General features: G+C 38.3%; 37 protein-coding genes and 1 pseudogene. 26 read left to right on the top strand and 12 right to left on the bottom strand.

Going from position 1 to position 40441, the window contains the following annotated elements; all coding sequences use genetic code 11:
* Window positions 1–101 precede the first annotated feature (101 nt).
* From ABU914_RS05620 to ABU914_RS05675, 12 genes are all read left to right on the top strand, one after another.
* Window positions 102–869 carry a YwmB family TATA-box binding protein gene (locus ABU914_RS05620; protein WP_379668753.1) on the top strand — a complete coding sequence of 256 codons (768 nt, stop codon included), beginning with the start codon at window positions 102–104 and terminating at the stop codon, window positions 867–869.
* A gap of 33 nt (window positions 870–902) precedes the next feature.
* Window positions 903–2231, top strand: a complete 1329-nt coding sequence (gene murA, locus ABU914_RS05625) for a UDP-N-acetylglucosamine 1-carboxyvinyltransferase (protein WP_379668754.1) — start codon at window positions 903–905, stop codon at window positions 2229–2231.
* A 299-nt stretch (window positions 2232–2530) separates the two neighbouring features.
* On the top strand, window positions 2531–3529 hold the full coding sequence (gene spoIID / locus ABU914_RS05630) for a stage II sporulation protein D (protein WP_379668755.1): 999 nt from the start codon (window positions 2531–2533) through the stop codon (window positions 3527–3529).
* Between the two features lie 87 nt (window positions 3530–3616).
* On the top strand, window positions 3617–4429 hold the full coding sequence (gene spoIIQ / locus ABU914_RS05635; protein WP_379668756.1) for a stage II sporulation protein SpoIIQ: 813 nt from the start codon (window positions 3617–3619) through the stop codon (window positions 4427–4429).
* Between the two features lie 325 nt (window positions 4430–4754).
* Window positions 4755–5030: a sporulation transcriptional regulator SpoIIID gene (spoIIID, locus tag ABU914_RS05640; protein ID WP_379668757.1), complete on the top strand. Its 276-nt coding sequence runs from the start codon at window positions 4755–4757 to the stop codon at window positions 5028–5030.
* Window positions 5031–5293: 263 nt separating this feature from the next.
* Entirely contained in the window at window positions 5294–6295 is a 1002-nt protein-coding gene (gene mreB, locus ABU914_RS05645; protein ID WP_379668789.1) for a rod shape-determining protein, read from the top strand.
* A 13-nt stretch (window positions 6296–6308) separates the two neighbouring features.
* A complete protein-coding gene (locus ABU914_RS05650; protein WP_379668758.1) occupies window positions 6309–7091 on the top strand; it encodes a flagellar hook-basal body protein in 783 nt (260 codons plus the stop codon).
* Between the two features lie 182 nt (window positions 7092–7273).
* Window positions 7274–8080 carry a flagellar hook-basal body protein gene (locus ABU914_RS05655; protein ID WP_379668759.1) on the top strand — a complete coding sequence of 269 codons (807 nt, stop codon included), beginning with the start codon at window positions 7274–7276 and terminating at the stop codon, window positions 8078–8080.
* A gap of 68 nt (window positions 8081–8148) precedes the next feature.
* Window positions 8149–8394 carry a DNA-directed RNA polymerase subunit beta gene (locus ABU914_RS05660; protein WP_379668760.1) on the top strand — a complete coding sequence of 82 codons (246 nt, stop codon included), beginning with the start codon at window positions 8149–8151 and terminating at the stop codon, window positions 8392–8394.
* A 31-nt stretch (window positions 8395–8425) separates the two neighbouring features.
* Window positions 8426–8857, top strand: a complete 432-nt coding sequence (fabZ, locus tag ABU914_RS05665) for a 3-hydroxyacyl-ACP dehydratase FabZ (protein WP_379668761.1) — start codon at window positions 8426–8428, stop codon at window positions 8855–8857.
* Between the two features lie 113 nt (window positions 8858–8970).
* Window positions 8971–9237 (top strand): hypothetical protein, encoded by a 267-nt coding sequence (locus tag ABU914_RS05670; protein WP_379668762.1) that lies wholly within the window; start codon window positions 8971–8973, stop codon window positions 9235–9237.
* Between the two features lie 226 nt (window positions 9238–9463).
* Window positions 9464–11440, top strand: coding sequence for a flagellar assembly protein A (locus ABU914_RS05675; protein ID WP_379668763.1), 1977 nt, complete (start codon window positions 9464–9466; stop codon window positions 11438–11440).
* Window positions 11441–11489: 49 nt separating this feature from the next.
* On the opposite strand, the gene ABU914_RS05680 is transcribed toward ABU914_RS05675, so the two are convergent.
* The 8 genes from ABU914_RS05680 to ABU914_RS05715 form a co-directional block, all read right to left on the bottom strand.
* Window positions 11490–12422 carry a glycine betaine ABC transporter substrate-binding protein gene (locus ABU914_RS05680; protein ID WP_379668764.1) on the bottom strand — a complete coding sequence of 311 codons (933 nt, stop codon included), beginning with the start codon at window positions 12420–12422 and terminating at the stop codon, window positions 11490–11492.
* Window positions 12423–12437: 15 nt separating this feature from the next.
* A complete protein-coding gene (locus ABU914_RS05685) occupies window positions 12438–13274 on the bottom strand; it encodes an ABC transporter permease (RefSeq protein ID WP_379668765.1) in 837 nt (278 codons plus the stop codon).
* Window positions 13267–14490 carry a quaternary amine ABC transporter ATP-binding protein gene (locus ABU914_RS05690; RefSeq protein ID WP_379668766.1) on the bottom strand — a complete coding sequence of 408 codons (1224 nt, stop codon included), beginning with the start codon at window positions 14488–14490 and terminating at the stop codon, window positions 13267–13269. The genes ABU914_RS05685 and ABU914_RS05690 overlap by 8 nt, the downstream gene beginning before the upstream one ends.
* A 288-nt stretch (window positions 14491–14778) precedes the next feature.
* Window positions 14779–14967 (bottom strand): hypothetical protein, encoded by a 189-nt coding sequence (locus tag ABU914_RS05695; RefSeq protein WP_379668767.1) that lies wholly within the window; start codon window positions 14965–14967, stop codon window positions 14779–14781.
* Between the two features lie 130 nt (window positions 14968–15097).
* Window positions 15098–15526: an acyl-CoA thioesterase gene (locus ABU914_RS05700; RefSeq protein WP_379668768.1), complete on the bottom strand. Its 429-nt coding sequence runs from the start codon at window positions 15524–15526 to the stop codon at window positions 15098–15100.
* A gap of 122 nt (window positions 15527–15648) precedes the next feature.
* A complete protein-coding gene (locus ABU914_RS05705) occupies window positions 15649–16080 on the bottom strand; it encodes an acyl-CoA thioesterase (protein ID WP_379668769.1) in 432 nt (143 codons plus the stop codon).
* A gap of 527 nt (window positions 16081–16607) precedes the next feature.
* The gene (locus ABU914_RS05710) at window positions 16608–19385 is read right to left on the bottom strand and encodes a DEAD/DEAH box helicase (RefSeq protein WP_379668770.1); all 2778 of its coding nucleotides are present in this window, start codon (window positions 19383–19385) and stop codon (window positions 16608–16610) included.
* Complete coding sequence (locus tag ABU914_RS05715) at window positions 19378–21045, bottom strand: hypothetical protein (RefSeq protein WP_379668771.1); 1668 nt, start codon at window positions 21043–21045, stop codon at window positions 19378–19380. Before ABU914_RS05715 ends, ABU914_RS05710 begins: the two co-directional genes overlap by 8 nt.
* A gap of 85 nt (window positions 21046–21130) precedes the next feature.
* Here ABU914_RS05715 and ABU914_RS05720 point away from each other — a divergent pair, with 85 nt between their 5' ends.
* Window positions 21131–22300, top strand: coding sequence for a M20 family metallopeptidase (locus ABU914_RS05720; RefSeq protein WP_379668772.1), 1170 nt, complete (start codon window positions 21131–21133; stop codon window positions 22298–22300).
* A gap of 359 nt (window positions 22301–22659) precedes the next feature.
* Here the strand turns inward: ABU914_RS05720 and yhfH are convergent, their stop codons facing one another.
* Window positions 22660–22794, bottom strand: coding sequence for a protein YhfH (gene yhfH, locus ABU914_RS05725; protein WP_379668773.1), 135 nt, complete (start codon window positions 22792–22794; stop codon window positions 22660–22662).
* Window positions 22795–23053: 259 nt separating this feature from the next.
* On the opposite strand from yhfH, the gene ABU914_RS05730 reads away from it, so the two are divergent.
* Complete coding sequence (locus ABU914_RS05730; protein ID WP_379668774.1) at window positions 23054–24568, top strand: C40 family peptidase; 1515 nt, start codon at window positions 23054–23056, stop codon at window positions 24566–24568.
* A 72-nt stretch (window positions 24569–24640) separates the two neighbouring features.
* On the opposite strand, the gene ABU914_RS05735 is transcribed toward ABU914_RS05730, so the two are convergent.
* From ABU914_RS05735 to ABU914_RS05745, 3 genes are all read right to left on the bottom strand, one after another.
* On the bottom strand, window positions 24641–25171 hold the full coding sequence (locus ABU914_RS05735) for a hypothetical protein (protein ID WP_379668775.1): 531 nt from the start codon (window positions 25169–25171) through the stop codon (window positions 24641–24643).
* A 135-nt stretch (window positions 25172–25306) separates the two neighbouring features.
* Window positions 25307–25783 carry a DinB family protein gene (locus tag ABU914_RS05740; RefSeq protein ID WP_379668776.1) on the bottom strand — a complete coding sequence of 159 codons (477 nt, stop codon included), beginning with the start codon at window positions 25781–25783 and terminating at the stop codon, window positions 25307–25309.
* 632 nt (window positions 25784–26415) lie between these two features.
* Complete coding sequence (locus tag ABU914_RS05745) at window positions 26416–27309, bottom strand: LCP family glycopolymer transferase (protein ID WP_379668777.1); 894 nt, start codon at window positions 27307–27309, stop codon at window positions 26416–26418.
* Window positions 27310–27473: 164 nt separating this feature from the next.
* Between ABU914_RS05745 and ABU914_RS05750 the strand changes: the two genes are divergently transcribed.
* From ABU914_RS05750 to ABU914_RS05805, 12 genes and pseudogenes are all read left to right on the top strand, one after another.
* Window positions 27474–28220: a YveK family protein gene (locus ABU914_RS05750; protein WP_379668778.1), complete on the top strand. Its 747-nt coding sequence runs from the start codon at window positions 27474–27476 to the stop codon at window positions 28218–28220.
* Window positions 28207–28905: a CpsD/CapB family tyrosine-protein kinase gene (locus tag ABU914_RS05755; protein ID WP_379668779.1), complete on the top strand. Its 699-nt coding sequence runs from the start codon at window positions 28207–28209 to the stop codon at window positions 28903–28905. The genes ABU914_RS05750 and ABU914_RS05755 overlap by 14 nt, the downstream gene beginning before the upstream one ends.
* A gap of 117 nt (window positions 28906–29022) precedes the next feature.
* Window positions 29023–29790 (top strand): tyrosine-protein phosphatase, encoded by a 768-nt coding sequence (locus ABU914_RS05760; protein ID WP_379668790.1) that lies wholly within the window; start codon window positions 29023–29025, stop codon window positions 29788–29790.
* 466 nt (window positions 29791–30256) lie between these two features.
* Window positions 30257–32071: a polysaccharide biosynthesis protein gene (locus ABU914_RS05765; protein WP_379668780.1), complete on the top strand. Its 1815-nt coding sequence runs from the start codon at window positions 30257–30259 to the stop codon at window positions 32069–32071.
* Between the two features lie 70 nt (window positions 32072–32141).
* Window positions 32142–33350 (top strand): oligosaccharide flippase family protein, encoded by a 1209-nt coding sequence (locus ABU914_RS05770; protein ID WP_379668781.1) that lies wholly within the window; start codon window positions 32142–32144, stop codon window positions 33348–33350.
* Window positions 33351–33418: 68 nt separating this feature from the next.
* Window positions 33419–34483 (top strand): hypothetical protein, encoded by a 1065-nt coding sequence (locus tag ABU914_RS05775; RefSeq protein WP_379668782.1) that lies wholly within the window; start codon window positions 33419–33421, stop codon window positions 34481–34483.
* Window positions 34461–35615 carry a glycosyltransferase family 4 protein gene (locus ABU914_RS05780; protein ID WP_379668783.1) on the top strand — a complete coding sequence of 385 codons (1155 nt, stop codon included), beginning with the start codon at window positions 34461–34463 and terminating at the stop codon, window positions 35613–35615. Before ABU914_RS05775 ends, ABU914_RS05780 begins: the two co-directional genes overlap by 23 nt.
* A gap of 47 nt (window positions 35616–35662) precedes the next feature.
* Entirely contained in the window at window positions 35663–36970 is a 1308-nt protein-coding gene (locus ABU914_RS05785) for a hypothetical protein (protein ID WP_379668784.1), read from the top strand.
* Between the two features lie 73 nt (window positions 36971–37043).
* Complete coding sequence (locus ABU914_RS05790; RefSeq protein WP_379668785.1) at window positions 37044–37634, top strand: sugar transferase; 591 nt, start codon at window positions 37044–37046, stop codon at window positions 37632–37634.
* Window positions 37635–37655: 21 nt separating this feature from the next.
* Window positions 37656–38279, top strand: a complete 624-nt coding sequence (locus ABU914_RS05795) for an acetyltransferase (protein ID WP_379668786.1) — start codon at window positions 37656–37658, stop codon at window positions 38277–38279.
* Between the two features lie 12 nt (window positions 38280–38291).
* Window positions 38292–39470: a DegT/DnrJ/EryC1/StrS family aminotransferase gene (locus tag ABU914_RS05800; protein WP_379668787.1), complete on the top strand. Its 1179-nt coding sequence runs from the start codon at window positions 38292–38294 to the stop codon at window positions 39468–39470.
* Window positions 39471–39653: 183 nt separating this feature from the next.
* Window positions 39654–40154: pseudogene (locus ABU914_RS05805) on the top strand (UPF0236 family transposase-like protein); the annotation flags it as partial.
* Between the last annotated feature and the right edge of the window lie 287 nt (window positions 40155–40441).

Below are 40441 nucleotides of genomic sequence, written 5' to 3' on the forward strand. Positions count from 1 at the left end.
TAACTTCCATGTATGAACAACCACTTCTTGACCAAGATTGTTAATAGTAGGTGTTCAAAAAAACTTTGAACAACCGCTAATGAGGAGAGGAGTCGTTGTTCATGAAACATGTGGGAAGCATCTTTACGATCATTGGATTAATGATAAGTATACATGCGCTCAAGGGTCAACATGAGTCATATCCAGTTTCAAACAAAGACAAAAATATAAAACCACTTTTACAAATTGTATCCGTAATGAACGAAGTTGGCGCCGAAATCGACACGTGGCATTTGCAAGCAAAAGATAAGCACGGTTTGATCTCTAATCGCGAAGGGTATAAATCAACAGTAAACGATATAAAACAGATTGCGAATGATTTTAAATGGGAAGAACCTATCAATGAAGGCGACAGCATAAAAATCGAAGGAACGAGACATTCACTTCGTGGTCAAATCCGTGAGTCGATTTCAATTTTAACCTATCACAATCACAATCAATACGAAACGAAAATTTCATACGAAATGATGGGTCATGATTGGCTAGAGAGTATGAAGAACGACATATTTTCGCTTTTTTCGACTCGTACGTCAGAACTATTTTTAGAAAATCCCTCAATTTCCACTTGTGTAACTGGAAATTTCAATGATACAATGGAGATTGCTGTGAATACTCAATCGAAAAATATAATGCGTCTGTTGCGTGCGAATTTTGTCGAAAGTCTTGAGGAAGAGTCGTTTGTTTCTCTCTCCGCATATACAAATCAATGGGATACATCAATTACAACCAATCATAAAAAGATGAATCTTCAAATCGCACTACGAGACCAAGGGTTAAACAAGCCAACTCGTGTACTGATTGGAACACCTATTTTAACAGCTGAATACTAATATAGAAACTAACTCGACGCGGAGGGGAATACGTTGGAAAAAATCATTGTCCGTGGTGGTAGTCGGCTGCAAGGCTCCGTGAAAGTCGAAGGAGCAAAAAATGCTGTACTGCCTGTCATAGCTGCATCAATTTTAGCAAAACAAGGAACGAGCACTATTTATGATGTGCCTGCCCTTGCTGATGTATATACGATTAAAGAAGTATTGGAAAATTTAAACTGTGATATTCAATTTTATGGAAATAAAATGTTTATTAATGCAGAAAATGAAATTCGAACAGAAGCACCGTTCGAAGCGGTTCGAAAAATGCGCGCATCGTTCCTTATCATGGGACCTCTGCTTGCGAGACGCGGCCACGCCCGAATTGCATTGCCCGGTGGTTGTGCAATTGGGTCGCGGCCAATTGATCAACATTTAAAGGGATTTGAAGCGATGGGTGCAAAAGTAAAGATCGGCAACGGTTTTATTGAAGCGTTCGTCGATGGGAAACTACAAGGCGCCAAGATTTATTTAGACTTCCCTAGCGTCGGTGCAACAGAAAATATAATGATGGCAGCGTCGTTAGCAGAAGGAACGACAGTGATTGAAAATGCTGCAAAAGAACCGGAAATCGTTTGCTTAGCGAATTATTTGAATGCAATGGGTGCAAAAGTTCGCGGAGTAGGTACGGGTACCATTCGTATCGATGGTGTTGAAGAACTACACAGTGCTGAACATACAGTCATTAGCGATCGAATTGAAGCAGGAACTTTTATGGCAGCAGCTGCAATTACAGGCGGCGATGTATTTATTGAAGGAGCAGTATCAGAACATTTACGTCCACTAATTGCTAAAATGGAAGAGATGGGTGTAACGATTGTTGAACGAGAAAACGGGTTGAATGTGATAGGGCCTGAAAAGTTAAAGCCAGTTGATATAAAAACAATGCCACACCCTGGATTTCCAACGGATATGCAGTCCCAAATGATGGCATTGCTCATGAGAGCAGACGGAACAAGTGTCATAACCGAGACCGTATTTGAAAATCGTTTTATGCACGTTGAAGAATTTCGTCGTATGAACGCAGATATCAAAATAGAAGGTCGCTCGGCAATCATTAAAGGTCACACGAATCTTCAAGGTGCTGAAGTATTTGCGACAGATTTAAGAGCAGGTGCTGCATTAATTATAGCTGGTCTCGTTGCAGACGGATATACACGTGTTGTCGACCTTCATCATATCGACCGAGGCTATGTAAATTTAGAAAATAAATTGGCATCCATCGGGGCGGAAATTGAGCGTGTCGTAGAGGAGCCAACTCCTGTCGGAGAGGCAGTTCCAAAAAACCAGCCATTTTTAAAAATTAATCCTAAATTTGTTTAATTAAATCAATCCATAAGAAAGCGGCAGCAATGTCGTTTTTTCTTTTTGTTCTAATAGCTCGTCCTTCCCCATAAAATAGTAAAGCGATTGACAATTTTGTTCACCAAATAGGAATTAGAACAGAACCTTTACAACTTCAAGTTGAGGCAGACTACAAACGGCAGACGCGTGAACAACAATGTCTGTAAGACTCACATCTAGTCTTTTTCATTTATTAACGTCGATGTCGTGATCATTAGTGGAAAATAAACTACTGTATGAAAAAGTCTTGCTTCACAGACAGGGGGAATGTAGCCTCAATGAAAAAAATGACACTTTACATCTCGTTATTGGCGATTATCGTTACGTTTATACCTGCCATCATCGTCCTGCCATTTTCTTCGGCGAAACAAGAAACAAAAATTGAAAATGAAATCGTACAACCAAACGAAGACCAGTTCGTTGTTCCTGTTTATCGAACGTTACAGAAACAAGTTGAAAATGTAGAGCTCGAGCACTACGTTGCGGGTGTCCTCTCATCGGAGATGCCTGCAGATTTTGAAATAGAAGCTCTCAAAGCCCAAGCCATGGCAGCTAGAACATATATCGTGAAGCAACTTCTTACTCCAGGCGAAATTAATTTACCAGAAAAAGCCGTTGTTACGGATACGGTTCATCACCAAGTGTATCGCAATGAAGATGAACTGAAAGAGCTATGGGGAAAAGAATTTAATTGGAAATACGAACGCATTTTACAAGCCGTCAAAGAAACGAAAGGACAAATTTTAACATATGAAAGTAAACCAATTACCGCTTCCTTCTTTTCAACGAGTAACGGCTTTACCGAAAACTCAGAAGATTATTGGGAAAATGAAGTCCCTTATTTAAAAAGTGTTCAAAGCCCATGGGATGAAAAATCACCTAAATTTGTTACGATTGAGAAAATGCCAGTAAAAACATTTGAAGAAAAACTTAGTGTAGAGCTCCCGAACGATAAAACAGTTGCAAAGGTTGTAAAACGAACACAAGGGAAACGAATCGCTGAAATTGAAATTGGTGGAAAAACATTTACAGGTCGAGATGTAAGAGAAAAGCTAGACCTGAACTCATCTGACTTTTCAGTGACACGAAACGGAAATGAAGTTATTATCCAAACGAAAGGATATGGTCATGGCGTTGGGATGAGTCAGTACGGTGCAAACGGAATGGCACTTGAAGGGAAAAAAGCTGAAGAAATCGTAAATTACTACTACAAAGGGATTTCAATTGAAAACATAGATGTTTTTGAAACACAGTTAGCAAAGCTCGCAATAAACTGAGACTAATTTCTTAATATTAAACAAATTTTAGCATTTTATGTATAGAATCTCAGAAATCTGATCAAAATGGTTTCTGAGGTGATGAACATGAAAGATGATAAAAACACTCATCTTCAAAAAGAAATGCCTTCAAAATGGAAAAGATTGCTGAAAAAACGTTGGTTTTACCCAGCTGTCTATCTTGGAGTTGCTGCTATCGTCATTGCGTCTGTATTATGGATACAAATGGGCTCAAACGTTGCTGAGCAAGAAAACGATACAACTGCTCACAACTACGATGAGGAAGCGATTCCGACCGCACAACAACAAGAAGTATTTGTGGAACCCGTATTAGCAAAAGACGTGGAAGTGAAAACACCATTTTATGATGCAAAAGCTTCAGCAGAAGAACAAGAATCTGCCCTCGTATTTTATAATAACAAATACCACCAAAATCAAGGTGTAGACTATGCACTTAAGAGCGGGGAAACATTTGATGTGACAGCTGCCATGAGTGGGACGGTCGAAAAAGCGGAAAAAGATGCGTTACTCGGCTATGTCGTTGAATTAAAACATAGTAATGGTGTGACAACAGTCTATCAAAGTTTAGCGAACGCAAATGTTAAAGAAGGTGACAAAGTCGAACAAGGCGATGTTATCGGAGAAGCTGGTAAAAATTCATTTAACAAAGACGCAGGCACACACGTTCACTTTGAGATTAGAAAAGACGGCATTGCGGTAAATCCACTAGAATTTTTCGGTAAATCAAGTTCTGCTATTCCAAGCGTAGAAGAGCAACAGGAGCAACAAGAACAACAGAAACAACAAGAAGCTCAAAGTGAGGATATGGAAACAGATACAGATGAAAATGAAGGCGAAGCAAAACAAAAAGATACATCACGTTCAATGACGAACGCATAACAGCTTTGGAAAGCCAGAGCTGTTTTTTTTTGTATATAAAGGTACAGTAGTCAACTCATTGACAAGCGTATTCTATAATAAAAATTTAGAACCTTTTTTAGAAAAAACAGAAAAACACTTTGTCCCTCTTGACTATTAGGTATATAACTGATCAGTCATTAATAAAATGTTACAAACCAAGTCATTGAGGGGCAGAGGTGAGAGAGTGGTTCGCTGCGAAGAAGTAAGATCATTGAAAAGATGACTTTTACTACTCTATCTTCGATCAGCATCACGGTAAGTCTCATTTCGCATCTCTTACATCCAAGTTAGGGAGGCGAGTGGTGTGCACGATTACATCAAAGAGCGTACTATCAAGATTGGCAAGTACATCGTGGAGACGAGAAAAACCGTAAGGGTCATCGCCAAAGAATTTGGAGTATCAAAAAGCACCGTACACAAAGATTTAACAGAAAGACTGCCAGTGATTAATCCTGAGTTGGCCAATGAAGTGACAAAAATACTCGACTACCACAAATCTGTAAGACACTTGCGTGGAGGTGAAGCGACAAGACTGAAATATAAAAAAAATGAAACAAAAAATAAAGAATCTATAAAGTGAGTAAATATGTTTCGTTCCGCCGAGAAGACATGCCAAAAAAAATGCATGTGACGTGGCGGACATTTTTGTATAATGATGAGTGTAAATTAGCATCTTCGCAAATTTAATCCATTCTAGCTTCTGACCTCTAGTTTTGAATATGACAGCAATCTTTATTATTTGACATATTTAGATAATCTTCCCTATAAAAGTAAAAATGTGTTATAATGTTACAATGAATAATTGTGATTAAAGTTTATCGGTTTTTAGGGAGGAAATGTATGATGCTGTCAAGGGATATAGGGATTGACTTAGGAACGGCGAACGTACTCGTATATGTGAAAGGTAGAGGAATCGTTCTTGATGAACCGTCAATTGTAGCTATTGATACATCAACGGGTAAAGCATTAGAAGTAGGCGAAGAAGCATATCGCATGATCGGTCGAACACCAGGAAATATTGTTGCAATTCGTCCATTAAAAGAAGGGGTTATTGCTGACTTTGACATCACAGAAATGATGCTAAAGCACTTTTTAGATAAAATCAAAGTGAAAGGTTTTTTAGCAAAACCCCGAATTTTAATTTGTGTTCCGACAAACGTTACATCAGTCGAGAAAAAAGCGATTAAAGAAGCAGCGGAAAAAAGTGGCGGAAAGCAAGTATTTCTCGAGGAAGAACCAAAAGTTGCAGCAGTTGGAGCGGGAATGGAAATCTTTCAGCCAACGGGAAATATGGTCATTGACATCGGTGGAGGGACGACAGATGTCGCTGTTCTCTCGATGGGAGACATCGTAACTTCCACGTCAATAAAAATGGCTGGCGACAAATTTGACCAAGCGATCCTCGACTTCATAAAGAAAAAGTACAAGCTGCTTATTGGCGAACGAACAGCAGAAGATATTAAAGTCAATGTTGCAACAGTATTTCCAGGTGCTCGAGATGAAGAAATTGATATCCGTGGACGTGACATGGTATCTGGTTTACCACGTACGATAACGGTTAATTCTGATGAAATAAGAGAAGCACTAGAAGAACCAGTCTCGCACCTTATTCAAGCTGCGAAATCAGTGCTTGAACTAACACCACCTGAACTATCTGCCGATATTATTGATCGAGGGGTGATTTTAACAGGTGGAGGCGCACTTCTTCATGGAATGGAGCAGCTATTTTCTGAGGAACTAAAAGTACCCGTCATCGTCGCGGATGAGCCGATGAGTTGTGTTGCTAAAGGAACAGGATTAATGCTAGAACATATTGATAAAATTGCAAAACGAAAACTAATCTAAGGGGGAACTTAACATGATTAGAGGACTGTATACGGCAGCTTCAGGCATGATTTCACAGCAGCGTCGCCAAGATATGCTTACGAATAATCTGGCAAACGCAAACACACCTGGTCATAAAGCCGATCAAGCTTCGTTGCGTACGTTCCCGCGCATGCTGATTGCCAACTTATCTCGTACATATGAAACGTCGTCAAATGAGCTTGCAACTGGTGTATACTTACAAGAAACAATTCCGAATTTCTTGCAAGGAAGTTTAATGGAAACGAATAATGACACGGATGTTGCAATTATTGATGGAAATCTCCCAGACAATAGCACATTAATGTTCGCTGTCCAAACGGACAATGGACAACGGTATACACGGAACGGTAATTTCACGATCGATAACGAAGGACGACTCGTCACGAGACAAGGGATGCCTGTTTTAGACGTAAACGGTAATCAAATCTTTTTACAATCAGAAAACTTCCAAATGCTTACAGATGGAACGATTTTAGAAAATAATGTTCAAGTCGCACAACTTAACGTCGTTCTCATTAATGATGCAAATCACCTCGTCAAAGAAGGTAATGGGTTGTTTCGATATGAAGGGGCTGCACTTGCATCAGCTGTTGGAAATCCTGAAGTAGCTTATCAGCTCCAACAAGGTTTTATAGAACGTTCAAACGTTGACTTGCAACAGACAATGACTGAAATGCTTAATGCATACCGAACATTTGAAGCAAATCAAAAGGTTTTGCAAACATATGATCAAAGTTTAGACAAAGCGGTAAATCAAGTCGGTCGCATCGGCTAACAAACAATGCAGTGGATGTTAGTGTTAACCAGCTCCGTGCGTCTGTCGTCAGTTTACCAAGTTTATCAGATCCCTATTTGAATACGTCTATATCGTACAATTTCACGTATTTGAACAAAAGATAAGTGATCACATATGAATGTCCAGACTGTGTACGCGTCATATAAAGGGGGAAGTTTTAAATGAATCGCGCAATGATAGCATCATCGGTAACGTTAGGACAGTTGCAACATAAATTAGATACTGTTGCGAATAATTTAGCAAACTTAAACACGAATGGATTTAAGCGTCGGGAAACGTCTTTTTCTGATTTACTCGTTCAGCAGATGAATAACTTACCTCGTGCAGATGAAACTCGTTTAACACCACTTGGAATCCGTTCAGGAACAGGAGCAGCAGTCGCTGGAACAACGTTACGCCTTGAACAAGGAACGATCAAACGTACCGATCGGATGCTTGATTTAGCACTCACAGAGCCGCAATACTTTTTTCAAGTTTTACATAATGGTGAAACACAATATACTCGTGATGGAGCATTTTATTTTAGTGAATCCCGTCCGGGCTTTCTTAATATCGTTACAGGAGACGGTGCATATTTGCTTGGGACGAACGGACCGATTGAAATTCCAATGAATTATAAAAGTGTGACGATACGAAGTGATGGTCAGATCGAAGTGACATTGCAAAATGATACGACATACAATGCAGGGCAGTTAGCGCTCGCAAACGTTCATCGGCCGCAATATTTACAAGCAATCGGTCATAATCGTTTTGCTGGTCCAAATGAGAATTCGGGAATTGTGTTAGCTGACGTACTAGAGACAGTAAACGGTGTCCAAGTCGTTTCACAAGGAGTACTGGAAATGTCAAATGTAGACTTAGCCCATGAAATGAATAGTATGATCGAAATGCAGCGACACTTCCAGTTAAGTGCACGTTCGCTTACAATTGCTGATGAAATGATGGGACTCGTCAACCGAATCCGCTAGTCATTGTAATCTCTTTTGATTAGAGTCTCTAGTCATTTGTATCATCGCTGTAATGGAGAATAACTACCATGATGGGATCATCAGAAACTGAACGACACGATGTCGAACAATCATCAAAACAACGAAAAAGCCAAAAGGTGAAGGTCAGACTCATCCCAATTTGGCTCCGGTTAATGATCATTGGATTTTTGCTGTTTATTTCAATAGTAGTCGGAGCGATGATCGGTTACAGTGTGCTTGGAGATGGACATCCATTGGGTGTTTTTAAGAAAAGTACGTGGCAGCAAATTGTAAATTTTGTTACAGAAGAATGAAAAAAGATAAGGAAGGAGGGGTCCCTGCTCAATGCTAGAAAGTAATGACATTAAAGCGATTTTACCGCATCGCTATCCCTTTTTACTCGTTGATCGAATCATTGAAATGGAAGAAGGTGTCCGTGCTGTCGGACTGAAAAATGTTACTATAAATGAAGAGTTTTTTACGGGACATTTTCCTGATTATCCAGTGATGCCGGGAGTACTTATCGTTGAAGCATTAGCACAAGTGGGCGGCGTCGCGATGCTATCAAAGCAAGAAAATAAAGGTAAACTTGCATTATTTGCCGGAATTGACAAGTGCCGCTTTAAAAAGCAAGTAAAACCAGGCGATCAATTAAAGCTTGAAGTAGAAATTTTACGTTTAAAAGGACCGATTGGAAAAGGAAAAGGAACGGCAACCGTAGACGGAGAACTCGTTTGTGAAACGGAAATTATGTTTGCTATCGGTGATCAAAAATAATAACATGCGACAACTTAAAATGATGATGTGCGTAAGACGCTGAACTCGTCATAAATGAAAACCTCTTTCTTGGGAAAACTAAACGAGAACGTATCGAGAAGGAGGTTCTATTAATGCAACGTCTGCTACGTATTGTATTTGTCGCGCTTTTAAGTGTAATCATTTTAGCCAGCTGTAATGATACTATGGATAATCCAGAAACAAATCGGAAAGATGTGGAGGACACGAATTACAACGAAGTGAATGAAATGAAAATGGATGATGAACAAGATGAAATTATGATCGATCGTGTTGATGAAGATAGCTTAAATGATGACGGAATCCAAGGGAATCATCCGTTTGATCTAAATGAAGATGGTAAACTGAACATACAAGAATAACTGTATCCATTGCGTACAACGCCCGTTTGTCGTAATAACGAACGTTGTATGTCTTAAAGCAAAACAAGACTACTTTCCATCGGTGAGGATCTTACCGGTGTCATAAACCTGTCAAAAACAGGTTTCTTTTTTTTGCAGGACAATGCCACTTTTTGTCGAAAAAGGTATAATATGAAAATGGAATTTAAAATGAATGGCGAGTATTATAAAAAAGAGGTAGATGTCATTGAACAGCATTGAAGCGAAAGGAAGAAACGTTGAAGAAGCAATCGGAATTGCACTGAAGCAACTAAAAGAAGATAGAGAAAACGTTACGATCGAAGTGCTTGAACATCCAGAAGATCGTCTTTTTGGTTTATTTGTTAAACCCGCTATAGTGAAAGTCACTCGGAAAACGAAAAACGAAGCAGACGGTAGTGATGAAGAAAAAAAAGAAACAGATGAACGAGGACCGTTACAACCGGGAATGATTGAAATTTCTGACGGTAACGTTCGTCACTCGGCGATAGAAGAAAGCAAACCAACAATCATCCCTTGTGAGCATTTGACTGTTATGATTAATGGCAAGAAAGTAACAGGGAAAACAGAAGTGCAACCGGAAGATAACGTTAAAATACAAAAAGATGTAATTGCAAAAGAAGAAGGTTCATTTGACATTTATGTGGATGATAGTAAGCTCAGCGCAACTTTAGATATTATTGTCGGTTTTATTGAACAATCTGTTCCATTAGACGTTCAGCCAGCGACATCGGTTGAATTAAAAGCAAAGACAGTAAAAACACCGTACATTTCGTTTTCAAAAGCTAACATTTTACAACAGTTAAAAGAACGAAACATTACGTTTGGCATTGACGAAAATGCAGTTGAAGAAGCGCTTGAGCGTAAACAATCAGGCGAAGTAACGATTGCAAAGGGTGAGCCACCGACAGAAGGAAAAGATGGCTATATTGAGTTTTATATTCAATATGAGATGTCTGAACAAAAACCAAAGCTACTAGAAGATGGAACGGTTGATTTCCGTGAAATTAGAGAGATTCCTGTCGTAGAAGTTGGCGAAAAGATCGGGATCATTCATGAGCCAACAGAAGGAAAACATGGAAGAACGATTCAAAATAGACCGGTTCAACCGCGTAAAGTGCATGAAGCGATCGTGAAAGGTAGAGGCTTTTTCATTGACAATAACACCATTTTCGCATCTGAATCTGGGACGATACGTGTTCGTAATCGCGCGCCGATTTACGAAATCGATATAATTCAAAAACTTGTTCATCATGGAGATGTTGACCTTAAAAGCGGAAACCTATCGTTTGTAGGTGATATTGAAATTACAGGAAATGTGGAAGAGACGATGAGTGTTGAAGCCGATGAACGTATTCTTATCATGCATAACGTACATGGGGCAACGATTGAAGCAGGCAACGAAATTTATGTGAACCGTAACATTATCCGAAGTAAATTAACAGTCGGAAAAGTCGATGACGATGAACTTACCGTTAAAGATAAAACGGAGGAGTTACTAAATACGATAAAATCGCTTGAACAATCGGTATTACAGCTCGTTCTTGCTAATCGTAAAAGTGGTCTACCAAAAACGGATATCGTCCCGCTCGTTCGAATCTTAATGGAACAAAAATTTCAATCGCTATCATCTGACATAAATAAGTATTTTCAACTGTTGCATGAGCATACGAACAATGAAGTTGTTCAATTGAATGAACTGATCGACCTGCTACATAAAGCGTTTGTTTTATTTGACAAACAGCTTTTAAATGATGAAATGATTTTTTTAACGATCGAAGAAAAGCTCACTACGTTGTATCGTTACTTCGCTGAAAAGCTAGAACCTACTGGGAAACTAACGATTGGACAAGCACAGCAAAGTGAAGCTTTTTGCAATGGTGACATTTATTTAACGGGTCGTGGTGCATATAATTCGAAATTTCACGCGGAAGGCAAGTTTGTGACGAATGGATTTATTCGTGGCGGTTCGATCTTTGCTAAAAAAGGGATTGAAGTGAATGAAGTCGGTTCCGGATTCGGGGTAGAGACGATTCTTTCAGTACCTGCAACAGAAAAAATTATTATTAACCATGCCAAAGAAGACACGGTTATTCAAATTGGAAAACGAATATATCGGTTTGTAAAAGAAAAACGACATATTCGAGCACAACTCGATGAAACAGGCGTCATCGCCCTTTCATAAAGTGAAAAACTCTGCCTCATTAAAAAATTAGGCAGAGTTTTTCTAATGATTATTTAATGCCTGCAGTCCACTTTTCAACAAGCTCAGGATTGTTGTCGAGAAATTCTCGAGCGACATCAGCAACATCTTGGTCTTCATCCCAAACTTTAGGCATTAATTCTTCTAACATATCATAATCCTCTTCGTATTGTTCTAACACTTTATAAGCAGCTGGAGCGTCTTCTTCAAGACCAGTACGAGCGACCGTATAAATTTGGTCTCCTTCACCGCCATAAACTTCTTTCGGGTCTTCTAGCATTTTCATATCCATTACACCGAATACCCAGTGTGGCTTCCAAAGAGGAACAATGATTGGATCTTCGTTATCGTATGCTTTTCTAAGTTCTGTAAGCATAGCCGATTCAGAGCTTTCCTTAAGTGTCCATTTGTCTAAATCGTATTCTTCAAGTGCTTTCTTCGTGTTTGCCATAATTCCAGCACCTGCATCAATTCCAATAATTTCCCAGTTGACAGACTCACCGAATTCCGTATTGTTTTTCAAGTCTTCCATTGTGTTGACATCTTCTACATATTCCGGTACAGCGAGGGCGAGTGGCGCTTTATCGATAACTTCTTTCACTTGAACGATATCGTCTTTGTATTCATCCCAATACTCTGCGTGAGTTGCCGGAAGCCATGCGGATGTATGAAAGTCGGCTGAGCCATCTGCAACACTTGCCCACATGGGTCCAGCTTCAACTTGTCTCACTTCTACATTGTAACCGATATCTTCAAGTAAAGCTGCTAAAATATGCGTACTGATTGCTTCTCTTGCCCATGCAACATAAGGAACAGTTAACTTTTTTTGACCGAGTTCAACACTTGTTCCACCAGTGTCTTCAGTTGCATTATCTGTATCACCATCATCTCCACCACCACAGGCAGCGAGAACGAGGGATAGACCGAGGATGAGTAAAAATGATAACCATGTTTTTTTCTTCATGGAAAAACCTCCCCTTTAATTTTTGGTTTTACCTATATTTTGAGAAACACGGTCTAAAATAATTGCTAAAATCACGATAGCAAGACCGGCTTCAAAACCAACACCAACTTTAATTTGTGAAACCGCACGATACACATCTGCACCTAATCCTGGCGCACCGACGAGTGACGCAATGACGACCATTGATAAGGCAAGCATAATACTTTGGTTCACACCAGCCATGATCGTCGGCGTTGCGAGCGGCAATTGCACTCTAAGCAGTTTTTGCCCAGTCGTTGCACCGAATGCGTTTGATGCTTCAACTAAATCTTCGGGAACTTGACGAATTCCGAGGTTCGTTAAACGGATTGTCGGTGGCATCGCAAAAATGACAGACGCGATAACACCAGGAACCATCCCAATCCCAAAAAATAAAATAGATGGAATTAAATATACGAACGCTGGCATTGTCTGCATAAAATCAAGAACGGGTGTTAACACATTACGCAGTTTATCGCTTTGTGACATCCAAATCCCGAGCGGTACACCGATAATAAAAGTGATGATGATCGATGTGAGGACAAGTGCGATTGTTTGTACGGTTCCGTCCCAATATCCGAGGTTTTCAATAAGCAGAAGACCAATGACCGTAAATAGGGCGATCGTCCATCTGCTCGTAAACCAAGCAATTGCAGCGATAACTAAAATAACGACAATTGCAGGAACACCAGCCATAATCCATACAAAAAAGTCAACGATCGAGCCAATAATATTTGATATAAAATCAAAAAACCCTTGAAAGTTCGCTTTTAAAAAATCGACAAATGACTCGATCCAATCTGCTAATGGAATTTTAGGTAACCAGTTACTCATGTTGGCTCACCTCATTTCCATTATTTAATCCATTTTGACCTGCTAGTGCACCGATGACACTTCCGTTAACAACAATCCCTTTTAATTTATTATGATCATCAACGACAGGTAGGGGTAACGGATGACTAGACATTTTGTCATACATATCAATGATGAGCGTATCAGGTGTAACCGTAGGTAAATCTTTTACCATAACATCTTCTAACGTTTTTTCAGATTTTATTGCGTCCGAAGCAGCCTGTGCGGTAACGGCACCGATAAGACGATGCTGTTTATCGACAAGATACAAACTTGAAACACTTCTAGCCCGCATCATTTGCAAAGCAACGCGAGGACCACGATCATAAATTAACGTTTCTGGACGGATCATGACGTGTTGAGCCGTTAAAACTTTCGACAAATCAACGTCCTCTACGAAACGTTCAACGTAGTCATCCGCAGGATGAATCATAATTTCCTCCGGTGTACCGATTTGAACGATCGATCCGTCTTTCATTAATGCAATCCGATCACCAAGCTTTAAAGCTTCATCCAAGTCATGGGTAATAAAGACGATCGTCTTTTCCATCTTTTGCTGTAAGACGACAAGCTCGTCTTGCATATCTTTACGGATGAGCGGGTCAAGCGCAGAGAATGCCTCATCCATTAAAAGAACGTCTGGATCATTCGCAAGTGCTCTAGCGAGGCCGACTCGTTGTTGCATACCCCCACTCAGTTCGGAAGGATAGCTATTTTCATATCCTTCAAGCCCGACGAGTTCGAGCGATTGCTTTGCTTTTTCAAGTCTTTCCGCTTTACCTACTCCTTGAACTTCAAGGCCGTAAGCGGTATTTTCAAGCACAGTACGATGCGGAAAGAGAGCAAAGCGCTGAAACACCATGCTCATCTTTTTCCGACGAACTTCACGCAACTCATCTTGCTTCATCTTCACGACATCTTGCCCGTTAATATAAATGTTTCCAGCCGTTGGCTCAATCAATCGATTTAACAATCGAACGAGTGTCGACTTTCCACTTCCGGACAACCCCATAATGACGAAAATCTCACCAGGATAGACTTCAAAAGAAGCTTTATTGACGCCGACAGTCATACCTGTTTCTTGCAAAATATCTTGTTTTGTTTTTCCTTTGTCTAGCAATTTTAAACCTTGTTTCGGTTGTTTCCCAAAAATTTTTGTTACATTTTTAACCTTAATGATCGGTTCTGGATCTGACATTTCTTCACCTCAAACTTATTCAATTGTAACGCTCGCATGTCCGAATCGAATGTATACTGTTCAAGTATATCGAGTAAAAGCATACAAACTCAAATCGCCTTTCGTACAAAATACTAGTATAAACCGCAATGAATAAAACAGTGAAAGGTTCACATCCAATATATGCCTAATTCTGTGTAATTCCTACTAATTACTCCTATTTTCAAGTATGAGCATCATAGGAATGATTTATGAATCGACAAGAAAATGAAAAACGACAAGTCGTCATCACTTGTCGTTTTTCCACGTCTATTTGCTACTGGCTTCCATTTCACCTAACCCTTGACCACGTTTTACACCATCATCAAAAGCATTTTGGTACAACTCAGCCATGTACATGTAAACAATTTGTTTCGTCTTCGTGTCAGAATTGAGCACGTCCAAATGCGAGAGACATTTTTCGATCGTTACGTTTTTTAAGCTGTACTTTTCAACCATAGGGCTCGCCTCCCTACTATTTAATTAATTAGAGTATAGTGGAAAAATTTGTCGATTACATTTCAAAAAAGTAACAATTTTATTACATTTTTGGTAATCTATACAAAAAGAACGATACCTAATTACGTGTTTAAAAATCGACGTCACACTCAAATTGTTCTATTCGATTGCGAACAAGTTCAGGCATCGGCTGAGGTTTTAACGTTTTTGGATCAATACTGACGTATATAATCTCCGCCTTTACGAGTGGGTCTAACTCCTCTGTACGTGTAATGACAAATTCATTGACGAAGCTTGTTCGACCAATTTTAACTGTTCGACACCAAAGATCTAGCACGTCGTTCAATCTTGCTGGTTGTTTGTATTCAAGTGTTGATTTCGCTAATACGAAATCAAAAATTCCATCAGCAAACACATAGTCAAGTTGTAACCCTTTGCTGTAATATTCACTGATAGCGATATCGAGGTAGGTCATATAGTGCGCATTAAACACAATCTTTTGTCCATCAATTTCTGAGTAGCGAACTTTTAACTGAGTTTTAAACTGAAAACCTTCCACGTAAGTCCATCCCTTCTTGTCCGTTCGTCATCGTATCTATTGTAAGTGGGGATAGATAGAGATGTAAAGGCTTTCTTGATGTTTTGTATGAGGCTACACCATTTGCTACTTAGGAAGGGTACTTAAAAATTCCGCTGTTCAAATTGCTCAATGCGCTTGCGAACGATGTCAGGGACGGGTTGGGATTGCTTTGTTTTCGGGTCGATGCTTACGTAAATAAAGGTTGCTGTTAAAAGTGGTTCCGTCTCTTCTTTACGTGTAATCGCGAATTCTGTTGTCATACTTGAACGGCCAATTTTTGCAGTCCGGCACCAAATTTGTAACCGATCATCTAATCCCGCTGACTGTTTAAAATCAAGCGTACAATTCGCAAGGACAAAATCAAAAACACCTTGCCTCGAAAGTTTGCGTGGATCAAGTTTTAATCCTTGCCGGTAATAATCACTAATTCCAATATCGAGATAGGTCATGTAATGTGCATTAAATACGACGTTTTGCACATCGATTTCTGCATAGCGTACACGTACTTCTGTTGAAAAGTGAAAGTCTTCCATCTCATTCGACCCTTCCAGTTATATGGTTTTATTACATTGTAATAAGGGGATGATGCGAACTGCAAACAAGAATAAAAATTCCAATTCAATTTACACTCGCTGCGTCTACAAAACTTCAATGAAATAGGACCGCAATGGGATCCATTGTGTGTGGTGTACTTAGTCTGCTTCCATCATTACATTGCCTGTGGAAAGCGACTCCCAGAGTGGAAATCAGGAATGTTTGACATTAACTCTCTCTTTGTTACAGAGAACATCTAAAATCGCAAATTTTGCTTATTGCATAAAGATCTAATCTTGTCATAAGTTCTACAGCTCTATCCCTTACAGCTGCTAAAATACTAGCGTCTGTTAATTATAAGCTTATTCCGTTTAAAGTTACGATAGCTTAATAAAATAGTTTAGGCTTATTTCACCTTTGCTGCAATCTGGTCATACAACCGTTGCCACGGCTCGGTCATATGAGCAAGCTTTGGGTTTTCCGCCTTTTTCTGTTTGTTCGTTTTCTTTTTCCTTTTGCCCATCGATCATTCCTCCTGCGCATGCCGCAATGTAAACAATTCGCGTAACTCTTCGGTTGGTAGTTCGGTAATCCAATTTTCACTTTGAATTATTTCGTCGCTTAATAATTGTTTCCGTTCGAGCATCTCGTCAATTTTCTCTTCAAGTGTACCTGATGTAATTAGTTTATGCACGTGAACGAATCGTTGTTGACCGATTCGATGAGCGCGGTCTGTCGCTTGGTTTTCAACTGCAGGATTCCACCACCGATCGTAATGAATGACATGATTCGCTGCAGTTAAGTTCAACCCCGTACCGCCAGCTTTAAGCGACAAGATTAAAATATGTTCTTCGCCTTGTTGAAAACGTTCGACGATCCGATCGCGTTCTGCTTTACTTAAGCCCCCGTGTAAAAACGAAATATTCGTTTGAAACGTTTTTGCCAATAGCGTTTGAAGCAGATTACCCATCGCAATGTATTGCGTAAAAATAAGACAGCTTTCACCACGTTCGCGAATGTCAGTCACGAGTTCGACAAGTTTTTCCGTTTTATGTGATCGTTCATGCAATTGCTTCTGACTGTCATCTTTAAGAAAAAGAGCAGGGTGGTTACAAATTTGCTTTAATTTTGTCAGCATTGACAAGACGAAGCCACTGCGCTCAATGCCCGTCCGTTTGTCAATTTCCCGAAATGTATCTTCGATTATTTGTTCATAAAGCGACGCTTGTTCCGCGGTTAGCGGACAATATTCTTTTTGTTCAAGCTTGTCAGGTAAGTTCAACTCGATATCAGGATCGAGTTTCGACCGACGCATGAAAAAAGGTCGAATGAGTTGCTGAACGTGTTTCATTTTCTCACGGTCATCTTCACGTTCAATTGGCAAAACGTATTTTTCCCGAAACGTTCGTAAGCTACCGAAATAACCAGGATTTAAAAATTCAAAGATTGACCATAATTCTGTAAGCCGATTTTCTATCGGAGTACCTGTTAAGGCGATACGATGTTTGGTCTTTAGTTGTTTTACCGCTTTTGCTTGTTTCGTAAAGGCATTTTTTATATTTTGTGCTTCATCAAGACAGACCGCTTGCCAATCGATTGACGTGAGCACATCTTCATCAAGATGCGCTAAATTATACGACGTTATGACGATGTCAATGTCTTTCGCATTCTCTGCGAGCGTAGTTTTTGTTGCCCGATTCGGTCCGTAATGCAATAGGACGCTTAGGGATGGAGCAAAACGCTGGAACTCTCGTTGCCAATTACCAAGTACCGATGTCGGACAAATAATTAATATCGGTTGCTTAGGTCGTTCTCTATCCTTGATGGCTAAACTATACGCAATCGTTTGGATTGTCTTTCCAAGACCCATGTCATCTGCTAGTAGCGCGCCAAGTCCATATTTGCGTAAAAAGAGCAGCCATTCCATTCCTGTTTTTTGGTACGGACGCAACTCACCGTTTAGCTCTTTCGGAACAGGCACAGATGGCAGTTGTTTTGTTTCGGTAAGCTGTTTTATCATGTTAATCAAATGTTTGTTTAATTCAAACGTAACATGTTGCAATAGATGGTCCGCATCGTCTTCATTGTCATCAACGATTAACTCTCTCGTTAGCAGATCGGCGAACGTCACGCCAGTTTCATTCACTTGCTTCATAATCGTTTGCATTTTATCAATAAACGTAGGGTCAAGCTTTACCCATCTTCCATTCACTCGAATGAGCCGTCGATTTTGTTCGATCAGCTTTTGGAACTCTTCTTCCGATAAATCGATACCGCCTGTCGCAAGCTTCCAGTCAAAATCGATAAGTTGATTTAATCCGACGAATGATTGCTGCGACTGGCCGACGGACGATTTTACTTTCACTTTTAATTTCGGCTCGCTCGCTTGTAATTCTTTCCACCACGCAGGAAGCAGCACTTCTGTTCCTGATTCGGCAAGTTGAACACTCGTTTCCGTTAAAAATAACCAAACGTCAATTTCGGTTAGCGAAGTACGAAGCTCTCCATTCTTATCTTGAAGCGAATCATCAACTCGAAACCAATAGTCACACTCTTCGTCAATTCGATGGAGTGATGCGCGCCAACGTTTCGGTAGTTCCGAAACGTTCTCTTTTTCAAAAATATGAAGCTCATCGGGGTTATTTTTGCAACGTAATGTTATATCTAAAGACCACAGTTCTTCATCATCTTCCGGTTCACGCAAGCGAAGCCCGACCGTAAACGGTGTATCGTCTTTTTGCCAACCGATGCGTTCAAGCCAGAACTTCTCTTGCGAGATGAATGATTCACGTCCGTCCGCATCAAGGAGAGGATATTGCTCTCGAATTGCTGTCCACGCTTCACGGATCGTTTCATCTTCAGAGAAAAGCTCACGGAGTGCAGCGGTAAGCCATCCACGCTCGTACTCATTAGAATGTTTATCAACTTCCCAACCAAAAATTCCATCCTTCCAAAACGCAAAGCTCGGACGGAACGTGCCATCGCGAAGCGCTTGAAAAAGCTTTATTGCTGTTTTTTTATAGTAGTCCGTTTCATCACTAAACGTCACTTCAGCTAATGATGAATAAGGCTTACGGGCAAAAAAATCAAGTGCCTTCCAAGGTGTAAGCGCGACTCCTTGTTTACCGTCGTACTCCATTTCTTCAAGCATCGTTCCGAAAAACGTTTCATCATGCCACGAAAACAGAAGCGGTGTCCAATCATTGACAGGAACAACGAAACGATTTTCATTTTCGACCCAAAGAAAAAACAGTTCATCTTCTGTCACAACGGTATGTAAAGTTAATGTCGTCGTTTTAATCATGAATGAGCTTTCCTTTCAGTAATTCTTCTTGAAATGCACGCAATCGTCGATGTTTTTTTACAAGAAATGCGAAATATGTTTCCCATTTCTCGACTTTTTTCAATTGTCGGTAATGCGTGCGTAATTTTTTTAAACGTCGAACGGCAAGTTTATACGCTTTCCGGTTTTTTTCTGCAATCGCTCGTTGTACAGCTTGATGATAAAGTGGCAAGAGGACTGAACGATCCGCTTTTTCAATTTTTCGTAAAAACTGTTGACCATGTGTTTCAGGCTCGAATCCGACTAATAGTTGCAATTCTGCCCAGCCTTTATAATTTTCGGTCGTAAGTAAGTAATCGTTGTACGTGTAAAACGTATACGGAAGCATTTGTTTCATCGCGCGAATAAGGGCAGTATCCGATTGAACGGCATCGCTATACATAATGTAATAATGAAGGAATTTATCGGTAATGATTCGTTTCAAACGATATTCTCCTTCTCTTTTTAACAGCGGAACGAACCGCTCTTTTGCGTAATCGAGCCAACGTGCCATACGCTCGTACTGATCCTCTTCATACGTAAGCTCGATGAGAAAGAAAAGCGTTCCTTGATCACCATCTGGCAGCGCCTCTGCACGTTGAAACGCTAAATCATCTGCATCTAAAAGATACGCAAAATGAATGAGGGCAATGATAAGGGAATGTGTGAATGAATTCACCGTATAATCCTTTTGTTTACGTGCAATAACTTTTAGCTTCTCCACTAGAACACGATCATGCGCCGTAATCCACTCTTTATGCTGTAACACGTTTGACCAAATGATACGGTATAACAGCATACTGAAATACTGAAACGCACCATCAGTGAGATGCAATAACGAATCGAAATGCTCGATACTTTCTTCAAAAAGCTTGAGTTCATTTTTCGTAAAACTTTCAAGAAGCGGCATAAGTTCATCATCAAGCTCAGAGATGAGTTGCTCCAACTTTTCAATGATAAAGTCTTCATTTATAAAATGCGTCGTAGAAAATTCATGTAATTTTATCATTGTGGTTACACCCGCAAGGGCTGTGTATAGTTGAGCAGTTCTCAATTTTTTTGGACGATTTTTTAAAAGAGTTTCATAATAATCGCTCACGATTCTTTCAGCAATCATTCGCTCTTTTAAACTAGCGTGAAAGTGTGAAAATGCTTTTTTCATTTTGCTTAGAAAGAATGTATATTGGGCTTCAAACCACTCGAGCCAATCTGAAACTGAATCGAGCGATACGTTTCTTACCGTTGGTCGAGGAGTCTCTAGTTGTTTTTGTTTTTGAATTTGTAAATGATCCTTTTGTATCCGACCTTCAAATTGATGAACAACATCACTAATTGATGCAAAACTAGAATAGACATAAAAAAAAGCTGCGAGTACATGCTTGCAAAGCTTTTCTCCATCAAGTGAACATTCGCTTAGATTGACGAAATCTAATTCAAGTGTGACCTGAACTTCTTGACGATCGTACACGGTCGCAAAGAGAACGTCATCTTTAACATTCGTATTGTAAATGTTGCCTTCGCGAAATAACTGAAAACTCTCTTTGAACAGCGCTTGATCGATTTGGGAATGCGGATCAAGTAAACTGAGGAAATGTTCACTCATATAGAGCACATCTTCTTTTGTTAATTCGTGTTGAAGCATTGGACTATCACCTGCTTAAAATGACATATATGTCCATTATACGTTCTCACGTGATAAAATAACAGAAGAAAGGGGAGAGCGATAGATGGAAAAACTGTTTGCACTACTTGATGAGAACTATGGAGAAATTGTTCGCCTCCGTCGTCATTTTCATCAATATCCCGAACTATCATTTCAAGAAGTTGAAACGCCAAAATATATCGCAGATTATCATAAGCAACTCGGTCACGATGTAAGGACAGGAGTAGGGGGAAGAGGGGTTGTTGCGAAATTAGAAGGCGGTAAACGAGGGAAAACGATCGCGTTACGTGCTGACTTCGATGCACTTCCAATCCAAGAAGAACGCGACGTGCCCTATCGTTCAACCGTTGATGGAGTTATGCATGCGTGCGGGCATGATGGCCATACGGCGCAATTACTAGGGCTTGCGAAAGCGTTAAATACGATGAAAGATGACTTACATGGTACAGTCGTGTTCATTCATCAGCACGCAGAAGAAGTACCACCAGGCGGGGCAATTGCGATGATTGAAGATGGATGTTTAGACGGGGTTGACGTTATTTTTGGTACACACTTATGGGCAACGGATCCGTATGGAATCGTCGCTACGAAACCGGGTCCGTTAATGGCTGCGGCTGATCGGTTTGATATTGAAGTTCAAGGGCAAGGTGGACACGGAGCGAATCCTCATACGACGAAAGACTCGATCGTCATCGGTTCACAGCTTGTCACGAACTTACAACAAATCGTAAGTCGTCGTGTCAATCCTCAAGATCCCTCTGTCGTTACCGTTGCTTCATTCGAAGCGATCAACGGATTTAACATTATCGCTGATCGGGCAACATTGACAGGAACAGTAAGAACATTTAACGAAAACACACGAACATTTATTGAAAAAGAAATAGAGCGAATCACGCGTGGAACGTGTTTTGCAGCTGATGCGATGTATAATTACACGTATTCGCGCGGTTATCCGACATTAAATAACGATGAAAAGATGGCAGAGTACATCATGGAAAAGGCGAAGTATGTACCTGAAGTTACCGATGTACACATCGCAGAGCCACATATGGGCGGGGAAGATTTTGCGTATTATTTACAGCACGTACCCGGAGCCTTTTTCTTTGTTGGTGCTGCTGATCCAGACTGGGACGTAGCGTACCCGCACCACCATCCGAAATTTTCAATCTATGAAAAGGCTATGCTTTTGGCTGCAAAAGTCCTCGGCGCTGCGGTTCTTTCCTATAATAGATGATGTATTTGCAACAATGAACGGTATAAGTTGAGTGAAAGAAACAAGTTGCTTCATTCATAGGGCACTGGTTAAGTTATGCGATATCGTTTTTATTTGTACTAGTACAATCTGTACGGATGATTTGAATAGAATACAGTATGTGAGCGCAGGTCTCACTGTATCTAAAGTAAATAAAAACATCTGTCAGACAAGGCGCGAAGGTGAACGAAGACGTGAATAGAACTCACGTTCATGAGCGGACGAGTGAGGCGAGCAACGCCGTATGCGAGCGTTTTCATAAGGCTGGAGAAACAAAAAACAGTCCTTTGGTGAGAAGGACTGTTTTTTTGTGTGTGCATAAATGAAATAGATTAAGAGGTTTATTCAACAGCGTTGCGCAAGCAATGCTCGCACTCATTCATGTATGACTCATGCATTTCTTCGATTTCTCTTCCGCATTCTGAACAAATTTTAGCGGGCATATTTCGAAAAAACTCCATTGGTTTTCCTAGCATTTTAACCCCTCCACATTTTTAAGTTATTCATAGTGTATTATAACATCTCAAAAAAATCAACCATCTGTTATAAAACAAATTAAAATAGTTAAATAGTCCTGAAGATACAAAAGTAAAACTAAAATATAGCTAAAAGATCAAGACTTTTGTATGAACATCATAGAGTAGTATTTATAAACTATGAAAAATGTAGTAGAATTGGTAAAAAGATGTTGAAATGTTGAAATGTCTAGAACTTTTTCATGGAAGGGGATTAAAAGTGAAAAAGGCGAACAAAGCTAACAAATTGGCGGGAAAGATTGTTATTTCTTCAGCTTTTGCAGCCGGTGCACTGTTTTCTGCACCAGCATTAGGGGAAGCAGCATTAGGTGATCAGACATTGACCGAAGGAATGAGTCATAGTGATGTTAAAGAACTACAAGATGTATTGAAAGGCAAAGGTTATTTTACATACCATACGTCAACAGGTTATTTTGGTTCAATTACGAAAGACGCGCTTATTCAATTTCAACGGGATAATAACCTTCCTGCAACTGGCGTTGCAGATGCAGCAACAGTTCGTGCTTTGAAAACACAACAAGTGAAAGCTTCAACATCATCAAATACGAACGGAAAATTGAACGTCAATCAAACGTTGCGAAACGGTTCACGTGGTTCACAAGTAACGTTACTGCAAAATAAATTGAAAGCGGCAGGGCACTTTACGTCAGCCGTGGATGGGGTTTATGGTCCCCTTACAGCACAAGCAGTACGTGCTTATCAGAAAGCAAACGGACTTCTCGTTGACGGAATTGCAGGTAAGCAAACGTTAACGGCGTTGAACAACGTAAGCGGTAGTGGATCGTCAGCACCGAAGTCTAACAAAGAAAATGCATCATCAAATACGAACGGAAAATTGAACGTCAATCAAACGTTGCGAAACGGTTCACGTGGTTCACAAGTGACGTTACTACAAAATAAATTGAAAGCGGCAGGTCACTTTAAGTCAACCGTTGATGGAATTTATGGTCCACTTACAGCACAGGCAGTACGCACTTATCAGAAAGCAAACGGACTTCTCGTTGACGGAATTGCAGGTAAGCAAACGTTAACGGCGTTGAACAACGTAAGCGGTAGTGGATCGTCAGCACCGAGTAAACCAGCACCGAAGCCTGAAAAAGAAAATTCATCTTCGAATGTGTTAAGGCTAGAGTCAAGAGGACAAGCTGTTACGAAATTGCAAAATGACTTAAAACGTCTCGGTTTTTTCGGAGCAAACTCCACCGGTTATTACGGAACAATTACTGAGCAAGCAGTCAGGGAGTTCCAACGAAAATACAGATTAAGCGTGGATGGCATCGCAGGTCCAGCTACGCTCTCTAAAGTGTCGGAAGTCCTATCAGGGAAAGATCAATCATCTTCAAATGGTTCGTCCTTTAATGTGATGAACGTTGTTGCGGATGCATCTGAATTTATTGGTGTTCCGTACGTGTGGGGAGGCAATAGTCCTTCACAAGGGTTCGACTGTAGCGGTTTTGTCGTGTATGTATATAACAAATCAAACGTTCAAATTCCGCGTACAGTTGCACAAATGTGGAACACGTTTAAATCGGTAAGTAAACCAGAAGTTGGAGATCTCGTCTTTTTTGATACGACAGGTGGTCCATCACATGTTGGCATTTACATTGGCAATAACAAAATGATCCAAGCAGGTACTTCAACAGGGGTAACGATTAGCGATATGTCTAGTTCTTACTGGAGTTCACGATACATCGGTGCGAAACGCCCATACTAAAAAACTAGCGGAAACGCTAGTTTTTTGTGTTAAACAAACGTTTGATTAAGAAAAAGCGTAAAATGTGTAATATTAGTCGGGATTCATTTTTAAAATGTGGTTTTGTATTTCTTTGAGCCAGGCTCTACGCTTTTCACCGCTTGCTAAGTTCATGACATAATTAGCAATTTCGGTAAATTCAGGTTTATCAGGATTCCAGCCGCCTACGGTTTTTGATTCATCTGTTAAATTTACTGTGATGTAGAGTGAGTAACCGTCCGACACATCTAAATTGGATAAATCTTCTTTAAAATTCCAGAACTTATTTTTTCTAATAAGTTCTTTTACTTTTTCAACCTCTTTATCACTTAGTTTAATTTTGAGCACTGGTGCGTCGTTTCCAAGTTTTATTCTATTCGTTGCTTCCGTATATAACGTTAGCATGCCATTTTCCTCGATCGCATAATGCTCTGTAAATAAATTCCGAACGTCGTCTGGTCCAGCAGGTGCAGTTTTAACAATTATGAATGGACCATCCGTCTCATAGTTTGTTTTTTGGCTACAACCTGACATAAGCATAAAGAGAAATAGTATAGCTAAGTTCATTTTTATCGTTCTTTTCATGGATCTCCACCTTTTCGATGATGCTAGAGTGAACAGACTACAAAACAGTTCGTCAATCAGTATTCTCGTTAATGATAATTTACTAAAAAGAAAGGATGTCACAGTAAGTCGCTAAGTTGGACATCCTTTTCATCATTACTTTGTGATGCGAAGCATCGTATTAATTTGTCCGAGGTGCATGCCTTCGTGATAAAGGTTAAATGCAATTAAATCGCCCACCGTTTTAAACTCGACACCGACGAGTGAGAATGGTTTTGGAAGTGGTTCAGATAGTCGACCTGCGAATTTTTCTTTAATTTTGCTTGGTTGTTCTTGAAGGGCTTGGATAATTTCATCTAAAGAAGGGGTTTCCTCGTTCCAATCGTTCGGACTCGTCCCGTTTGCGAATGATTTATGGAACGGTTTTCCGAAGTCTGGTTGTTCGCCAGCAGGATAATTTGCAAGTTGATCCGTAATCGTGATGATATGCCCTAAATTCCAGCGCACATTGTTGTTAAATCCTTCTGGAATCGTATCGGCGAAATCAGCATAATCACTTTGAATCTTTTTCGCTGCTTGTAGTGTGCCTGCGCGTGTCGTTTCAAGTAAAGTAAAAAGCATGTCTTCGTTCATTTCAATATCCCCTCGCTATGTAAATTTTATGCACATGTCTATTGTAAAATTATCCGAGAATTCAGTCAAATAATAAGAAAATATAAAATAAAAAAGTAGCGAAGTGATTTAGTGTAAGAGGAGTTTTTCATTCGATGGAATTCAAGATTTTGCTATTTCTTAAACACAAATTCAAAGTTGTTATGCGGATTGCAGATTTCTTATCTAAATCTGAATAAGTAAAATTATTTTTCTATTTTAGAACGCGTAACGTCAACCTCACTTTTAAGAATCATAGTTCTTTAAATAGTTTAGACTCTGTTTCATCGAGTTTTGCCCTTCATTAAAGTTGTTCATCTTACAAATGGGCAACATCAGTTTTTAAAGTGGACGTCTACTTTACATGTTGAATATCATGCAAATATTTGCCCTCTTTCATTTTACTTGAATATATTGAGAAATGTTTAACGCGACATTAATCAAACGTTTGTTTAAAGGCAAAATCTTTTACGTGACTAACTCATAATCTAAGTGACGACTATTCACTTCGTTTTTCTCATTGTACAGGTACAATTTTATAAATCGTAAACAGTAAAAAAGCGCAGCGATGCCACGCTTTTAACAAGTCGTTTTTCAATATTCAATCCGCTTTTTTATTCAATTTCAAGATGTTCTTTCAAACGTGCTGAAATCGTATTTCGCTCATCTTCAGTAACGATATAGTAGTAAATGTTGTTAATGCGTGTGCCGGAACCTTTTATTTCAAATGACTCGGTATTTTCGGCGGCTCCGCGATAATGTTTTTGGATTTTTTTCATTTCATCGAATGTTAAGTTCGTTTTCACATTTTCTTCAAGTGAGTTCAGGATGTTGCCGAACTTTGTAACGGTTTGGAAGCTCGCTCCTTTTTTTATAATTGCTTTAATGATTTGTTGTTGACGAATGTTTCGACCGAGGTCACCTTTTGGGTCCTCATAACGCATGCGGCTATAAGCGAGTGCTGCTTCACCATTCAATGTAATCGGACCTTCAGCAAATTGATGACCGCCACTGCTGAACGTAAATGCATTTGTTACAGTTACACCACCAAGCGCGTCAACGATTTCCTTAAATGCTTCCATATCCACTTTCACATAATAGTCAATTGGAATGCCGAGAAAGTGTTCGACCGTATCCATTGCCATCGGAACTCCACCGAACGCATACGCATGATTAATTTTGTCGTCCGTATCACGCCCGACAATTTCTGTTCGCGTATCACGTGGAATGTTGAACATTATCATTGAATTTGTCTTCGGATTTACGGTCACGACGACGATCGTATCAGAACGACCGCGATCGCCATTCCGTTCATCGACACCGAGTAACAAAAATGAAAGAGGTTGATTTTTTTCCAAGTCAATGTCTCGTACATTATCACGTTCGATTGGTTCGTGCACTTTCGATGCGGTGTCTGTAATTTGTTTATATACGTAACCTGCATATCCCCCAATGGTAAGCGCAAAGACACCTGCAATAATTCCTACAATTTTCAACAATTTTTTCACATTTCGTCTTCCCCTCATGTACTCTATATTGCTGATTATAGTCGATCAAACATGGTTTGACTATATGTGAATGACAGATAGTTTTATTTTTCGAAAATTTTCACATACGTCTAAGGATGTTATGTTATAATACGCATATATTACTAGTAAACTTGGAGGAAGCGATGGAAGAGACTATTAGTTTAAAAGAAATCGTGGACGTTCTCAAAAAGAGAATGAAAATGATTTTACTCATAACTGTCATTGCGGCGGCAATTAGTGGTGTCGTGTCTTTTTTTGTTTTAACACCTATCTACCAATCTTCAACTCAGTTACTCGTGAATCAATCTCAATCAGACCAACAGTATGTTGATGTGAACCAAGTTCGAACAAATGTGGAACTCATTAATACATATAACGAAATTATTAAAAGTCCATTTATTTTAGACAAAGTAATCGATGAATTATCTCTAGAACAGACACATGCGGAGCTTAATGGACAAGTGAATGTGACAAGTGCACAAAATTCGCAAGTGATCGAAGTGACGGTTGAAGATCCTAATCCGAGTAAAGCTGCCGAGATTGCAAACGGGATTGCATCGGTCTTTCAAACTGAAATTGTAGAAATTATGAATGTTGATAACGTAAACATTTTGTCAGTCGCAGATGTATCTGACGATCCTTCACCAGTAAAACCGAATCCGACGTTAAATATTGCGATTGCGATCGTGATTGGCTTAATGGTCGGAGTTGGACTTGCTTTCTTACTAGAGTATATGGATAACACGATTAAGACTGAGCACGATATCGAAAAACATCTCGGTCTTCCTGTACTCGGTACGATTGCGAGGATGCCAGAGGAAGAAACAAAAGCGACGCGAAGACGTACACGTCAAATGGCGATGAGAGGTGAGACAATTGAGTCGAAATAGCCGAAAACAGATACAAAATAACAAAGGACGTAGTTTAATTACTCACCATAACCCAAAGTCCATCATTTCTGAACTGTACCGGACGATCCGGACGAACATTCAATTTTCACTCATTGATGATGAGATGAAGACGTTAATGGTCACTTCAGCAGGACCTGGGGAAGGGAAGTCAACAACGATTTCGAACCTCGCTGTCGTGATGGCGCAACAAGGAAACCATGTACTTCTTGTCGATGCTGATTTAAGAAAGCCAACGGTCCATCATACATTTCGACAAACGAACACGCGTGGACTTACGAATGTATTAACAAGACAGCTTTCACTTGAAGAGGCGATTAAAGATACTGAAGTTGAACGATTGTCAATTTTGCCGAGCGGTCCGGTTCCACCGAATCCGTCAGAATTACTCGGTTCAAAAATGATGGAACAATTAATAGAAGATCTGTCATTGCAGTACGACATCGTTTTATTTGACTGTCCTCCAATTCTCGCTGTTACTGATGCACAAGTGATGGCGAATTACTGTCAAGGCGTTGTACTCGTTGTCAAAAGTGGAACGACAGAAATAGAAGCCGCACTAAAAGCTCAAGAAAACTTAGAACACGTGAACGCAAAGTTACTCGGGGTCGTTTTAAATGATAAGCCGATGAATGGTGATACGTATTACTATTATTACTACGGTTGATGATTAGGACTATTTAAAAATAATTGAAATTTTTCTCTTGTCAATTAAGGAAATATCTAGTAGAATACTAGTCACATTATCCCACACCTTAGGAGAAAAGGTCGAGAGGTGACTCGTTTGATCGATATCCACTGTCACATTTTACCAAATGTTGATGATGGCCCAAATGATGTTGAAATGAGCTTATCGATGGCTCGAAACGCAGCAAACGAAGGAATTACACATATTATTGCAACACCGCATCATCGCAACGGTCATTTTCAAAATACAAAACAAGAGATTATAAGTTATGTACAAGCATTGAATAATGAAATTGTGAAAGAAGGTATTCCAATTACAATTCTTCCAGGCCAAGAAACGAGATTGAATGGTGACATGGTTGAAGAATATGAAAATGGAAGCCTTCTTACGTTAAATAATACTGAACGGTATGTTTTCGTTGAATTTCCGGCGAATGATATCCCGCGCTATACGAAACAGCTCCTGTTTGACTTGCAATTGAAAGGATTAACTCCAGTAATCGTCCATCCTGAGCGCAACCGAGCGATTATGGAAAACCCGAATCGGCTTTACCGACTCGTAAAAGATGGCTCGCTTACACAGGTGACTGCGGCAAGTGTCGTCGGAAAGTTCGGAAAAAAGATAAAAGAACTTAGCATGCAACTGATTGAGCACTCACTCACCCATTTCATTGCTTCTGACGCACATAACGTTACATCCCGAATATTTAATATGAAAGCAGCTTACGATCAGATTGAGAGAGAATTCGACAGAGATCTCGTAGATGAGTTTCAACTCAATGCGAAATTGCTCGTTGAAGGGAAAGACATTTACACGCATGAACCAGTCGAAGTTCGGAAGAAAAAGAGGTTTGGCTTATTTTAATTAAGGTAGATAAGATGTAAGGTCGAAATCACGTTTAGTTCTGAGCTCTGGCTTCAGACCCAAGACCTTTATCCAGGTTAAAAGATCATCGCAGCTAAATCGTGAATCTTGCTTCTGACTTCAGACCCAAGACTTCAGCAACACCTAATCCCAAAATGAATGGGTCATCACAGCCTAATCGAAAGTCTGGCTTCCGGCTTCAGACTTCGACTTCTGGACAGGGTCGGTAATGTCTCCTTACCGTTAGCAACGGAGGCACTCGACTATATCGTGGGCTTAGACAAGCCTTAGACGCATTCGTTGTCGATGATATAGTGTGAGGCAGGGTTAGATGCCCTATTTTAACTTTACAAGTTGTTTCAAGTTGCTTAAAGAAAGAACATAACAGCATCGTTGTGTGTTTTCTTTAAGCATTTTTTTATTTTTCATTTAACGAGGACATCAATTAAAGAGAGAGGGGGATTTTGTGACTTATTATAAGCGGGTACCACTGCTGATGGCACTAGACTCGTTGATCGTGCTTTGTTCCATTTATGTAAGCTTTTTTCTATTACATCCTACATCTAACTTTCATTTATCGAAAACATTGCTCATCACTTCACTCGTTCTTCTCATTAGTCATCATGTGTTTGCATTCATCTACCACTTGTATGATAAGGCGTGGGAATATGCGAGTGTCGGCGAACTTATTATTATTGTCAAAGCTGTAACGTATTCGATTCTCATTGCAGCACTTGTGCAATGGATCGGCATCGGCACAATTTACATTCGTGTTTTATTCATTACGTGGATGCTTCACGTTCTGCTTATCGGAGGTTCGCGTTTTTCATGGCGCATGTATCGTGATCGTTACATAAAACCACGTGCGACTAAACGAAAAACGTTAATCGTCGGAGCGGGACAAGCAGGCACGACCGTCGTACGTCAACTATTGCACAATCACGATGTTGATCTGTTGCCAGTTGCTTTCGTTGATGACGATGTAAAAAAACAACGGCTTGAAATGTATGGAATTAAAGTGCTCGGTCAGATTAAAGATATTCCACAGCTCGTCAAGAAACGAAAAATCGAAGACATTATAATTGCGATCCCGTCGATATCAAAAACAGAATTACGCAGAATTTATGATGTTTGTTCACAGACAGATGCCGAAGTCCAAATTATGCCACTAATAGAAGACATAATGACAGGCAAAGTCGAAGTGAGCGACATTCGTAAAGTCGAGGTTGAAGACTTACTTGGAAGAGAACCCGTTGAATTGGATATTAGTAGTATTTCAGATTCAATTACTGGGGCAACCGTACTCGTTACTGGAGCAGGGGGTTCGATCGGATCGGAAATTTGTCGGCAAATTTGTACGTTCCACCCACGACGTATAATTTTATTAGGTCACGGAGAATACAGCATTTATAACATTGATCTAGAATTACGGAACGAGTATGAGAATTCCATAGAGATTATACCAGTGATTGCCGATGTGAAAGACGAAGATAGAATACACGAAGTGATGAGGACGTTTGCCCCTCATGTCGTATACCATGCGGCTGCACATAAACATGTCCCTTTAATGGAAGGAAACCCGCTTGAAGCGGTGAAAAATAATATTTTTGGAACGAAAAACGTTGCAGAAGCAGCGGATGCGAACGATGTCGAGACGTTCGTGCTCGTTTCAACCGATAAAGCCGTCAATCCACCAAACGTAATGGGAGCGACGAAGCGCATCGCAGAAATGATTATTCAAAATATGGCGAAAGAAAGCAAAACAAAGTTCGTTGCTGTTCGCTTCGGTAACGTACTCGGAAGTCGCGGTAGTGTCATTCCGCTTTTCAAAAAACAAATTGCTGAAGGGGGACCCGTCACGGTGACACATCCTGACATGACACGCTATTTTATGACGATCCCAGAAGCATCACGACTCGTCATTCAAGCGGGAGCACTTGCCGAAGGTGGCGAAGTTTTTGTTCTTGATATGGGCGAACCCGTCAAGATCGCTGATTTAGCAAAAAATTTGATCAAACTATCAGGATACACTACTGAAGAAATTGAGATTCACTATACAGGAATACGACCAGGGGAAAAACTATATGAAGAACTATTAAACGAAAATGAAATTCAAGAAAAACAAGTCTTCCCGAAAATACATATTGGAAAGGCAAAACCAATTGAACAGAAAATATTATATTCGATTATTAAAGAACTTCAATTTTTGGGTAATGAAGAGTTTAAAGAGACTTTAATAAGAACTGCAAATCAAAGAAATTTTGAAAAGGTAAATGTTTGACTAATAAATATATCAGGGAATCAAATAATTTCATATTCAAAACCTATGAGAAAAATGAGTGGAATAAACTATGAAAAAGAATTTAATATTTAACCTGATTGCAACAGGAGCATTTTACTTTGCCCAATGGTATAACATTATACTGTTAGCAAAATTCACTTCAACTTATGAAGTTGGAGCCTATATGTTCTTATACGCTCTATCTATGCCGATTTTTTATTTCTTTTCGATGGGTCTTAGAAATGTAGTGACTAGTGATAAGCAGCTATATAAAAAGACCAATATGTATATTGCAAACCGGATAATGAGTGTTTTTTTGGGAGTTTTATGTTTTTTTGTATTAAGTTTTTTTTATAATGACAGAATAGCTTTCTCAATATTAATTTTGTTTTCCCTAATCAAAACGTTAGAATTTTTATCAGACATTATGTATGGTTTTTGGCAAAACAAAGAAAACTTTTTTTTAATAGCACTTTTTCAATTAACAAAAGTAATATTATTAATAATTGTTTCTACGTTTATAATTTATAAACACGGGTCTTTGGAGTCACTTCTTATATCAAATTTGGTAATATATTCATCTATTTTTGTTTTAGAGATAAAAATATTTAATAAGGAGTTCAAAGTCTCGTTTAATTTTATTTATTTACTTAAGAGTATTAAGCTATATAAAACAGTTTTACCTTTAGGTTTTTCTTTTTTATTAATTAATATGATTAACAATCTACCGAGATTCCTCTTGGAAAGATTTTCAGATTTAAAGTTTGTAGGAATATTCTCGGCAATATTTTTCATTACCATGATTGGAACAGTCTTTATGAGCTCCTTAACCCAAGTTGCGATACCTAAGCTTCGGGATTTCTATAATATTAGTGACCGAAGCGGATTCTTAGGATTACTTATTAAAATGGCAATGCTAGGATTAGCTTTAGCTTCAATGATGTTTTTTATATCAATTTTTTTCGGAAAAGATATTTTAAATTTTTTATATGGTCCGGAATATAGTAAACACTATACGTTAATGATTTATTTTTCACTTGGATTATTTTTTACCTACTCTACTTCTTTTTTAAGTAACGCTATGATTGTAATTAATCAATATCAATTACAAATGATTTCTCAAATAATATCTATTATTATTCTGCTTATTTCGTTACTTCTAGGATTAAGTTTTTATGGTGCGGAAAGTATAGGTAAAATAATAGCTTTTTCCGACTTTATAAGATCTTTATCTCTTTCGATATTATTTGTTGTAGGTTATAAGTTGGTGCATAGATAAAATGAAATTTCTTGTAAATAAAAGTAAAAAAGATATTAGTTTAATACTATCAAAGGGATGGATTATTGGTGAGTATCTATTATTACGAAGCAATAAAAGGATTGCTTTCTGTTAAAACGAACATTAAAGACTTTTCCTGGTCTTATGGAACAGTTATGCCAAGGTGTACTGAACAAGAATATTATAATTGTAAAATTAAAGTGGATGTAATTGAAGAGGATTTTAGCATTCCTGATACCTTAGAGAAGATGGGAAAATACCATTACTTCAGGGGATATCCCGGTGGTAAGGAGGTTTATTATTATAGAAACTTCCTATTAGGTAAGAAACTAAAACTGAAATTAGTAGATGGGAATAGTAGGAATCCTAAATTATATGTTAATAAATCTTATTTCAAAAACATTAGACATCGATTCATGAACCTTCATTCTGTGGGTTACCTATTAACTGACTTGGCATCATATTTATTGCTAAAGGAAGGCTATGCTCCTATACATTCTTCAGGTTTCAACTTTGATGGTGAAACTAATGTAATATTTGCTCCACCTAATACAGGAAAAACATTAACGAGTATGATGGCATGTTTAGAGTTGGGAGCAAAATATATTGCAGAAGATTTGGCAGTTACTGATGGGAAAAATATATACTCTGTCCCATGGACTAGTACTTTCAGATATTACTCGAATGTTGACAAATCACTTACTTCTAGGATGAAGAATCGGTTGATAAAGGTTTTCCCTCCTCTTGAATTAGTAGGAAAGCAAAAGGTAAATCCTATAACAGATTTTGTGAACAAAGAGAATATACTACATCAATCGGAAATTGATAATCTTATTTTGTTAGAAAGAGATGAATTTGAAAAGACAAAGTTTGAAGAGATAGATGAGATTCATAGAAAATTAGTTAATTTAAATCGTTATGAATTTAATTATTTAAGATCTCCGTTAATAATAGCATACACTTTTTTTAATCCAGAATATAGTGTCGAAGAAGCGGCTTATGAGGAAAAAAGAATCTTAAAGAAACTAATCTGTAATTCGAAAAAGTCCTTCGTAGTAGCAGATAAAGACGCCACTAATTATTTGAGTTTAATTTTAAAGGAAGTTTCCAATGGAAAAAAAGTCACAGTATAAAGTCCTGCACTTAACAACTATACCTATGTCTTTGTACTTTTTGGAAAACCAATTAAAATTTTTAAAACAAAATGATTTTGAAGTTCATGTTCTGTCTTCACCTGGTATATTACTTGATAACTTTTGTATTTCTGAAGAAGTAGTAAAACATGAGGTAGAAATACAAAGAAATATTTCTATTCTTAAAGATTTAATTGCGTTACTAAAGATAACCCGAATTATCCTAAAGTATAAATTTGATATTATTCATACTCACACGCCTAAAGCAAGCTTACTAGGGATAATTGCTGGAAAAATTGCAGGGGTAAAGATTAGAATATATCATTTGCACGGATTACCTTTTGTAACTAACGAGGGAATTAAAAAAAAAATTTTATACTATGCTGAGAAGTTAACCTGTATGTTAGCTACTAAGGTGTATGCCGTAAGTCCGTCTTTAAGGAAATATGTTATTGAAAAGAATATTGTTAGTGAAAGAAAAATAAAAGTTATTAGAAATGGTTCAATAAATGGCTTAGATTCAATTGAAAAGTTTAATCCCCAAAAATACGATGTCAATGAAGTAAAAAGAGAGTTGAATATATCAAAAGAAGACTTTCTAATGGGATACATTGGTAGAATTACAAAAGATAAGGGTATAGTAGAACTGATTACTGCATGGGAAAAAATAAATATTTTAAATCCAAAAGTGAAACTATTACTAGTGGGACCTATAGAGAAAAACAACCAATTACCAAAAGAAATAATTCACGAGATACTTCACAATAAAGATATAATATTTACAGGGTTTGTTAAATTAACTGCACCCTACTATATGGTTATGGATGTTTGTGTTTTTCCTACATATAGAGAAGGATTCGGCATGACTGCAATAGAAGCTATGGCAATGGAAGTTCCTGTCATTGCTAGTGAGGTTATTGGTTGTGTTGATACTGTTAATGATGAGAAAAATGGCTTTTTAATACCAGCTAAGTCTCCAGAGAGTATTATAGAAAAAGTAAACTATTACTTAGAAAATAGAAAACTAATTAATAAACATGGTAGATATGGGAGGAATTTTGTTAAAGTTCACTATGAACAATACCCTATTTGGAAAGAACTGGTCAGAGATTATACTAGTTATTTAAAATGACATAGAGCAAATTCTAAAAATTTCACTACTATATATTGGAGTAAATAATGTGTATTCAAATCAATTCTATTAAACAAAATGCATTAATATGCTTAATTTTTATAAGCCCTCTTCTACTATTTGTTCTTATCAATCCGCAGGATTGGTTTGGTTTCTTATTAATTTATTTCTGTTTATTATATATCTTTTCGCAGAAAGTTTTTATTAACAAAAAATCAGTATTGTTTATTGTACTAACTTTGTTTTTTTTCAAATTGTTGGTATCTATAACTAATGCTTTTTTTGTTAATTTATACGGTGCTAATTCAGATTCACTTCGTTTTCATAATAATGCTGCTAATATTGTATTGTTAAACGAAAAAATCAATATCCTTCAGACTGGTACTGCAGGATATGAGAGTTTTTTAGCATTATTTTATAGGGTTTTTGGAATTTCTCAATTTTTAGGTCAAAACCTATCAATTCTAGCTTTTTTAATATCACTATCAACGTTGCTAAAACTATCTCAAATAATTCAGGGAGACAAATACCAAAAATTTATTATAATTTTCTTTGGTTTTCTTCCCTCAAATTTAATCTATACATCTATCATTATGCGAGAACCATATCAAATAATGTTTTTTCTTTTATCTTTGTATAGTTTAGCGAAAATGATAAAAACAGATAAAATTAGACCAATCCACTATTTGAAATTTTTGGTATTTGCCTTTCTGTTAGGAATGCTACATAATGGTTTATTGGTATTTTCCATAATTTTAGTTACAATAGGAACAGTAATAATCTTACCTAAAAAGTTAGGAATCCTAAGATGGCTTATATCTGTTGGCATTATTTCAAGTATTTTATTGATTGTTATGGGAGAAACAACTGTTCTGGGTATTTCAACTCCTGCAACAGAGGCTGTATTTAGCGGTAATATAAATGATTATATTGAGAGGTATAGAGATGGTGGTATGAGACAAGAAGCTAGGGCCACATACAATACAGAGTTTGATTCTTCCAGCATAGGAGCAATGATTGTCTCAGGTTCAATAGTGTTTTTCTATTATATGTTTGCCCCTTTTCCTTGGCAGTTAACATCCGTGATTGATTTATATGCAGCTTTATTTAATGCTTTGATGGTAACATTATTTGTTACTGCATGCTTTTTTTATAAGAAAGAGAGAAAGAATAACGTGAATAGAAGAATTATAATTACTCTTCTATTATTTTCATTTATTTTAGAATCCTTATGGTCATTAGGAACAGTTAATTGGGGAACGGCTATACGCCATCATTTACTTGCATATAGTGTTTTATTAGTATTAGGATCTTCTGTAATATTAGAGAAGTTAAGAAAGTTGATAATTAAATAAAATGGTTTAATAGTTTTATAATATAAGGTAAGCATTAATTGATTAAAATAATTGTAATAAAAAGTGAGTCGATATGAAAAGAACTTTTGATTTTTTTCTTTCTTTATCAGGATTAATATTTTGCCTTCCAATTATTCTTTTTTTGGTAATTTTACTACAATTGACATTAGGTTCTCCAGTTATTTTCAAACAACAACGTCCCGGATTACATGGGAAACCCTTTTATGTATATAAATTTAGGACAATGACAGATGAACGTGACGAAAATGGTAATTTGTTACCTGATCATCAACGTTTATCGAAAACTGGTATGTTGATACGGAAGTTAAGTCTTGATGAGCTACCACAGTTGTTTAATGTTCTAAAAGGGGATCTAAGTTTAGTAGGACCTCGGCCGTTATTAATGGAATATTTACCACTATATAATGAAGAGCAAGCACGACGCCACGAAGTGAAACCTGGTATCACAGGTTGGGCACAAGTGAACGGTAGAAATGCCATTTCGTGGGAAGAGAAATTTACATTAGACGTGTGGTATGTTGATAATCAATCGTTTTGGCTTGACATTAAAATCCTTTTTTTAACAATACTAAAAGTGTTTAAACGTGAAGGTATTAATCAAGATGGACATGTTACAGCGGAAAAGTTTAATGGCTTCAATTAATCAGTGTAGAGAGTGATTTTTGTGAACATAGTTGTAATTGGAAATGGTGGACATAGTAAAGTTGTTCAAGATGTTATAAAGGCAACCTCAAAGTATGAAATTTTTGCAATTCTTGATGATAATTTTAGTAATGTCGTCTATGAAAATAATTGTTGTTATGGACCTATTTCTTTTGTTTCAAAACTGCTTGAAGAAAACGATGCTTTTTTTGTAGTTGCTATTGGTGCAAATGACGTTAGAAAACAGATTGTTACACAAACACAAATCCCTTATGAATACTTTGTTAATGTCATTCACCCATCTGCTATCATTAGCCCAAAGGTTAATTTGGGTAAAGGAATTGTCGTGATGCCAAATGCAGTTGTAAATGCGGATACTGTTATTGGAGATCATGTGATTGTTAATAGTGGTGCAATTGTGGAACACGATAATATATTAGAAGACTATGTTCATATATCACCAAATGCAACGTTAACGGGGAATGTTACCGTTGGACAAGGATCACAAATTGGCGCGGGGGCGACATTAATTCCAGGTATATCCGTTGGAAAATGGAGTGTCGTAGGTGCGGGGGCAACTGTTATTCGGGATTTACCGTCAAATTGTAAAGCGGTTGGTTCACCAGCTAGAGTTATAGAAGGTTGAGGTAGTTGTAGAATGAGCAATCAAAAAGAACGAATTCATTTATCTCTTCCGCATATGAGTGGAAGAGAAAGCAAATATATTGATCAAGCGTTTGAAACGAATTGGATTGCACCTCTAGGGCCAAATGTTGATGCTTTTGAGCAAGAACTTGCCGAATACGTTGAGGCACAAGGAGCTGCAGCTGTAAGTTCAGGTACAGCTGCTATTCATCTGGCATTGAGATTACTTGGAGTTAAAAAAGGGGACACTATTTTTTGCTCTTCTCTTACTTTTGTTGCAAGTGCAAACCCTATTTTATACGAAGGTGCGACCCCTGTTTTTATTGACTCTGAACCTGAAACGTGGAACATGTCACCTCAAGCATTAGAAAAAGCTCTTATAGATGCCAAACGTGAAAACAGTTTGCCTAAAGCTATCGTTGTTGTGAACTTATATGGTCAAAGTGCAAAGATGGATGAGATTGTTTCTCTTTGTCAGAAATTCGATGTACCAATCATTGAAGATGCCGCTGAGTCCTTAGGTTCGACATATAAAGGAAAAAAAAGCGGTACTTTTGGGAAGTTTGGAATTTACTCGTTTAATGGTAATAAAATCATCACGACATCAGGTGGTGGTATGCTTGTATCTAATGATGTTGAGGCATTAGACAAAGCTCGATTTCTTGCAACCCAAGCACGTGATCCCGCCCCTCATTACCAACATAGCCAAATAGGGTTTAACTATCGAATGAGTAATTTATTAGCTGGTGTCGGTCGAGGCCAATTAGAAGTTCTTGATGACCGTGTTCGTGCAAGGCGAGCAGTATTTGAACGGTATGAAAAAGCTTTAAGTTCAATAGAAGGTATTCAATTTATGCCTGAGCTGGAAGGTACCGTGTCAAATCGATGGTTAACAGCCTTAACGATAGACCAAGATAAACTTAAAGTAACCCCAACAGATATTTTAGGTGCTCTTGAAAATGAAAACATTGAAGCTCGTCCAGTTTGGAAGCCCCTTCACTTACAGCCGCTATTTGATAGTGCTAAATATTATTCTCATGATGATGGGAAAAGTGTTTCAGATGATTTGTTTATGAATGGACTTTGCTTACCTTCGGGTTCAAATATGACTGCTGAACAGCAGGTACGAGTGATTGAAACGATTTTGAAAGTGATTAAAAAAGTAATTAAAAAGGATGAGTGTAACTGCTAGACTAGATTTAATAGCCACTCTTAATGGGTATCTATGAGAACAGCTCCAATGAGCCGAAAACGAACTGTTACGTACCTACGCAGACAATAATAAGTAGGGCTTGTTTCGATGATTTTTAGATCCCGATGAACATAAGATAGTTGCTTCCGGATATTGAACAAGATATAAATCGAACATTTGGTTATAAGAAAAGCATTACAAGAGGATAAATTAGAAGATTTTAAGCTCATTTTAGATACATATGAGAGTAATCTTGAAGATGAGAAACAGATTGAAAAAGTAGGGAAATTTCGTACGTATATCTTAAATCACTGGGATTACATTTCGGACTGGCGCGAAAGAATTGATGATGCACCAAAAGGTGCTAGAGGATTAGGGGCAATGGAATCCAATCAACGGCGTATTATATTTCGTATGAAAAAGCGAGGAATGCATTGGAGTAAAGAAGGTGCTGAAGCTATGGTTAAAATAAGGCAAGGGATAGCTAATGATACGTTAAGAGAAGTCTATCTAGCTTCACAAAAGAGAAGCCATAGAAAACAGCGTCAAGTAAAGCAGACAGTGCGTATTTCTCAATTATTACGTCAACCTACACGTCAATCAATCGGAGCTAAACAAGGTTCTATCAGCTTGTATACAGCTCACTCATCGGCAATAGGAAGATTATTTAAGGCAATAAGCTAAAACCACATTTTCCGTATTGATTCGTTAGGTTCTTACCTTTTAGAACCAAACGAATAAGTACGGGCAGCAAGCGATAGCGCGGTAGCCATAAAGCGTACAAAAATAGAGTGCCACAAATATAGATGTTATAAGTCGACCGAGAATAACTTGACACATACATTCGAGTCAGCCTTGAAGAGTAAAAATTCTTCGAGATAATCATCTCCTAAATTTGATAAATATGGGATAATTTAACTGTATTTATCGCTTTTTAGGGGGATTTCTGGATGGTTACAAGAAAAGAAAAA

The organism is Pueribacillus sp. YX66, assembly GCF_041725775.1.
In the GTDB taxonomy this organism is placed as follows: Bacteria; Bacillota; Bacilli; order Bacillales; family UBA6769; genus Pueribacillus.

Coding starts and splice junctions, on each gene's coding strand:
- ABU914_RS05660 (WP_379668760.1), top strand. CDS start 8,149: ATGATGGGATCATCAGAAACTGAACGACACGATGTCGAACAATCATCA.
- spoIID (WP_379668755.1), top strand. CDS start 2,531: ATGAAAAAAATGACACTTTACATCTCGTTATTGGCGATTATCGTTACG.
- mreB (WP_379668789.1), top strand. CDS start 5,294: ATGCTGTCAAGGGATATAGGGATTGACTTAGGAACGGCGAACGTACTC.
- ABU914_RS05800 (WP_379668787.1), top strand. CDS start 38,292: ATGAGCAATCAAAAAGAACGAATTCATTTATCTCTTCCGCATATGAGT.
- ABU914_RS05670 (WP_379668762.1), top strand. CDS start 8,971: ATGCAACGTCTGCTACGTATTGTATTTGTCGCGCTTTTAAGTGTAATC.
- ABU914_RS05780 (WP_379668783.1), top strand. CDS start 34,461: ATGGAAAAAAAGTCACAGTATAAAGTCCTGCACTTAACAACTATACCT.
- ABU914_RS05655 (WP_379668759.1), top strand. CDS start 7,274: ATGAATCGCGCAATGATAGCATCATCGGTAACGTTAGGACAGTTGCAA.
- ABU914_RS05690 (WP_379668766.1), bottom strand. CDS start 14,490: ATGTCAGATCCAGAACCGATCATTAAGGTTAAAAATGTAACAAAAATT.
- yhfH (WP_379668773.1), bottom strand. CDS start 22,794: ATGCTAGGAAAACCAATGGAGTTTTTTCGAAATATGCCCGCTAAAATT.
- ABU914_RS05770 (WP_379668781.1), top strand. CDS start 32,142: ATGAAAAAGAATTTAATATTTAACCTGATTGCAACAGGAGCATTTTAC.
- ABU914_RS05735 (WP_379668775.1), bottom strand. CDS start 25,171: ATGAAAAGAACGATAAAAATGAACTTAGCTATACTATTTCTCTTTATG.
- ABU914_RS05705 (WP_379668769.1), bottom strand. CDS start 16,080: ATGGAAGACTTTCACTTTTCAACAGAAGTACGTGTACGCTATGCAGAA.
- ABU914_RS05790 (WP_379668785.1), top strand. CDS start 37,044: ATGAAAAGAACTTTTGATTTTTTTCTTTCTTTATCAGGATTAATATTT.
- ABU914_RS05695 (WP_379668767.1), bottom strand. CDS start 14,967: ATGGTTGAAAAGTACAGCTTAAAAAACGTAACGATCGAAAAATGTCTC.
- ABU914_RS05710 (WP_379668770.1), bottom strand. CDS start 19,385: ATGATTAAAACGACGACATTAACTTTACATACCGTTGTGACAGAAGAT.
- spoIIQ (WP_379668756.1), top strand. CDS start 3,617: ATGAAAGATGATAAAAACACTCATCTTCAAAAAGAAATGCCTTCAAAA.
- ABU914_RS05785 (WP_379668784.1), top strand. CDS start 35,663: ATGTGTATTCAAATCAATTCTATTAAACAAAATGCATTAATATGCTTA.
- ABU914_RS05715 (WP_379668771.1), bottom strand. CDS start 21,045: ATGCTTCAACACGAATTAACAAAAGAAGATGTGCTCTATATGAGTGAA.
- ABU914_RS05750 (WP_379668778.1), top strand. CDS start 27,474: ATGGAAGAGACTATTAGTTTAAAAGAAATCGTGGACGTTCTCAAAAAG.
- ABU914_RS05620 (WP_379668753.1), top strand. CDS start 102: ATGAAACATGTGGGAAGCATCTTTACGATCATTGGATTAATGATAAGT.
- ABU914_RS05680 (WP_379668764.1), bottom strand. CDS start 12,422: ATGAAGAAAAAAACATGGTTATCATTTTTACTCATCCTCGGTCTATCC.
- ABU914_RS05685 (WP_379668765.1), bottom strand. CDS start 13,274: ATGAGTAACTGGTTACCTAAAATTCCATTAGCAGATTGGATCGAGTCA.
- ABU914_RS05650 (WP_379668758.1), top strand. CDS start 6,309: ATGATTAGAGGACTGTATACGGCAGCTTCAGGCATGATTTCACAGCAG.
- ABU914_RS05720 (WP_379668772.1), top strand. CDS start 21,131: ATGGAAAAACTGTTTGCACTACTTGATGAGAACTATGGAGAAATTGTT.
- ABU914_RS05740 (WP_379668776.1), bottom strand. CDS start 25,783: ATGAACGAAGACATGCTTTTTACTTTACTTGAAACGACACGCGCAGGC.
- fabZ (WP_379668761.1), top strand. CDS start 8,426: ATGCTAGAAAGTAATGACATTAAAGCGATTTTACCGCATCGCTATCCC.